The organism is Thiohalophilus sp. (assembly GCF_034521165.1).
Classification (GTDB): Bacteria; Pseudomonadota; Gammaproteobacteria; order UBA6429; family Thiohalophilaceae; genus Thiohalophilus.
Genome location: NZ_JAXHMV010000003.1, coordinates 1 through 43,778 on the forward strand (window position 1 = coordinate 1; position 43,778 = coordinate 43,778).

Annotated in this window: 35 protein-coding genes, 1 tRNA gene and 1 pseudogene; 25 read left to right on the forward strand and 12 right to left on the reverse strand. The window is 57.4% G+C overall.

All coding sequences use genetic code 11. From position 1 onward, the window contains the following. Positions 1–1,147 (forward strand): annotated as a pseudogene (locus U5K34_RS03715) (hypothetical protein); the annotation flags it as partial. A gap of 780 nt (positions 1,148–1,927) precedes the next feature. Here the strand turns inward: U5K34_RS03715 and U5K34_RS03720 are convergent. Continuing rightward, a complete protein-coding gene (locus U5K34_RS03720) occupies positions 1,928–3,223 on the reverse strand; it encodes a hypothetical protein (RefSeq protein WP_322564179.1) in 1,296 nt (431 codons plus the stop codon). A 308-nt stretch (positions 3,224–3,531) separates the two neighbouring features. Next, the gene (gene yihA / locus U5K34_RS03725; RefSeq protein WP_416224014.1) at positions 3,532–4,182 is read right to left on the reverse strand and encodes a ribosome biogenesis GTP-binding protein YihA/YsxC; all 651 of its coding nucleotides are present in this window, start codon (positions 4,180–4,182) and stop codon (positions 3,532–3,534) included. Positions 4,183–4,365: 183 nt separating this feature from the next. Here yihA and U5K34_RS03730 point away from each other — a divergent pair, with 183 nt between their 5' ends. The 4 genes from U5K34_RS03730 (at position 4,366) to ccsB (ending at position 8,921) form a co-directional block, all read left to right on the forward strand. Then, positions 4,366–4,671: a c-type cytochrome gene (locus U5K34_RS03730; protein WP_322564178.1), complete on the forward strand. Its 306-nt coding sequence runs from the start codon at positions 4,366–4,368 to the stop codon at positions 4,669–4,671. A gap of 46 nt (positions 4,672–4,717) precedes the next feature. Then, entirely contained in the window at positions 4,718–5,338 is a 621-nt protein-coding gene (locus U5K34_RS03735; RefSeq protein ID WP_322564177.1) for a c-type cytochrome, read from the forward strand. Between the two features lie 326 nt (positions 5,339–5,664). Beyond that, a complete protein-coding gene (locus tag U5K34_RS03740; protein WP_322564176.1) occupies positions 5,665–7,722 on the forward strand; it encodes a cytochrome c biogenesis protein ResB in 2,058 nt (685 codons plus the stop codon). Between the two features lie 20 nt (positions 7,723–7,742). Further along, positions 7,743–8,921: a c-type cytochrome biogenesis protein CcsB gene (gene ccsB, locus U5K34_RS03745; RefSeq protein ID WP_322564175.1), complete on the forward strand. Its 1,179-nt coding sequence runs from the start codon at positions 7,743–7,745 to the stop codon at positions 8,919–8,921. A 221-nt stretch (positions 8,922–9,142) separates the two neighbouring features. On the opposite strand, the gene U5K34_RS03750 is transcribed toward ccsB, so the two are convergent. Beyond that, positions 9,143–9,646, reverse strand: a complete 504-nt coding sequence (locus U5K34_RS03750) for a cyclic nucleotide-binding domain-containing protein (protein ID WP_322564174.1) — start codon at positions 9,644–9,646, stop codon at positions 9,143–9,145. A 126-nt stretch (positions 9,647–9,772) separates the two neighbouring features. Here U5K34_RS03750 and U5K34_RS03755 point away from each other — a divergent pair, with 126 nt between their 5' ends. The 9 genes from U5K34_RS03755 (at position 9,773) to ubiT (ending at position 22,709) form a co-directional block, all read left to right on the forward strand. Continuing rightward, entirely contained in the window at positions 9,773–10,423 is a 651-nt protein-coding gene (locus U5K34_RS03755) for a thiol:disulfide interchange protein DsbA/DsbL (RefSeq protein ID WP_322564173.1), read from the forward strand. Between the two features lie 47 nt (positions 10,424–10,470). Further along, positions 10,471–12,102 carry an acetolactate synthase large subunit gene (locus U5K34_RS03760; RefSeq protein WP_322564172.1) on the forward strand — a complete coding sequence of 544 codons (1,632 nt, stop codon included), beginning with the start codon at positions 10,471–10,473 and terminating at the stop codon, positions 12,100–12,102. A gap of 7 nt (positions 12,103–12,109) precedes the next feature. Further along, entirely contained in the window at positions 12,110–12,955 is an 846-nt protein-coding gene (locus U5K34_RS03765) for an endonuclease/exonuclease/phosphatase family protein (protein WP_322564171.1), read from the forward strand. A 2-nt stretch (positions 12,956–12,957) separates the two neighbouring features. Then, on the forward strand, positions 12,958–14,697 hold the full coding sequence (locus U5K34_RS03770) for a diguanylate cyclase (RefSeq protein ID WP_322564170.1): 1,740 nt from the start codon (positions 12,958–12,960) through the stop codon (positions 14,695–14,697). 691 nt (positions 14,698–15,388) lie between these two features. Further along, positions 15,389–17,098: a lysophospholipid acyltransferase family protein gene (locus U5K34_RS03775; protein WP_322564169.1), complete on the forward strand. Its 1,710-nt coding sequence runs from the start codon at positions 15,389–15,391 to the stop codon at positions 17,096–17,098. Continuing rightward, entirely contained in the window at positions 17,062–17,211 is a 150-nt protein-coding gene (locus tag U5K34_RS03780; RefSeq protein WP_322564168.1) for a hypothetical protein, read from the forward strand. The genes U5K34_RS03775 and U5K34_RS03780 overlap by 37 nt, the downstream gene beginning before the upstream one ends. Positions 17,212–17,368: 157 nt before the next feature. Beyond that, the gene (nifJ, locus tag U5K34_RS03785) at positions 17,369–21,007 is read left to right on the forward strand and encodes a pyruvate:ferredoxin (flavodoxin) oxidoreductase (RefSeq protein ID WP_322564167.1); all 3,639 of its coding nucleotides are present in this window, start codon (positions 17,369–17,371) and stop codon (positions 21,005–21,007) included. Beyond that, on the forward strand, positions 21,008–22,021 hold the full coding sequence (locus U5K34_RS03790) for a dihydroorotate dehydrogenase-like protein (RefSeq protein ID WP_322564166.1): 1,014 nt from the start codon (positions 21,008–21,010) through the stop codon (positions 22,019–22,021). It abuts the gene before it with no gap. 199 nt (positions 22,022–22,220) lie between these two features. Then, entirely contained in the window at positions 22,221–22,709 is a 489-nt protein-coding gene (gene ubiT, locus U5K34_RS03795) for a ubiquinone anaerobic biosynthesis accessory factor UbiT (protein WP_322564165.1), read from the forward strand. 340 nt (positions 22,710–23,049) lie between these two features. On the opposite strand, the gene ubiV is transcribed toward ubiT, so the two are convergent. The 3 genes from ubiV to U5K34_RS03810 are packed head-to-tail and all read right to left on the reverse strand — an operon-like array spanning position 23,050 to position 25,909. Next, entirely contained in the window at positions 23,050–23,967 is a 918-nt protein-coding gene (gene ubiV / locus U5K34_RS03800; RefSeq protein ID WP_322567179.1) for a ubiquinone anaerobic biosynthesis protein UbiV, read from the reverse strand. Further along, positions 23,958–24,980, reverse strand: coding sequence for a ubiquinone anaerobic biosynthesis protein UbiU (gene ubiU, locus U5K34_RS03805; RefSeq protein ID WP_416224015.1), 1,023 nt, complete (start codon positions 24,978–24,980; stop codon positions 23,958–23,960). The genes ubiV and ubiU overlap by 10 nt, the downstream gene beginning before the upstream one ends. After that, positions 24,977–25,909, reverse strand: coding sequence for a TIGR01212 family radical SAM protein (locus U5K34_RS03810; RefSeq protein WP_322564163.1), 933 nt, complete (start codon positions 25,907–25,909; stop codon positions 24,977–24,979). Before U5K34_RS03810 ends, ubiU begins: the two co-directional genes overlap by 4 nt. A gap of 141 nt (positions 25,910–26,050) precedes the next feature. Between U5K34_RS03810 and U5K34_RS03815 the strand changes: the two genes are divergently transcribed. The 3 genes from U5K34_RS03815 to U5K34_RS03825 all read left to right on the forward strand — a co-directional run bounded on the left by U5K34_RS03815 (position 26,051) and on the right by U5K34_RS03825 (position 29,738). After that, positions 26,051–26,680, forward strand: coding sequence for a TatD family nuclease-associated radical SAM protein (locus U5K34_RS03815; protein ID WP_322564162.1), 630 nt, complete (start codon positions 26,051–26,053; stop codon positions 26,678–26,680). A 78-nt stretch (positions 26,681–26,758) separates the two neighbouring features. Continuing rightward, positions 26,759–27,736: an omptin family outer membrane protease gene (locus U5K34_RS03820; protein WP_322564161.1), complete on the forward strand. Its 978-nt coding sequence runs from the start codon at positions 26,759–26,761 to the stop codon at positions 27,734–27,736. Between the two features lie 106 nt (positions 27,737–27,842). Continuing rightward, positions 27,843–29,738 (forward strand): TonB-dependent receptor plug domain-containing protein, encoded by a 1,896-nt coding sequence (locus U5K34_RS03825; RefSeq protein ID WP_322564160.1) that lies wholly within the window; start codon positions 27,843–27,845, stop codon positions 29,736–29,738. A gap of 1 nt (position 29,739) precedes the next feature. On the opposite strand, the gene U5K34_RS03830 is transcribed toward U5K34_RS03825, so the two are convergent. Both U5K34_RS03830 and U5K34_RS03835 read right to left on the reverse strand, forming a co-directional pair. After that, complete coding sequence (locus U5K34_RS03830; protein WP_322567180.1) at positions 29,740–30,597, reverse strand: amidohydrolase family protein; 858 nt, start codon at positions 30,595–30,597, stop codon at positions 29,740–29,742. A gap of 387 nt (positions 30,598–30,984) precedes the next feature. Beyond that, positions 30,985–31,061 (reverse strand) — tRNA-Arg (locus U5K34_RS03835). A gap of 213 nt (positions 31,062–31,274) precedes the next feature. On the opposite strand from U5K34_RS03835, the gene U5K34_RS03840 reads away from it, so the two are divergent. Continuing rightward, complete coding sequence (locus U5K34_RS03840) at positions 31,275–31,742, forward strand: c-type cytochrome (protein ID WP_322567181.1); 468 nt, start codon at positions 31,275–31,277, stop codon at positions 31,740–31,742. A gap of 108 nt (positions 31,743–31,850) precedes the next feature. Here the strand turns inward: U5K34_RS03840 and rep are convergent, their stop codons facing one another. Continuing rightward, positions 31,851–33,878, reverse strand: coding sequence for a DNA helicase Rep (gene rep, locus U5K34_RS03845; RefSeq protein WP_322567182.1), 2,028 nt, complete (start codon positions 33,876–33,878; stop codon positions 31,851–31,853). A gap of 324 nt (positions 33,879–34,202) precedes the next feature. On the opposite strand from rep, the gene U5K34_RS03850 reads away from it, so the two are divergent. Further along, positions 34,203–35,585, forward strand: coding sequence for a hypothetical protein (locus U5K34_RS03850; RefSeq protein ID WP_322567183.1), 1,383 nt, complete (start codon positions 34,203–34,205; stop codon positions 35,583–35,585). 116 nt (positions 35,586–35,701) lie between these two features. Here U5K34_RS03850 and U5K34_RS03855 read toward each other — a convergent pair whose 3' ends face one another. After that, positions 35,702–36,172, reverse strand: a complete 471-nt coding sequence (locus tag U5K34_RS03855) for a YbaK/EbsC family protein (RefSeq protein WP_322567184.1) — start codon at positions 36,170–36,172, stop codon at positions 35,702–35,704. Between the two features lie 196 nt (positions 36,173–36,368). Between U5K34_RS03855 and U5K34_RS03860 the strand changes: the two genes are divergently transcribed. Continuing rightward, positions 36,369–37,289 carry an alpha/beta hydrolase gene (locus tag U5K34_RS03860; RefSeq protein ID WP_322567185.1) on the forward strand — a complete coding sequence of 307 codons (921 nt, stop codon included), beginning with the start codon at positions 36,369–36,371 and terminating at the stop codon, positions 37,287–37,289. A 27-nt stretch (positions 37,290–37,316) separates the two neighbouring features. Beyond that, positions 37,317–37,712: a hypothetical protein gene (locus tag U5K34_RS03865; RefSeq protein ID WP_322567186.1), complete on the forward strand. Its 396-nt coding sequence runs from the start codon at positions 37,317–37,319 to the stop codon at positions 37,710–37,712. 3 nt (positions 37,713–37,715) lie between these two features. Here U5K34_RS03865 and U5K34_RS03870 read toward each other — a convergent pair whose 3' ends face one another. Continuing rightward, a complete protein-coding gene (locus U5K34_RS03870; RefSeq protein WP_322567187.1) occupies positions 37,716–39,245 on the reverse strand; it encodes a YifB family Mg chelatase-like AAA ATPase in 1,530 nt (509 codons plus the stop codon). A gap of 236 nt (positions 39,246–39,481) precedes the next feature. Beyond that, positions 39,482–39,742 (reverse strand): accessory factor UbiK family protein, encoded by a 261-nt coding sequence (locus tag U5K34_RS03875; RefSeq protein WP_322567188.1) that lies wholly within the window; start codon positions 39,740–39,742, stop codon positions 39,482–39,484. Between the two features lie 105 nt (positions 39,743–39,847). On the opposite strand from U5K34_RS03875, the gene U5K34_RS03880 reads away from it, so the two are divergent. The 4 genes from U5K34_RS03880 (at position 39,848) to U5K34_RS03895 (ending at position 43,553) form a co-directional block, all read left to right on the forward strand. Further along, positions 39,848–40,504 (forward strand): TorF family putative porin, encoded by a 657-nt coding sequence (locus U5K34_RS03880; RefSeq protein ID WP_322567189.1) that lies wholly within the window; start codon positions 39,848–39,850, stop codon positions 40,502–40,504. Between the two features lie 681 nt (positions 40,505–41,185). Further along, positions 41,186–41,842 carry a TorF family putative porin gene (locus U5K34_RS03885; protein ID WP_322567190.1) on the forward strand — a complete coding sequence of 219 codons (657 nt, stop codon included), beginning with the start codon at positions 41,186–41,188 and terminating at the stop codon, positions 41,840–41,842. Positions 41,843–41,913: 71 nt separating this feature from the next. Beyond that, complete coding sequence (locus U5K34_RS03890) at positions 41,914–42,252, forward strand: P-II family nitrogen regulator (protein WP_322563622.1); 339 nt, start codon at positions 41,914–41,916, stop codon at positions 42,250–42,252. A gap of 20 nt (positions 42,253–42,272) precedes the next feature. Further along, positions 42,273–43,553: an ammonium transporter gene (locus U5K34_RS03895; protein WP_322567191.1), complete on the forward strand. Its 1,281-nt coding sequence runs from the start codon at positions 42,273–42,275 to the stop codon at positions 43,551–43,553. Positions 43,554–43,778: the final 225 nt, after the last annotated feature.

Below are 43,778 nucleotides of genomic sequence, written 5' to 3' on the forward strand. Positions count from 1 at the left end.
TGCGGCGATCTTTGCCGCCGCCGATCGCCAGAATCTCGATCTAATGGCGCACGAGGATGTTCAGGAGTTGCTGGTGCTGGCTTTCGAGCTTTTGAGCGGCCGTGAGATCACCCGTCTGGTGATCGATTATGAGGGCGGCTGGCAGCAGGTACGCAGTCTGGATGAGGTGGAGGACGCGCGTAATCGTTACAGCGTTCGCCAGGCGATGGCCACCACGCGCCTGCAGGCGCTGGCGGCCTATCTGTCGGATCATCCCGAGCTGGGGTTCGATGAGTCGGTGACCAGTTTGTCGCCGGAGGAGCTGTTGGCCCGGCTGGCCTCCGGGCTGGAGCAACTGGTCCAGCAGGGCCGGCTCGGTGAGGCGGCCAGCTGGCCGGAGTTGAAAACGATTCTGGATCTGGTGCGGGAAAGCCGTCGGGCCAGCGAGGAAGTTCAAAAATGGCGGGATCGTTATATCCGGGCGCTGGAGCGCTGGGAAGAGTTACGCCAGCGCCATGCCAGACAGCCCGCGCAACTTGTGTTGCCGCGTCGCTCGCGGGGACTGCGGATTCGCGAAGAGCGCATTGCGCTGGATGATGAAGCGAAGATCGAAGTGGCGAAGCAGTTTTGCGAATACCTGCGCGGGCTCGGTTTTCGGTCCACCGAGGCGGGGCTGCAACGCGGCGGGCGATCGTTAAACAGCGAGGATATCAAGCGCCTGGCGATTCGCCTGGTGCTGATCCTGCAGTCGTATGTCCCGTTGACCGACGCCAGCATTCAGCGGGCGATCTACAGCAGTCGTGCCGCCTATCTCGGCGGGCTGGAAGCCGGCTTCAGCGCCGATGCCAAGGCGGGCCTGGGGGCCGCGGCGGTGCGCGAGGTGCGCGAGGACCTGGGCAAAAGTGCCGAGTACCTGGCATTGCGTATTCGCCGGGTGTATCAGGTGCCGTTGAGCGATTCGATGATCGATTTTCTGGTGGAACATTACAACGCCAATCGGGAACGGCTGGAGGTGATTGCCGCCTCGCCACTGGAGGAGACACCCTATTCAAACCAGTTCGCCGGTATTTTGCAGGGCTTATCGATGGACTCGGAACGCTGGCGTCGGATTATCCAGCAACTCGAGCGCCTGTTGCATGATTACGATCACCGCCGGGTTCAGCGTTAGCCGCTCGCGGTCGCGAGCCCATTGATCGGGGCTGTGAGACTGGCCGGAACTTTCCCGGTCCGGGGGTGTCCTATTTTGTGAGCGCAGTAATGCGCTTATTCCCGCAACCCTCCCTGTAGTGGGAATTAAAAGCCCGGTTTCCCCAAGCCGGGCTATTTTGAAGGCCCCGGACGGCGCTTTATCCCCACTTCGTCCGGGGCATTTTTTTGCCCACTTTATATTCTGACTAATTCTGCAGGTCACGCTGGCGTTAGCCTGCGTGACACCCTGCTGACCTCTCGCAGAGACGCCAGGGGTAGAGAAACTGCACGCGTTTATTCTCCGCGCACGCTGCGTCTCCGCGAGAGTAATTCCATTGGTAGGCCGGACTGCAACGCGATGTCCGGCAATCAGCGGTGTTGTTCGATGTTTCGGTGGTTATCCCTGTTTGGGGCAGGTGTCGTAGTAAGGAAAAAGCGGAACTCTCGCAGAGACGCCATGGCGCAGAGAAATCTGATATTGCGTATTCTCAGCGTCGCTCTGCGTCTCTGCGAGAGCCGTCCATTGGTAGGCCGGACATAGCAACGCGGTGTCCGGCAATCGGCGGTGTTGTTCGGTGTTTCGGTGGTTATCCCTGTTTGAGGCAGGTGTCGTAGAAGGAAAAAGCGGATCTCTCGCAGAGACGCCACGGCGCAGAGAAACTACTATCGTTTATTCTCTGCGACCTCTGCGTCTCTGCGAGAGTCTTATAGCCGGGTAGAATGCCTTCTGTGCATCATCATCTCGACCCGGAATAGATGTTCAGAACGCCGCGTCAAAGCCGACCAGGAAATAGTTTTCGTTGGTCAGGTGGCCGGTCCAGTAGGTGCCGGTTTTGGCTACATCACTTTGCAGATCGGCATTGAACTCGATCACGCCCTTGACGTTGCGCATGAAATAATAGGAGGCCGTATAGGTCACCGTCTCCATGGCGATACCTTCATAGATGGTATCGGTGTTTTCCAGATCCCCGGCGTCGGCGTAGTTATACAGCAGTGAATGGGCCCAGCGCGGACTGTGGATGTAATCGATTCCGACAAAGCCGCCGAACCATTCGTAGTTTTGGCCGGCATTGATGAAGCCGTCCCACTCGTTCCACAGGGCCTGGGCGAACCAGTAGGTCTTGTTGCCGAGCTTGCCGTTGAAATCGAGGCCGACGATGTTCTTGTCGGTCTGACGATTGCCGCTACCGGTACCGGCGGGATTGTTTCCATCGGTAATTGCATTTTTTTGCTGGCCGCTGTAACCGAACAGCCCGGCGGCGACCGGTCCGATATCCCCGCCGATGCGGCCGAACACCGCTTTGGACGTATCGTTGTCGAACAGATGGTCCGAGCGCTGATACCCGGGGCTGTTGATGGTGAGGTTCTCCTTGATGCCGTTGCCGTTGACCAGGCCGACGGCCAGATCCAGTGGCCCGGCGGTGGTGTCGAAGATGACACCGCGATCATAGGTGATGCCGGCCATGCGATAGGCCATGTAGTCCTGGAAGGTCAGGCGGGTCTCGCGCGGGAACATCAGATCCGAGACCTGGAACTGGCCGAGCATCATGCCCACATCCGTGCCGAACAGGGCATCGTGGGAGAACCAGGCATCCTCGACGATGGTCTCGCCGTTGCCGCCCTTCTCGGCGAAGATCGCGTAAAAGTAATAGGTAATGTGTTCCGACAACGGGGCGCTGGAGAGCATCTTGATCAGATAGGGCGACTGAAAATCACTGTCGACTTCCGTGGATTCCCCGGTGGTCAGGTCGGTGATCGCCTCGGCATCGCGCGCCTGGGCAAAGGCCTGGGCGCGAAACGCTATCGGCGGGGTCTTGGCCAGGGCCAGCATGTCGTCGCCGGTGGCCACGGTGTTGTCCTTCCAGTTGGGCAGGCGGAAGTTGGAGGCAGCAAAGCTTTCCCCGAACGCGTTCAGCTTGGGAAAGGCGGCGTGACAGGTGGCGCAGGACATTTTGTAGTCGCGGGCGAAGGCCGGCATGGCGTTCGCCTCGGGCAGCAGCAGGATCAGCAGCAGCAAACTGCTGAACAGGGTGTGCAGATGAAAGCGTTTGAGCATGGTTGTTCTCCCCGTTGCAATGGCAAGTTGTTTTTGAACCGGCCCGGTGTAACCCGCGGGTTACGGTAAGCCCGGCCGGATCGGTTGTTTATCAGGACATTCTAGCGGACTTTTCTGAAATGAAACTGAATCGGGAACCAGTGGCATAGATTTAACAAACGTTCACAATCGCCGCCTGTTACCGGGGCATCGGGCGCACTACGCTGAGAGTGTCTGACCCCGCTTAACCCAGAGCGGGATTCAAGGCCCGGTCCCCAATGCCGGGCGAACTTGACCCCGGAATGACGCAATTCCCCACATCCCAACCCCTATTCCGGGGTTTTTTTTTGCTGCCCTTGATCCGGCTCAAGGTCGAGCCAGCGGTTGACCACGTTTAATGCCTCCTCGAGCCCCTGTTTTTTGGTGGCGGAGAACAGTTGTGCGCTGGCCTGGGGATAATCGGCCAGCTGTTTGCGCACCGCCAGCAGGGTGTTTTGTGCCGGCCCCCGCTTGAGCTTGTCGGCCTTGGTCAACAGGATGTGGGCCGGCAGGTCGGCGTGGCGGCAGAATTCGAGCATTTGCCAGTCGTAGTCGGTCAGCGGGTGACGAATATCCATCAGCAGGATCAGGCCGGCCAGGGACTGGCGTTGCTGCAGATAGACCGCCATGGCCTCGCCCCACTCGCGCTGCACGGCCTCGGGCACCCGGGCAAAACCGTAGCCGGGCAGATCCACCAGCCGGCGCCGCTCGTCCAGGGCGAAGAAGACCAGGTGCTGGGTGCGCCCGGGCGTCTTGCTGGTGCGGGCCAGGGCCTTGCGCCCGGTCAGAGCATTGAGCGCGCTGGATTTGCCGGCGTTCGAGCGCCCCGCGAAGGCGACTTCGACGCCTGTATCCGCCGGCGCCTGCTGCGGCCGGGGCACGCTGAGCAGGAAGTGGATGGCGGCGTAGGGTCGGCGTAACTGGTCGAATCGGGTACTCACGGCGCCTCGGTAGTGGGTTTCGGCGTGGCTCTGGGGTATAATGGGTCGTCTTGACCGGATATTGAGCAGCTGATATACAGACTGCCGCTTCGTGTGCACAGATTCTAGCATGACGAACCTGGGGACGGCGTCATGGTCGAAAGTTTTATACCATCAACATCGATTGGAGTTAGGAGTAGACTAATGAAAAAAGCAATCACCGGTACTGTCGTATCTCTGGCCATGCTGGGTCTGGCTTCCGTTGCCTCGGCGGCTGAAGGTCAACAAACCTATCAGCAGGCCTGCTTCGCCTGTCATGGCACCGGCGCCGCCGGCGCACCGAAGCTGGAAAAGAGCGCCTGGGCGGATCGTCTGTCCAAGGGGAAAGAGACCCTGTATAACCATGCTCTTAATGGTTTCAATGCCATGCCGGCCAAGGGCGGCCGCGCGGATCTGAGCGATGCGGACGTCAAGGCCGCGGTCGATTACATGCTCTCCGAGGTCCAGTAAGCGTCCGAACAGTTTGTCAAACATCGCAAGGTTGGTTTAATCACAAATGAAGTATTCAACGTTAGTCAGTTTTCTCTCGGTAGTCCTGTTTGTACCGGCGTTTGCCTCCACGGCCCAGGCGGCCGGCGATGCCAAAGCCGGTGAAGCCAAGGTCGCAGCCTGTGTCGCCTGCCACGGCGAAAAAGGTAACAGTGCGGTTGCCAATTTTCCCAAGCTGGCGGGTCAGCATGCCGGCTATGTTGCCAAGCAGCTGGCGGATTTCAAACGGGGTGAGACCCGTTCCGATCCGCTGATGGCCGGTCAGGTTGCCGGTTTGAGCGAGCAGGACATGGCGGACATTGGCGCCTACTATGCCAAACAGTCTCCCAGCATGGGTCAGGCCGATGAAGAACTGGCGGCGTTTGGTGAGAAACTCTACCGGGGCGGTAATCCTGAAAAGGGCCTGACGGCCTGTATCGCCTGCCATGGTCCGACCGGGGCCGGGAATCCGGCAGCGAATTTCCCGCTGTTGAGCGGCCAGCATACCGATTATCTGGTCAAGGCCCTCAAGGATTTTCGTGACGGCAAGCGGACCAACGATATGAATGGCATGATGCGGGATATCGCCCGCAAGATGAACGATCGGGAAATCAAGGCGGTTTCGTCTTATATTTCCGGTTTGCACTGATGGCCGGTTACTGATTGTTCCGACAAACGAAGCAAGATAAAAAAGGGCGGATCTCCGCCCTTTTTTGCGCCTGAAAGTCGACTTTTTATCCGCAGCGAAGGAACTTTGTATCGCTCGAAGCAGACTTAAGAGAGTGACAGGGCGCACCGGGACGACCCGCCTCGGTGCCGGACAAAATAACCATAATAGTTTACAGATAAAAACGCAGATAACTCCTGCCCGGTACAACACCAGAATATAAACCGCGTCCCGCGGGGCGAGGTTAAATTTATCCCGGGGTGTGATAGCGTAGCGCACCGGATTGGCGATGAGATTGGCGAGCAAGCGTGAGTAAATCCCGACAACAAAAACCGGCCGCCTGGCTGGAATTCCTCGGTTCCATGAACCTGGCGATCACCATGCTGGTCGTAATCGCCGTGGCGTCGGTGATCGGCACGGTTTTGCAGCAGAACCAGCCTTACCAGGATTACATCATCAAGTTCGGGCCCTACTGGCACGAGATCTTCAAGGTGCTGGATCTGTACGACGTCTATGGGGCCGTCTGGTTTTTGCTGCTGCTCGGGTTTTTGCTGTTAAGCACCAGTGTCTGTGTTTATCGCAACGGGCCGGGCATGTTGCGCGATATGGGCCATTATCGCCTGAGCATGAAAGAAAAGTCCCTGCGGGTCATGCGCAATTTTCGCGAATGGACTCTGGGCGACTCCCCGCAGCAGGTCGAGCAGACCTTCACGCAATATTTTAATAACAAGGGTTACCGTGCCCGACGCAAGGAAAGCGAAGGCGTTACCGTCCTGGCCCTGATGAAGGGGCAGATGAACCGGCTGGGCTATCTGTTCACCCATGTCGGTATCGTGGTGATCTGTGTCGGTGGTCTGATGGACGGTAACCTTGGCCTGTCGATTAAAGAATGGCTGGGCGAGATCAAGATCGAAAAACGGGATATCGCCGCCAAGGAAGTGCCGCCCGTCAGCCGGCTGAGCCCGGCTGAGAACTGGTCGTTTCGCGGCAACATCACGTTGCCGGAAGACAGTGTCAGCAATATGGTATTTCTGAATATCCGTGATGGCTATCTGGTTCAGGAGCTGCCATTTGCCGTCGAGCTCAAGGAATTTCGGGTCAAATATTATGATTCCGGTCAGCCCAAGTCCTTTGAAAGCGATCTGGTGATTCATGACAATCAGCTCGAAGCGCCGAGGGAAGAGACCATCGCGGTGAATCATCCACTGATCTATCGTGGCTATGCTATCTATCAGGCCAGCTTCTCCGATGGCGGCACAAAGATGCAGCTCAAGGCGTGGCCGCTGTTTGACAGCAACCCGCAACCGATCGAACTGGATGGCAAGGTCGCGGCCAAACGCCAGATCGAAACGCCGGATGGCGTGATGACCATTGAGTTTGAGGATTTCAAGGAATTCAATGTGTTCCCCGCCGATGAGGAGCTGGCAGTGGCGCCCAACGAAGAATTTGATCAGAGCGAGATGGTGCGCGGCGGTACCATGGGCCAGAGCGGCAAGAAGTTCACCAATTACGGCCCCAGTTTTACCTTCCGGCTGCGGCAGCCCAACGGCGAGGCGCGTGAATTCGTCAATTACATGGTCCCGGTACGTCAGGAAGGACGTTATTTCTTTTTAAGTGGCATGCGTGAAAGCCAGGCCGAGCCATTCCGCTATCTGCATATCCCCGCCGATGACAAGATGTCCGTGGATCGCTTCATGCGTCTTCATGCCTGGTTAAATGACAAGGATCGTGTGCGTCGGATTGCCGAACAAAGCGCCCGTCAGGCGATGTCCGAAGCGAACATGCAGGATAAGGAGATGTTGCAAAATATCGTGACCTCCATGGTTCGACTGACCAGTGAATTCAACCGGGGCGGTTATCAGGCGATCGATCGGCGCATTCAGCAAACCGTACCGGAAGAGCAGCAGATGAAAGTCGCGGAGACCTATCTGAAAATTCTCAATACCGTGCTGGAAAACCTGTACTGGGAACTGTTGCAGGCGGAAGACGTTGCCCTCGAACAGGGTATCAGCACCGAACAGGGGCGCTGGTTCGAGGATGCAGTCAATGCCCTGGCATCCATGGGGCCATACAGCTCGCCGTTTTATCTGCAGATGACTAACTTTGATCTGCGTCAGGCCTCGGGCCTGCAGATTACCCGTTCCCCGGGGAAAAATGTGGTTTATCTGGGCTGTGTGATGTTGATTATCGGGGTGTTCATGATGTTCTATATCACTCATCAGCGCCTGTGGGTGATGATTCGCCCGGAAGGCGAGGGCAGCCGTGTTATGCTGGCGGGGATGGGCAACCGTAATCAAAATGATTTCAGCAAGGTGTTTGATGGACTCGCCGATGAACTGGATCGGCATTATGCATCACGTCAATAACGACAGACAGGTGACAGACTATGGCGGTAACCAAGGAACAATTTAACCAGGACTTCGGCAAGGAGTCCTTTATCAAACAGCTGAGCCTGTTTGACTGGATCTGGGCGGCGGCCCTGCTGTTTGGTGCCGGCTATGCCTGGAACAAATATTCCGCGCTGATGGACAACTACGAGGTCGGCATTCTCTTCGGTACGTCCATCGCCCTGATCGCGCTGGGCTGGTACTGGAAAGCGACCCGGCACCTGATGATTGCCATTGCCGCTATCAGCCTGTTCGCGGTGAGTCTGTATGGTAACGATCTCGGTCAGGCCGAGCAGAACTTCTTTCTTAAATTTCTGATCTCCAGTCAGTCGGCGACCATGTGGATGAGCGCGCTGTTTGTGATGGCCACCGTGACCTATTATGTCTACCTGGCCAAACCCAACGATTTTATCGGCAAGGTGGCCACCTCCATGGTCTGGGTCGCCACCACCATGGGCTTTGTCGGCCTGATGGTGCGCTGGCGCGAATCCTATCTCATCAGCCATGACGTCGGTCATATTCCGGTCAGCAATCTGTACGAAGTCTTTATCCTGTTTGCGATCATTACCGCCCTGATTTACCTGTTTTACGAGGCGCGCACCCGCGCCAAGGGCATGGGGGCCTTTGCCCTGACGATCATCTCCGCCTCGATTGCATTCCTGCTCTGGTACCACTTTGAAAAAGGCGCACACGAGATCGAGCCACTGGTGCCGGCCCTGCAAAGTTACTGGATGAAGATTCACGTGCCGGCCAACTTCGTCGGCTACGGCGCCTTTGCGCTGGCCGCGATGCTCGGTGTGGCCTATCTGCTGGTGGAGCGGGCGCAAAACCGCAATCCGCAGAGCGGGTTTGTGGCGCGCATGCCGAGTCTGGACATGCTCGATGACATCATGCACAAGACTATTGCGCTGGGCTTTGCCTTCTTTACCGTGGCGACGGTACTGGGTGCCATGTGGGCGGCCGAGGCCTGGGGTGGTTACTGGTCCTGGGACCCGAAAGAAACCTGGGCCCTGATCGTCTGGCTGAATTACGCCGCCTGGCTGCACCTGCGCCTGACCAAGGGCTGGCGCGGTGCCCCCCTGGCCTGGTGGGCGATCATCGGCCTGTTCGTCACCACCTTCGCCTTCCTGGGTGTGAATATGTTCCTCTCCGGCCTGCACTCCTACGGCGAGCTGTGAGGAGCCATTGTTCGAAGTTTCTAGATCGCAAAGGCGCAAAGAACGCAAAGGAAATAATTTGATGATTTCTTGTGAGGCTCAGGCCCCGGGCCAGGGCTCCAGTTTGCGCGCAAATCGCGTCGTTCAGGTCTGGAGCCCAACACAAAGAAAATAATAGTTTTTCTTGGCGTCCTCCGCGTCTTTGCGTCCTTTGCGTTCCTTCCACCAACCTGGAGAAGAGGCTAGCGGATGGGTCCGTTGCCGTACATGTACTGGTTGAAGCTGGCAATATCCATACTTAGTCTGCGGAACAGGTGGTCCAGGCTGATGATGGTGTGTTCGACGAGGTTGACGGCGATGAAGGGGTGCTCAACTCGCAGCCGGTTGTACATGATGCGGGTCAGTTTGAGCAGGCGGGTATCGCCGACGCTGGCGCGAATCCGGGCGGAGCGCGCCTGGCGGTCGAAAAACGACATTTCCCCCATCACCTCGCCTTCCTTCAGGCGACCGATTTCCACGTCCTTGCCGTGATCTTCGAAAAACAGGACGACTTCACCCTTTATAATAAAGAACAGGGCCTCGCCGATCTCGCCGATATCGGCGATCACCTCATTCTTTTTGAAGAAGACCGGCTCGGTGAATTCCATCAGAGTCTGGACCTCGTTCAGCGTGAGTGATTCGCACAGGTGTTGCTGGTTCAGGAAGTCGGCAATGTCGATTTGTTTGGCAGCTTTTCTGGTTGGCATGGCTATCTCCTCAGTGTGCAGGGCGTAGCTTATCGGATGCCGGGACGAGGGGGAATCGGGGGGCGTGGCTTGCTTCGAGCAGTGAGTTTGAATAGTCTGAGAATAACCGAATATCAGGAGTCATTGATGAAGACGATTTTGCGTATATTGGCCCCACTGCTAGCGCTGGCGGTGCTGTTCCCGGCCCCGGTCCAGGCGGAGTATGCCGAGGGCATTGAATACCGGCGCATTACGCCGGCTGTCGAAAAGCTGACCGATAAGCCCCGCGAAGTGGTCGAGCTGTTCTGGTACGGCTGTCCCCATTGTTACCGTTTTGAGCCGAAACTGGAAACCTGGGTCGAGAACAAACCGGACGATGTTGGCTTCGAACGCGTGCCGGCGGTCTTCGTTCATCCGCAGACTGGCCGCCCGAATCCGAAGTGGGCGTTGCATGCCAAACTGTTTTATACCGCGGAATTACTGGAGATCCGGGACAAGATTCATGCCCCCCTGTTCAAGCGTATCCACGCCGGCGGTAAGCATATCCATACCAGTGATCAGGCCGAGGCCTTTTTTGCCGAGTTCGGCGTTGACGCGGAGACGTTCCGCAACACGATCAATTCCTTTGCCGTCGACGGCAAGCTGCGCCGCGCCATTGAACTGACCAAGCGTTATGGCGCCGAGGGTGTTCCGGCGCTGGTCATCGATGGTCGCTATATTACCGACGGCCCCATGTCAGGCGGGCACGATGCCATGCTGGGCGTGGTGCAGCAGCTGCTCGCAACGGATCCCGAATAATCTGTCTACAGGCATATCAACAGCATTGACCAGCAGGAGATGAATGAATGAAAGCCGCCGAACTTTTCGTGCGCTGCCTCGAAAATGAAGAAGTGGAATATATCTTTGGCATCCCCGGGGAAGAGAACCTGGATGTGATGGATGCCCTGCTGGATTCGGATATTGAGTTTGTCACCACCCGGCATGAGCAGGGCGCGGCGTTCATGGCTGATGTCTACGGGCGATTGACCGGCAAGGCAGGGGTCTGCCTGGGAACACTGGGACCGGGCGCCACCAACCTGTTCACCGGGGTGGCCGATGCCAATATGGATCATGCCCCGCTGGTGGCCGTGGCCGGACAGGCCAGCACCCATCGTCTGCACAAGGAATCGCATCAGGTACTGGATCTCGAGGAGATCTTTCGCGCGATCACCAAGTATTCCTCACGTCTGTTGACCCCGGACATTATTCCCGAGGTCGTACGCAAGGCGTTCAAGGTGGCGCAGACGGAGAAGACCGGCGCCTGTTTCATCGAGTTTCCGGAAAATATCGCCGAGATGGAGATCGACGATCAGCCCCTGCCGGTCAAGTATCCCTATCCGCCGGAGCCGCCGGGCGAGAAGGTGGATCGGGCAGCCGATATTATCTCGCGCGCGAAAAACCCGATCATACTGGCCGGCAACGGGGTCATACGCAGCCACGCCTGGAAGCAGCTGGCCGAATTCGCCGAGCAATTGCGCATACCAGTGGCCAATACCTTCATGGCCAAGGGCGTGGTGCCCTTCAAGCATTCGATGGCCCTGGGCAGTGCCGGGTTACAGGCCAACGATTATGTCAGCTGCGGTTTCAGCCGGGCCGATGTGATCATTTGTGTCGGTTATGATCTGGTCGAGTACCATCCTTATTTATGGCATCCGACCAAGGATCGAACCATTATTCATATCGATAATTCGCCCGCGGAAGTTGATGCCTATTACCCGGTAGAAGTTGGCGTCGTCGGCGATATCAAGCATTCCCTGTTGCGCATTATGAATCTGGCCAGTCCGCATACCGGCACGGCCATGAAAAGTCTGCGTAAGGCGCTGATCGAGGATATGAATCAGCACAAGGATGATACGGCCCTGCCGCTCAAGCCACAGAAGATCATCTGGGATCTGCGTACCGCGATGAACCTTGAAGACATTGCCCTGTGTGATGTCGGGGCACATAAAATGTGGATGGCGCGCATGTTCCGCTGCGAATATCCCAACACCTGCTTGATCTCCAACGGGTTTGCCAGCATGGGCATTGCCCTGCCCGGCGCCATCGCCGCCAAACTGGCGTATCCAGACCGTAACGTGGTGGCCGTAACCGGCGATGCCGGCTTTTTGATGAATTCCCAGGAGATCGAGACCGCCATGCGCATGAAAACGCCCATCGTGATCCTGGTCTGGAATGATAATGGCTACGGGTTGATCGAATGGAAACAGATCAACAGTTTCGGCCGCAAGTCACACGTGGATTTCAACAATCCGGATTTTATCAAATACGCCGAATCATTCGGCGCCAAAGGCTATCGAATCGAAAAAGGCGAGGATCTGCTGCCGACGCTGAAAACCGCGCTGGCCGATAATACCGTGAGTATTATCGATTGCCCGGTGGATTACAGCGAGAACCTCAAGCTGACCCAGAAGCTGGGTGAAATGATCTGTCCGATCTGAACTGACGATGATGTCGCAACAGACCGCTACCGACGACAGGGCACAAACGCTGAAAATACTCAGCTACAACGTCCAGGTCGGGATCAAGACCAGTCGTCCGTATCAATACCTCACCGGCAGCTGGCGGCATGTCCTGCCCTGTGCCCGGCGTCTCGGCAATCTGGACCTGGCGGCGGAGATGATGAAGGAATATGACATCGTAGGTGTCCAGGAAGTCGATGCCGGCAGTCTGCGCAGTAACTTCATTAATCTGACCGAATATCTGGCGGAGCGGGGTGAATTTCCTTACTGGCATCATCAGGTAAACCGTAAATTTGGTCGTATCGCGCAGCACAGTAACGGTTTGTTGAGCCATTTTCATCCTGCCGAGATACAGGACCTGCGTCTACCGGGCCTGATCCCCGGTCGCCAGGCCATACTTGCCCGTTACGATGCCGGCGAAGATACGCTGGCGGTCATCGTTGTGCATCTGGCCCTGAGTCGACGGGCCAGACTGCTGCAAATGGATTATCTCGCCGATGTGGTGAACAGTTTTCCGCATGCGATCGTGATGGGGGACATGAACTGTCGGCATGACAGTCGCGAGATGCAGCACCTGATCACACGCACCCGCCTGCATGAGCCGATCGAGGGTGTGCACACCTTTCCCAGCTGGCGCCCGCAACATAATATCGATCATATCCTGGCAACATCCGAATTAACCATCAACAAGTTTTGCGAACTCGAGAATTTCGGTTCCGATCATCTGCCGTTAATGATGGAAGTCAGACTGCCGCCGGGCATGCAGTTTCACCGCTACCAGCGCAACAAGTCACAAACCCTGAATGACTATCTGCAGAATCTGGATGGCTGAGTATGGCGAACGAGACCGGTAAAAGCAGCCGTGAGGCCGATCACTGGAAGAAAAAATATTACGACAGCCTGGATGAGCTGGACGAACGGCAACGCGAATGGGCGCAGCTGGAAAAACAGCTGAGACTACTGGTCTCCCGTCTTAGCCTGATTGCCGAAACCGACGACGCCCAGTTGGGCAAGCAACTCGAGAAGCTGCGTGGCCAGATCCGTGACAGCAGTGATTTGTCTCGCCTGGAATCGCTGTTCAGCGACATCAATACAGCAATCGGCCGCCTGCCGGAACGCACAGGTAATAAAGAGGGACAATCAAATCCGGCCCACGCCTTGCAACTGCTTCTGGATGAACTGCCGATTCCGGAGGATCTGGCCCGCCAGGAAAAATATGTCAGAAAAAAACTGGCGCGTGTCGCGGGCGTCAGCGAGCTGTCCGATGCGGTCAAAATCCTGGCAGAATTGTTGAGCCTGACGATTGAACAAGGCCTGCCGCCCGGTGCCGCACAGTCAAAAGGTTCCGCAGAAGCAAAAGAAGACAGAACAGGTCTTTTGAGTTCACTGTTTCGTCGTGGTGCCAGGGAAAAGACTGATACCGCCGATGCGCCGCAAAGGCAGCAACCTGTATCGATTGAAGTCGACTCGGGTCAGCCGGAAGCTGATGTGACAAAGTCAGAAATAGTGACCGATGACGAAGGGATTGCCTGCGCCCTGGCCGGGGAAATTCTGATTCAATTGCTCGAGCGCATCGATTTTTCCGACGATCTGGCGGTGGAGTCGGAACTGGTACGTAAAAAACTCGAGCCCTGTGAAGACGTGGCGACATTAACCCGGGGCCTGGATGATACCGTCAAACTGATCGCCGATCTGCAATCACGGGTAAGGTCGGAAAAACAGGATCTGGAAAACTTCCTGCTGCAACTGACCGATCGACTGCAGGAGCTGGACAAGGACATACAGCAAACCGCACGCCTGCGGGATGCCGCGTTGAGTGAATCACGTGAAATGAACCAGATGGTCAATTCGCAAGTCAGTTCGATCGAGCAGACCGTGGACGAGGCGCTGGATCTCGATTCATTAAAAACCGCGATCCAGTCGCGGGTGGTGATTATCCGAAATCATGTGGATCGTTTTCTCGAGCAGGAAGAAGGTCGCGGTGGTGAATCACATGAAATTATCCAGCGCCTGGAAAACCAGTTACGGGCGACGGAAGCCGAGTCGGACAAACTGCGCCAGCAGGTGAAAAAAGCCCAGAACAAGGCCGAAACGGACGCGTTAACCGGCATTCCCAATCGCATGGCCTACGACCGGCGACTGGAGGAGGAAATCGCACGGCATCGGCGCTATAACACCGATTTTGTGCTGATGTTGTGGGATATCGACCATTTCAAGGAAATCAACGATACCTACGGGCATGCTGCCGGTGACAAGGTTCTGAAGGTGATTGCCGGTGTGATGCAGCAACAGTTGCGCGAAACCGATTTTCTGGCCCGTTACGGCGGTGAAGAGTTTGCGATCATTCTGGTTGAATCGGATATCGCTGCCGCGAAAGTCGTGGGTGAAAAACTGCGCCAGGCGATCGAGGCGCTGGAATTTCACTTTCGCGGGAGTCGTGTCCTGGTTACCGCGTCCTGTGGCCTTGCCCGGGCCGAAGAGGGGGATGCTGAACAGCTGTTCGAACGGGCCGACAATGCACTTTACAGTGCCAAGGATAAGGGGCGAAACCGGATTGAAAGTGCCGAAGCCTGAGTTCGAGTTATTAACCAGTTCGAGCCAGGACAAGATCACCAGCTAGTCGCGCAGGTCATACTGGCAATAGCAAGTGTAACACCACTTTGGCTCTGCCCTGGTATATGGCGGCAGCCATCCTAGTTCAGGCTCTCTGGAAAATAACGCAGAGGACGCTGGCCCTTCGGGCAGTGCCGAGGGACGAGTAACGAGGTACGAGGATTAGCTTGTCATTCCGGCGAAAGCCGGAATCCATAAGAGAACCCAGGCTGAATCTACGGCTAAGGCCAGGCCGCTTTTTAGATTCTCTGGAAAATAACGCGGAGGACGCAGAGGGTCACTCCCGGCATCCTGCCTCCAGCGACACTTGTACATCCCTGTACATCGCGCAACAAAGGCGCGGAGAAACAATAATGATGTCCCAATGTGTATGGCATACATTTTAGATCCTCTGCGACTCCGCGTCTCTGCGTCCTCTGCGTTATAAATCCGTTATCTAAACAGGGTCCGCTTCCTCTCCAGCTTCGTCACTGTGGGTAAATGGTTGCGCAGGCTTCACCACAGTGGCTCACAGACTTCACCAGGGCAGGGCCGGTCCGGGAGTGTTCCGGGTTATCCTCTCCCTCGTTCATAAATCTGTCATCACACGTTCAATCAGCTTACATAATCGCAGTGCAGGCTTGATCCCGTTTGAATTGTTCAGGATCAGGCCATGGCAGTTGCAACGCTCAATAACAAACCCTGTAACCCTTTTTCACTCGACGAGGTTTTTGGCAAGCATGTACGTTATCGGCCGTTCCGGCTGATGAAAAATACGCTTGAGTCACTGTTCGGTTTGCGTGAACTGGCGCGGCGTTATGCCGATCTGGAACCCACCGCCGACCCGCAAGCATTTGTTCAGCAAGCGTTTGAGAACCTGGACATTGATTATGTCATCGAAGCGGGTCGGCTTGAGAATATCCCGCAAACCGGTCCGGCCATTGTGGTGGCCAATCACCCGTTCGGTGCCCTCGAAGGCATGTTACTGGTCGATCTGTTAAGCCAGCGGCGTGCGGATATCAAGATTATGGCCAATGGCCTGCTAAACCGGATCCCGGAGCTGGCACCGGTGTTTCTGGGTGTGAATCCTTATGGACACAAAGCGGCAACGCGACAGAATGTCACGGCGATGCGCGAAGCTAGCCGCTGGTTGAAACAGGGTGGTTTGCTGGTCATGTTTCCGGCCGGCGATGTAGCGTCACGACGTTGGGCAAATCTGTCGATCAGCGAAGGGCCCTGGGATGCGTCGGTGGCGCGTCTCGCCCGTCTGTGTGATGCCAGTGTGGTTCCAATCCAGTTCGCCGGACACAACAGTCACCTGTTTTGCCTGGCCGGGCTATTACCCCCGATATGCAAGACGCTGTTACTGCCACGCGAACTGCTTAATAAATCACACGGCACGGTAAGTTTACGCATCGGCAAGCCGTTCGATAAAAAAAGGCTGGTCGGATTCGAGAGGATGCCGGATCTGGCGGGGTATTTGCGTATGCGAACCTGTCTTTTGTCGCAAAGTGAAGGCGGAATTAACAGTGATCGGTCAATATTGGGGGATGATGCGCTGGCATCGATTCTGCCGCCGATGGATGCTGTGCAGCTTGAAAAGGAATTGAGCACGCTGCCACAAGAGCAGCGGCTGGATACCTCGGGTGAGTTACAGGTCTGGTATGCCAGGGCCGCGCAAATCCCCCTGTTATTACAGGAGATTGGTCGTCAGCGCGAGATCAGCTTCAGATCGGTGGGAGAGGGCACCGGCAAGAGTAGTGATATCGATCTGTATGACCGTTTTTATCTGCATTTGTTTGTCTGGGACAGCCGGCAGAAGCAGGTGGTCGGGGGCTATCGACTGGGGCTGGTTGATGAGATTTTGCGCAATTACGGGCGTCGTGGTTTGTATAGTCATTCACTGTTTCGCTACAGTCGCCATTTCCTGCAACAGATCAGTCCGGCTATGGAGCTGGGGCGTTCCTTCGTGCGACCCGAATACCAGCGCAATTTTTCACCATTGATGTTGTTATGGAAAGGGATAGGCCATTATGTGGCGAAAAATCCGCGGTATGCCAATCTGTTCGGCCCCGTCAGCATCAGTAATGATTACAGCGGAATGTCCCAGCGCCTGTTGATCCGGTTTTTGAAACAGAACCTGTTCGACGGGACACTGGGTCGACACGTGAAACCGCGTTATCCCTATCGAACCGCCTGGAAAGACGGCTGGAATACGATGTTGCGCGAAGATATCAGCGTGGATGAACTATCGACATTGATCGCCGAGATCGAGGAGGATGACAAGGGCGTACCGGTGCTGATTCGACAATATCTGAAGCTGGGGGGCGGTTGCTGGGCTTCAATGTGGATCCCCGGTTCCAGTACTGTGTCGATGGCCTGATTCGGGTGGACCTGCGCCAGGCCGATCCCAGGCTGTTGAAAAAATACCTGGGTGCGGAGGGAGCCGCCACGTTTCTGGCCTATCATGATGCGGATCAACAACAGGCGGGTTGAATAGCGTCTCCCGGGCATGCTTCGATCAGATGGAAGCCGTAGTGAGTGCGCCTCCGGGGGACCTGATACCCGGGTAATCGTATAAAGAAATAGACGCTGGTCCACAGGCGATCTATCTTTAACGGTGTCAGTCAGCCTTGAAGGGATCCCCTGTATCATGTCCGAACCCCGTACTTTGACTATCGACGGTAATCAGGCCGCCGCCACCGTCGCACACAAGCTCAATGAAGTCGTCGCCATTTATCCCATTACGCCGGCCTCGCCGATGGGCGAATGGGCGGACGAGTGGTCGTCGCGCGGCCAGGTCAATCTGTGGGGCACAGTACCCCATATCGTTGAGATGCAAAGTGAAGGCGGCGCCGCCGGCGCGATTCACGGCGCGTTGCAGGCCGGTGCCCTGACCACGACGTTCACCGCCTCGCAAGGGCTGTTGTTGATGATCCCCAACATGTACAAGATCGCCGGGGAGCTGACCCCGACGGTCTTTCATGTGGCCGCCCGTTCGCTGGCCTGTCAGGCCCTGTCGATCTTCGGCGATCACAGTGATGTGATGAGCGCGCGCATGACCGGTTTCGGCTTTCTGTGCGCCAACTCACCCCAGGAGGTCATGGATATGGCCCTGATCGCCCAGGCGGCCAGCCTGGAGGGACAGGTGCCGATGGTGCACTTCTTCGACGGTTTTCGCACCTCGCACGAGGTGGCCAAGCTGCAGGGCCTCGACGATGAGGTGCTGGCGGCGATGATCCGCCCCGAATGGGTGCAGCGACACCGCAATAATGCCCTCTCGCCCGAACACCCCGTGTTGCGCGGCAGCTCGCAGAACCCGGACGTCTATTTTCAGGCGCGGGAAACCGTCAACCCCTTTTATGAAAAACTGCCCGGTATTGTGCAGCAGGCGATGGACCGCTTTGCCGAACAGACCGGTCGCCAGTATCGGCTGTTCGATTATGTCGGCAGCGAGGAGGCCGAGCGGGTCATGATCCTGATGGGCTCGGGCGCCGAGGCGGCCCAGGAAACGGTGGCGTATCTCAATCATCAGGGTGAAAAAGTCGGATTGCTCAAGGTCCGGCTCTATCGGCCTTTTGAGGCCGACGCCCTGATTCACGCGCTGCCGACAAGTGTTAAAAAAATCGCGGTGCTGGATCGCACCAAGGAACCGGGTGCCGACGGTGAGCCCCTGTACAAGGATGTGGTCACGGCGCTGGCCCAGCATTACTGCAGCGGCGAATGCCGGTTTGACGGAATGCCGACCGTGATTGGCGGCCGTTACGGGCTTTCTTCCAAGGAGTTCACGCCGGGGATGATCAAGGCGGTGTTCGACGAGCTGCGCGGGGATAAACCGAAAAATCACTTTACCATCGGAATTCACGACGATGTCACGCATACCAGCCTGGAATGGGATCCGGCTTTTCGTACCGACGCCCATGCACAGACATTCCAGGCCATGTTCTACGGACTGGGCAGCGACGGGACGGTCAGTGCCAACAAGAACAGCATCAAGATCATCGGTGAATCGACCGACCTGTATGCCCAGGGCTATTTCGTCTATGACTCGAAAAAAGCCGGGGCGGTTACGGTATCGCATCTGCGTTTTGGTTCTCAGCCGATCCGCTCCACCTATCTGATCGGTGACAACGACGCCGATTTTGTTGCCTGCCATCAGCCGGTATTTCTCGAGCGTTTCAACATGCTCGACAAGGCAAAGCAAAACGCCGTGTTTCTGCTCAACTCGCCGGAGCCGGCTGACCGGGTATGGCAAAGCCTGCCACGTAAAATGCAGCAACAGATCATCGACAAACAGGTTCGTTTTTATACCGTCGACGCCTATGCCATTGCCGAGCAGGCGGGGATGGGCAAGCGTATCAATACCGTCATGCAGACCTGTTTTTTCGCCATCTCCGGTATCCTGCCGCAGGAACAAGCTATCAAATCGATCAAGGATGCGGTGGAAAAGACCTATGGCAAAAAAGGCCGGCGGATTGTCGAGATTAATTTCAAGGCGATTGATGAAACGCTGGCGCGCCTGCATGAGGTGACTATTCCCGGCCAGGTGGATAGCGAGTTCGATGTCGCGCGGCCGGTACCGGCGAAGGCGCCCGACTTCGTGCAACAGGTGACCGGCGAGATTATTGCCGGCCATGGTGATGATGTGCCGGTCAGCCGGTTACCGGCCAATGGCAGTTATCCGCTGGGGACCGCGCGGTATGAAAAGCGCAACCTGGCGCTGGAGATCCCGGTTTGGGAGCCTGAGCTGTGTACCCAGTGCGGTAAGTGTCCGCTGGTCTGTCCGCATGCGGCGATCCGCAGCAAGATATTCAGTGAGACAGAACTGAAAAGCGCACCGTCAGATTTCAAGGCCCATTCGATGCTGGGCAAGGACTTTCCCGCAGGCATGATGATCAGCTATCAGGTGGCACCGGAGGATTGTACCGGTTGCGGCCTGTGCGTGGATATCTGTCCGATTCACGACAAATCCAACGCCAGTCGCAAGGCGCTGAACATGGCGCCGCAACCGCCGTTGCGTGAGCAGGAACGGGAGAACTTTGATTTCTTTCTGGAACTTCCGGAATATGATCGGCGCGAGCTGAAGGTGACCACGCTCAAGGGCTCCATGGTGATGGAGCCGCTGTTCGAGTTTTCCAGTGCCTGTGTCGGTTGCGGCGAGACGCCGTACCTGAAACTGGCCAGCCAGCTGTTTGGCGATCGCATGCTGGTGGCCAATGCCACCGGCTGCTCCTCCATCTACGGCGGCAACCTGCCCACCACACCGTGGTCCACCAACCGGGAAGGGCGCGGCCCGGCCTGGAACAACTCGCTGTTCGAGGACAACGCCGAATTTGGCCTGGGGATGCGCATTGCGGTCGACAAGCAGCGCGAGCAGGCGCGCGAATTGATTCAGGCATTGCGCGATCAGCTGGATAACGAACTGGTCGAGGCGATTTTAAACGCCGATCAGTCAAGCGAATCCGGCATTCATGATCAACGCCAGCGGGTCGCACAGTTGCGCGAGCAACTGGCAAAACTCAAGGATGCGCGGGCGCAGACCCTGCAGGAGCTTGCCGAAAATCTGATACGCAAGAGTGTCTGGATTATCGGTGGCGATGGCTGGGCCTACGACATCGGTTATGGCGGGCTGGATCACGTGCTGGCCACAGGCGCCGACGTGAATATCCTGGTGCTGGATACCGAGGTCTATTCCAACACCGGCGGCCAGACCTCCAAGGCGACACCGCGCGGCGCTGTCGCCAAGTTCTCCGCCGGCGGCAAACCGACCGGTAAAAAGGACCTGGCCTTGCTGGCCATGGATTATGAAAACGTGTATGTGGCGCATGTGGCCTACGGAGCCAAGGATGTCCAGACCCTGCGCGCGTTTCTCGAAGCCGAGGCCCACGCCGGTCCGTCGCTGATCATCGCCTATTCGCCCTGTATCGCCCACGGCGTGGATCTGTCCAATAACCATCGCCAGCAAAACCTGGCGGTCGACAGCGGTCACTGGCCCCTGTTCCGATTTGATCCGGCGCGCGCTACCCAGGGCAAGAACCCGCTGCATCTCGATTCCGGTGAACCGTCGATTCCCTACCGGGAATTTGTGCAAACCGAAACCCGCTTCAGCATGTTGTGGCATACCCATCCGCAGGACGCCGAGCGGTTCCTGGCCGAGGCCCAGCAGGAGGTGCAACATCGCTACCATTATTACAAGCAGCTGTCCGAGCTGGAGTGGGACGGGGCAACCCGGGTTTCGGCCGTCAAGGCAAAGCTGAAACAGGATAACAACAAATCGACGGAGGACGCGTAGATGGTGGATATGACGACCGAGTATCTTGGCCTGAAGCTCGCCAACCCGCTGGTGCCTTCATCCTCGCCACTGACCGGTGATCGTGATTCGGTGATGCGATTGCGCGAGGCCGGTGCCCCGGCGATTGTTCTGCCATCGTTGTTTGAGGAAAAAATCGATCAGGAAGAACAGGAACTGGATCGTTTTATTCATCACCAGTCGATCGGCTTTGGTGAGATGGAAAGTTTTCATCCGGTACCGGATGACTTCAAGACCTGCCAGGACGAGTACCTGGAGTACCTGCAGAGGATAAAACAGGAACTGGATATCCCCGTCATTGCCAGCCTTAACGGTACCACCGCCGGCGGCTGGCTGGAATACGGGCAACAGTTGCAACAGGCCGGCGCCGATGCGCTGGAGCTGAACGTCTATTATATCGCCGGCAATGGCGAGGAAAGCGGTAATGACGTGGAGCAGCGTTATATCGATCTGCTGGAATCGTTGCAACAACACGTTACGATTCCGATTACTCTGAAACTTTCCCCCCAGTTCAGCTCGCCGGTCCATTTTATCAGTCGCCTGGAACAGGCCGGGGCGGCCGGGGTGGCGCTGTTTAACCGCTTTTATCTGCCGGACATCGATCCGGAGCAACTGATGGTCGAGCCGGCATTGCAACTGTCCATGCCGTATGAGTCGTTAATGCGAATCCGCTGGGCGGCCCTGTTGCATGGACGGGTTAACCTGTCGCTGGCGATGACCGGCGGTTTTCATAACGCACGCGATGGCATCAAGGCGTTGCTGGCAGGAGCCGACGTGGTGCATTTATGCAGTGTGCTGTTACAGCAAGGGCCGGAGTATCTGTCCGTGATTCTGGGCGAAATGCATCACTGGCTGGAAGAATACGAGTACGACTCGGTCAGCCAGATCAAGGGCAGCATGAGTTACCATAACGCGCCCGATCCCGGTGCCTATGAGCGGGTTAATTATATTACCGTCCTGGATAACTATACCTCGCCCAGAGGTGTATTGCGCTGAGAGACAATACAGTCCGGGAATTAAATAAAAGTTTCCGACACCCGATCACCCTGCGCAGGATGGATCAAGTGATAGACCCGACACAGCAACGCGGTGTCCGGCAATCGGCTGTTCCAGATTCATTTTCTTGATCAGGATCAATCGCCACCGCTACCGCGAACGCTAGGCTAGGCGTTTGTCTGTCCCCGGAGGGTGAGCCATGCCGATCCCGCTACAACCCCTGTCGCTGGCTTTTCGCCTCACGCCGGCCGCGCTGCAAACAGAACTACTTTCACGCCTGTTCAATCATTTACTCCGGGGACAGACGATTGCCGGACAACTCGAAGCGCTTGAGGGCAAGCGGCTGGCTATCGAGATCACCGACAGCGCCACGCTACTGAATTTTACCCTCCGGCGCGGACGCCTCTATCGCACCGGCAATGTCGGCCGGGAGGACCGGGATGTCTGCATCCGCGGAAGGCTGGAACATTTCTGGCAACTGGCCGCCCGCCAGGAAGATCCCGATACCCTGTTTTTCAACCGGCAACTGGAGATCGAGGGGGAGACCGAAACCGGTCTTTACATCAAGAACCTGCTGGACAGTCTCGACTATGACTGGGAGGCCCATTTTCAGGCGGTGCTGGGCAAGCGTCTTGCCAAACTGCCATTGGCCGTTTGGCAGGGCCGAAGGCCGAGGATAAGATCCTGAAAGCCTTACCACGAAGACACCAAGGCACAAAGTCTGTTATCAATGATTTCTTCGTGTCCTGGTGTCTTCGTGGTGAATAATTTCCTCGTCCCTGTTTGAAGTGAGTAGGCCGGACTGAGCGCAGCGGTGTCCGGCAATCCGCAGGTGCCGATACCGCTGCGCTAAATCGGGCCTACATGCCGCCAAACTGCCGTTGGCAGTTTGGCAGGTCCGAGGGACGAGGACAGATCCTGAAAGCCTTACCACGAAGACACCAAGGCACAAAGTCTGTTATTAATGACTTCTTCGTGTCCGGGTGTCTTCGTGGTGAATAATTTCCTACGCTCACTCAGCTCACTCGTCAGCTCCTGGCCCTGAAGGGCTGAGGCTGTTCGATCCACCGCATGCCGGGGCTGTCGTGCCAGTAGCCGTTGGCCGGGGCGCCGCAGGTCAGTGTGTTAATCCGGTGTTCGGCTTCATGGGGATCGAGCCTGTTTTGCAGCACCCGGGAGTAGAGGGCGACGATCTCTTGCATGTGTTGTGACTGGGGCGAGAGTCGCAGGACATCGGTTTGCAGTTCACGCAGGGCCGGGATCGCCCGCACCAGGTTGCAGGTGGTGGCGGACTGGGTCTGGATGCCGTTAATAACCAGAAAGGCCTCCTGCTCCCGGGTGTTCATAGCCAGCCCGTCGGGATACTCACCGCAGCGCAGCTGACAGTGATCCTTGGGCAGGTGGCAGGCGCGGGCGGTGAAGCAGCGCGCCGAAAATGCCAGTGGCAGGCGTCCGAAGACAAAGACCTCGGTCTCCATCTGCCGTGGTTTGTTGAGCTGCATCTGTCGCAGGGTCTGTTGTGATAACTCCACCGGCATCACCCAGCGGGTTGCGCCCAGTTGGTGGTGGAGCGAGAGCGAGGCAGGATTGTAGATGTTGAGATGCGGGCCGGCGATATAATGTTGTCCCTTGAGTTGCTGCACGGCCGCCATGTCGTTGGCTTCGACGGGAAACTCGCCGTTGTGCACAATACGGCGCAAGCCGGCCAGTTCCGACTCGGCCTCGATCAGCGCGAGGGTGGAAAGGATCACCTCTTTGCCGGCATCGCGCAGCTGGCGGGCGATGCGCAGCCAGTCATTCAGCCGCAGCTCGCGCCGCTTGGCACAGACCGTTTCACCAAGATAGACAATATCCACCGGCCAGTCGGCAACCTGGCGATAGAAGGCCTCGACCCGTTCGCGGGGCCAGAAATAGAGCAGAGGGCCAAGCGCGAGTTTCATTGCCATTGCCGATCCAGCGCGCCGAGGGTATGCGTGCTGCCTTCGGCCAGTTTATCCAGTTGTTGCACCCATTCGTCGCGAACGCGATAGGACTCGGGATCCTGTTGCGCGGCGTCCAGCGCCTGGCGCAGAACGCTGACGACCTGGGCGACATAGGCCGGACTGCGCTGGCGCCCCTCGATCTTGATGGCACTGACGCCACTGCGAACCAGCTGCGGCAGAATATCGAGCACCGACAGACTGGTCGGTTCCTCGATGGCGTAACCCAGTTCATCGTTGACCTCAAAACGACCCTTGCACAGCACGGGATACCCGGCACTCTCGCCGGATTGATAACGGTCGATCAATACGCCATTGAGCCGCACCTCGCGGCCCTGTGGTGTCTCATGCCACTGCACGGACCTCGCCGGCGAGCAGGCGCCACAGGTGTTCGGTGATTCGCCGGTCACGTAGGAGGAAAGATAACAACGCCCCTCGGCCATGACACACAGCGAGCCGAAGGCAAAGGTTTCGATCTCCACATCGGTCTGTTCGATGATGCGTTTGACCTGGCTGAATGACAGCACCCGCGGCAGAACGACCCGCTGAATAGCGAACTCATCCCGATAAAAAGCAATTGCCTCATGCGTGGTGGCCGAGCCCTGCACCGACAGGTGCAGACGCAGATCGGGATGCTGTTGCCGGGCATAGTGCAGCAGGCCGGTATCGGCGATGATCAGGGCATCCACCCCCAGTTCCGCCGCCTGATCGACGGCCCGGGTCCAGTTGGACCAGCTCGCGGGCTGGGGATAGGTGTTGAGTGCCAGCATGATCTTGCAACCGTGGCGGTGCGCGTATGCGACCGCATCGCCGGCGGTCGTATTATCAAAGTTCAGACCGGGAAAGTTGCGCGCGTTGGTGGCATCGCGAAAACCGAAATAGATTGCATCGGCGCCACTGTCGACCGCCTTGCGCAGGGCCGGGAAACTGCCTGCCGGTGCCACCAGTTCGATCCGATTCGTCATTGCCCGGTTCATCATGGCAGGGCCACCTGCGGGGAGTGCTGGCCCTGGCGAGTGCCGCGGCGCGCCAGTTCCTGCTCGATCCCGTTGAGGACTTTCCATTTCCAGTTGCACCACTCGGGCGCCAGCAGAATGTGGCTGGCGGCGGTCCCGGTCAGCCGATGGTAGACAATCTCGACCGGGGTCATTTCCACCAGATCGGCCACCGTCCCGATATAGGTCTGCAGGGACCAGGGCCGGTATTCATCGCGTCGCCATTGATTGGCCAACAGGGTGCCCTTGACCACATGCAGGGGATGCAACTTCAACCCATCGACACCTTCTTCCAGTACCCGGTGTAATGAGAGACGGGCATGTTCGGGATCCTCCCCCGGCAGGCCGAGAATCAGATGGGTGCAGACCGGCAGTCCCCGCTGGCGGGCGGCGCGCACCGCCGTTTGATATTCCGCAAAACCGTGGCCGCGGTTGACCCGTTGCAGGGAGTGATCGAAGGCCGATTGCAGGCCCAGCTCCAGCCAGATCTCGTAGCCTTGATCGTGATAGTCCTGTAACAGATCCAGCACCTTCTCGGGTGCGCAGTCCGGACGGGTGCCGATGGCCAGGCCGATGACATCGGGTTGTGACAGGGCCGTATCGTAACGCTGTTTCAGTACTGCCACATCATCGTAGGTGTTGGTATAGGCCTGAAAGTAGGCGAGAAATTTTTTTGCCCCGGTGCGTTTGGCGAGCACACGCCGACCACTTTCCAGTTGCGCGTTAACCGGATCGGGCTGCCGGCCGTTGGGACTGAAGGACACGTTATTGCAAAAGGTGCAGCCACCGCGACCCAGGGTACCGTCGCGATTGGGACAGGTAAAACCGGCATCGATGGCCAGCTTGTGGACCCGCTCGTGATAGCGGTTCAGCATCATCTGGCCGAAGGTATTGACGTATTCGCAGAGGGTCATGCCGGGCTCAAAACAACGGTTGTTTTAACAGAACCATGCAGGCTACTGGAGAAGCCGGAGAGCTCAATTGATCCAGGTCAACGAATGAAAACAGTGGACGGCTAAACTCGATGAATTGAGCGACAGAGGAGAGTGGGAACGATGCAGGGTACAAAACAGGTGCTGGAGCAGCCGCCACAGACACTGGCCTATCGCCTGCACGGGAATTGTTATCTGAACATTACCTGGCACTGCACACTGCGCTGCCGGTTTTGTCCCAAGTTCAACGGTAGCTGGGAGGTACAGGGATACGATCTCTGGTTGCAGAATGAGCCGGACGTCGACCAGATCCTGGCGGCGATTGGCGATCCCGCCGGCTATAACGAGATCGTTTTTTGTGGTTACGGCGAGCCGACCCTGCGCCTGGATGTTCTGCTGGCGGTCGCCGACGCCCTCAAACAGCAAGGAGCGAGAATTCGGGTTAATACAGACGGGCTGGCCAACCTGGTCCATGGTTGTGATGTGACGCCGCGCCTGGCACAGGTGGTGGATGCGGTGTCGATCTCCCTCAATGCCCACGACGAACAACTCTACGATTACCATTGTCGTCCCAAACGCCATGGCGCTTTCCTGGCTTTGCAGAACTTCGCCCGTCGTGCCCGTGAGCAAGGGATTGACGTGACTCTTACGGCCATCGAGGGGCTCGACGAGGTCAGCATCCCGGCGTGTGAGAAAATCGCCAGCGAGCTGGGGGTGCAGTTTCGTCCCCGTTACCTGGACCAGGTTGGCTGAATTTCGGCGACCTTGTTTTCCTGTTTTACCGATTCGGTTATTCTCCTTCCACGAACCACAGGAAGAAGGAATAACAGGATGTTTTTACAACCGTTTTCCATCCGTACCGGTGTCTTTTTGTTGGCCGGGCTTATCATTGTGCCGGCCCAGGCGCAATTGTTTGATGAGCGGGCAAACTGGGCCAGTCGCGACCGACAGGCCGAGGCGTATGTGAGTGCCGGCGTGGCGCAGGGCAAGGCCAACGAGCTGGTCTACGGGCAGCCTTCCAGCTGGCCGACGGATTACAAGCTGAGTCAGCTTATCTGGGAGACCCGCCAGTTGCCGATGCTGAGCGCCGGGGTCAGCGCCCGTTTCGGCCTGGTGACGCTCAACCTGCAGGGGCGCCTGGGGATCACTGCCGGTGACGCCGTGATGGACGATTATGACTGGGTCTATACCAACAGGGACTGGTCGCACTGGTCGCATCACGAGGATACCGATGTCACCGAGGCCTGGGCCTGGGATATCAGCCTGGATTTTGAACTGACTGGCAGTGAGTCCATGGAACTGGCCGGCGTGCTGGGTTACAAGCAGGAGCTGTGGGCCTGGGAAAGCTACGGGGGCAGCTATATCTATTCAAGCAGCGGCAATTTCCGGGACGACAGCGGCAGCTTTACACCCGGCCAGCCGGTGATCAGTTATGAGCAGCGCTTCAGGGTACCCTATATCGGACTCAGGTTCACCGGCGAAACCCTCAACTGGCGCTTTGGGGCCCGCTACCTTTACAGCAATCAGGTCGATGTCGCGGCCATCGATCATCATTATCTGCGCGATCTGATCTTCGAAGACAGCTTCAGTCCCGGCGAGATGAGCAGTTATGAGATCAGCATCGAATACCGCCTGAGCAGACAACTCGGCCTGCTGGCGCGCTATGACGTGCAGGATTATGCGGAGGTGCGCGGGGATACGCTCTACCGGGATTCGAATACCGGCGCCGTCACCGGTTATTGCACCAACTGCGCCGGAGCCGACAATCGTAGCGAGCTGGTGTCAGTCGGGTTAAGTTACCGTTTTTAAAGCCAAAATTCCGAAACCGTGGACCCTGTGGAAAATACTGGTACCATTAAGGGAAAACCCCAATCTGCCGATAACACTAAACAAATATTAAAAAAGAGTGTACAGGATGCATTTTCCCCGGGCCGGTAGCTTCCTGCCGATACTGTTTGTTTTGTTGCTGCTGTCACTGGAAGACACTCCTGTTTGGGCCGGGGAAGGCCTGTTCGAAGAGATGCCGGTGGTACTCTCCGCCACCCGCCTGCGCCAGTCGGTGCGCGATGCCCCCATTTCCATGACCGTCATCGATCGCCAGATGATCGAGGCCTCCGGTTTTACCGAAATTCCCGACCTCATGCGCCTGGTGCCCGGCTTCGTCGTTGATTACGATAGCGGCCATCTGCCGGTGACCGGCTATCACATGTTGCACGATCGCTATGTGCGTCATCAGCAGGTACTGATCGATGGGCGTTCGGTCTATACCCCGATTCTCGGCGGTGTGCCCTGGGTCGATCTGCCAATTACCCTGGATGATATCGAACGCATCGAGGTGGTCCGCGGTCCCAACGCGGCCAGTTACGGTTCCAATTCCTTTATGGGGGTGATCAATATTATTACCCGCGATTCGGCGCTGGATCGCGGCACCAGTGTCAAAACCAACATTGGCGATAATGGCCTGCGCGAGGGATTTTTGCGTTATGGCAACAATCTGGGGGATATGGATTATGTGTTTTCATTCGGTTATCGGGAAGATCACGGCTTCAAGAAGCGTCACGACAGTAAAGAAGTGAAAATGGTGACTTTCCGGGGCGATTACCAGGTCAATAACCGGGATTCATTAATATTTCAGATGGGTTATAACGGCGGAACACGCCAGGAAGATAATTCGATAAGACCGGATGAATATCCGGATTACGAGCGTCAGGTCAATTCCCAATATCAGCAAGTCCGCTGGATCAGAGCCCTGCCGGATTACGGGGAGTTGCGACTGCAGTACTATCGCACCGCCATCAATGAGGAAAAGGATTACATCACCAACGATCAGAACTATGACACCGAACGCCATGACCTTGAGTTACAGCATACCTTTAATGTCGGCGAGAAAGTCAGAGTGGCCTGGGGTGGCAGTTATCGTCGGGACCGGTCCGAGAGCGATTACTTTGTCATCGAACAGGCGCCGGAATATATCAATATCGGGCGCGTGTTTGCCAATATGGAATATCGTCACTCACGCAATCTGGTCATTAACGGCGGATTGATGATTGAAGATAACGATCTGGCCGGCGTGGATTACCTGCCCCGGCTGGGTATCAATTATCACCTTTCTCCACGCGATACGGTACGGGCCAGCGTCTCGCGTGCCACGCGCGAGCCGGTGCTGACCGAGGAGTATCCCTATCTTGATGACATATTACCCGGTGGCTTTTACTGGGAAAACGATGTCGAGCCGGAATACATTACCGCTTATGAGCTCGGTTATCTGACAGAAACCAGAGACGGGGCAATCAATGCTGATTTAAAGCTGTTCTATGAGGATGTCACTGATCTGATTCTATACGATGATAGCGCCCCGGACGGTACCTATTGGTTTAACAACTTTGACGATGTTGCTATAAAAGGACTTGAAGCTCAGATTACGCTGCGGCCATCAGACCGCGCCCGGGTTCATATTGCTTTTTCCCGAACAAGTATTGATTCCACGAATGTTGCCAAGGCGAGTGCCTATGACCGCGCGGCGCCGCGTAATTCCCTGAGTATTCTGGGAATGTGGCAATTCAAAAACAACTATTCCGGAAGCCTCGGGTTTTACAAAAAAGACGGGCACAAGAATCTCGCGGTCGAAAATGATACGTATAAACCCTACAAACGGGTAGATATGCGGCTGGCGAAAAAATTCGGGGCCCGTTCCCGTCAGCAGGAACTGGCAGTGGTAGTCCAAAATGTGTTTGACGAGGTGCAGGAAAGCCGGCTGCATAACTTTCCCGAGCGACGTTTTTATGTTTCTTATAAACTGGATTTTGAATAATTCAGTTCGCTTTTGAGGGCAGCAGGATGCTTCTTGCGTTGTGATAAGCCAGCTGTTTCGCAACATCCGGCGGCAATTGTTCAAGCCAGCTGCGAATCGTTCGGGTTGTATCGCCGTATTTGTGCCATTGTTCGCTGCTGAAAGTATCCACCCCGACCAGAAACCTGTCCGGAAAACGAATCAATAATTCGTACCACGCTTCATCCAGCTTGCCATCCGGGGCAATTCGCTCATTGCGTACCGATAGATCGATATACAGATTCGGATAACGGTTCAGATAATCCGCCAGCAGATCCGGATAGGGATAGGCGCCGGCATGGGCCCAGATAACACTGACCCCGGTCCCAATCTCATAAATGGTATCGATGACGGCCGGGTCGGTGTGCATCAGCAGCGGTAATCCTTGCTGCATGGCCAGTTGCACCAGTTGGCGTAAAACCGGGCTATGGCGATTTTCAGCAAAGATATGCAGTTCGCCAATCCCGCGCCAATTGCCGGATTCCAGCTGGCTGGCAACCCGGGCCGGCACGCTCGTGTCCCGATGCCAGTTCTGTTTGTCGGCGAACTGTTCATAGACCCCGAGAAACGGGATGATCCGATCCGGCGCTCGCTCGTACAGCGTTTGCACCAGTTGAGGAGGGCGGCTGGTGACCAGGGCACGGCTGATATGGTTACGCTGCAGTATCCGGATAATCGCCTGCGGGGTGAATTCTTGCGCATGGTTTTCGTTATAGTGCAGATGCGCGTCGAACAGGGGTAACTCCGCATTGACGACGGACGTGAACGGGAAAACAAGCAGCAATAGCGCGGTACGGAGCATGGCTGAAAGAATAGCATCCCCGGCGGTCCGAAAATGCAAAAGGGTCTTCCCAAGGAAGACCCTTTTGCATTTTATGGCGCGCCCGACAGGATTATTCGCCGCACAGCGGCTCACCCCTTCGGGGCCGCCGTTGCTGACGCGCCGGCGTTCTGCGCAACCTCCGGTTGCTTGTCGAACCTGTTTCACAGGTTCTCATCCTGTGGGCGAAAAGCAAAAAGCCCATACTACATAGTATGGGCTTTTATTTATTTGGCGCGCCCGACAGGATTATTCGCCGCACAGCGGCTCACCCCTTCGGGGCCGCCGTTGCTGACGCGCCGGCGTTCTGCGCAACCTCCGGTTGCTTGTCGAACCTGTTTCACAGGTTCTCATCCTGTGGGCGTAAAGCAAAAAGCCCATACTATGTAGTATGGGCTTTTATTTATTTGGCGCGCCCGACAGGATTCGAACCTGTGACCTTCGGTGTCGGAGACCGATACTCTATCCAGCTGAGCTACGGGCGCGTTATCTGTATAACCCAGTGAAACTCTTGGTTTTTTGGGTAAGGACAGCGCGTAGCTTAACGTTCCCGCGGGTTTTCGTCCACACGGGAATCAGACAGGTTCGGGGGCGGTGGTGGCGCGGGTGCTTTACGATTATAATCGGCGCAAAATTTGACATCGGTCGGGCGCGTTGCAGGCGCCGGCCACAGGCTAGCTAACGTAGAGGGGAGCAACGTGGACCAAAAAGACACGGATTTTATGAAGGTTTTTGTGGGGATTCTGATTGGCCTGCTGGTATTCATGGTGCTGGCCATCATCGGCGCCAATGCCATCAGCGGCAAGGATTCCGTGGATGTCCAGAATGATCCGCGGGTGCAGGCGGCCATCGAGGAGCGGATCGCGCCCATCGGCCAGGTGAACACGGCCGAGGTCAAGCAGGAAACCGCTGGCGGCGGGGGCGGGGCTGACGGCAAGTCAGTCTATGATTCGGCCTGTATGGCCTGCCACGCTACCGGTGCGGCCGGCGCGCCGATACTGGGTAACAAGGGGGCCTGGGCGGATCGTATCGCCAAGGGTAACGATACCCTGTTCGACCACGCCATCAACGGCTTCAAGGGTATGCCGCCCAAAGGCGGTAACGCCGGCCTGAGCGACGAGGAAGTCAAGGCCGCCGTGAAATACATGGTGGGCGAAAGCAAATAGGCCGCCGGCCATCCCCTTCGGGGAGTGACGAGTGACGAGTGACGAGTAACGAGGCAAAGAAAAGCCGGGCGATGCCCGGCTTTTTCTTTATTACTTCCTCGTCCCTCGTCACTCGTTACTCGTCCCTGTGAGCAGCATGCTGCGCAGGTTGGCCAGGTGCGCCTGGCCGCGCTCCTGGCGTTCCTCGGGATCCATCTGTACCCCTTCGCCAGACCATTTGAGATCCTCGTCCGGTAACTCGTCGATGAATCGGCTCGGGCTGCACTCCTGCATCTCGCCGTGGCGCTTGCGCTGGTTGGCGTAGGTCAGGGTCAGGGTTTTCTGGGCGCGGGTGATGCCGACATAGGCGAGGCGGCGCTCTTCTTCGAGGTTTTCTTCCTCGATACTGCTGCGATGGGGCAGCAACATCTCTTCCATGCCGACCAGGTAGACATGGGGAAACTCCAGCCCCTTGGCGGCATGCAGGGTCATCAGGTGGACCCGGTTACCGCGCTCGTCTTCCTCGTTGCGATCCAGGGTGTCGAGCAGGGTCAGTTTGGCCACCAGTTCGTTGAGCGAGGCGTCCGGATTGGCTTTTGCCAGGCGTTCGATCCAGTTGGCCAGCTCGTTGACGTTTTCCAGCTTGCGCTCGGCGATGATCTCGTCGCGACTGTTATCCAGCAGATAGCGCTCGTAATCGATATCGACGATCAGCCGTTTGACCACCGAGGCGGGTGCGTCACCCTCCGCCTGATGTTGCAGATCCAGGATCCAGTGACAGAAACGCTGCAGTTTTTCGGCAGCCCGCTCACTGAGCACCTGGCTCAGGCCGAACTCCATCGCGGATACGAACAGGCTGTGGCCGCGACCCATGGCGTATTCGGTGAGTTTTTCCAGTGTGGCAGGCCCAAGTTCGCGGCGCGGGGTGTTGATAATCCGGCGAAAGGCGTTGTCGTCGTCCGGATTGGTGATCAGCTTGAGATAGGACATGATGTCCTTGATCTCGGTATAGGCGAAAAACGAGGTGCCGCCGCTCAGATAATAGGGAATATCGTGTTCGCGCAGGGCCTGTTCGAACAGCCGGGACTGGTGATTGCCGCGATAGAGAATCGCGTAATCGGCATACTGGGTGCGCTGCACGAACATGTGATGCATGATCTCCGAGATCACCTGTTCCGCCTCGTGCTGATCGTGGCGGGTACAAATCACCCGGATCGGATCGCCGTAACCCAGCTCACTCCATAATCGTTTTTCGAAGACATGCGGGTTGCTGGCGATCAGCCGGTTGGCGGCCTTGAGGATACAGCCGGTGGAACGGTAATTCTGCTCCAGTTTGATCACCTTCAGTCTGGGATAGTCCTGTTGCAACAGCGACAGGTTCTCCGGCTGGGCACCGCGCCAGGCATAGATGGACTGATCATCATCGCCCACCACGGTCAGGTTGCCGCGCACACCGCACAATTGCTTGACCAGTTCGTACTGGGTGGAGTTGGTGTCCTGGTATTCATCCACCAGCAGGTGACGAATCCGGTTTTGCCAGCGTTCGAGAATCTCCGGGTGTTCGCGAAACAGGATCACCGGCAGCATGATCAGATCGTCGAAGTCGACCGCGTTGTAGGTCTTCAGATAATGACGATACTGTTCGTACAGCAGGGCCGCGGCGGTTTTATTCGCATCCCCGTCGGCCAGTTGCAGAGCCTGTTCGGGCAGAACGAACTCGCTTTTCCAGCGCGAAATCTGCCACAGCATGCGCTCGGCCTGGCCGCCGTCATCGCCGAAGGAACGTTTCATCAACTCCTTGAGCAGGTGCGTGCTGTCGGCACTGTCGTAGATGGAAAAACCGGATTTGAACTCCAGCGCCTTGTATTCGCGACGCAGAATATCCAGCCCCAGGGTATGGAAGGTGGAGACCCGCAGCCCCTTGCCGGCGTCGCCGCGCAGCAGCTTGCCGACCCGCTCTTTCATCTCCCGTGCCGCCTTGTTGGTAAAGGTGACCGCGGCGATGTGCCGGGCGTCGATGGCGCACTCCTGGATCAGGTAGGCGATCTTGTGGGTGATGACCCGGGTCTTGCCGCTGCCGGCCCCGGCCAGCACCAGGCACGGCCCGTCAATGTGGCGCACGGCCTGGTTTTGTCGGGGATTGAGAATCGTGGACATGAACGCTGACAACTCCTGCTAAGGGGACATTGTAGTGGGGCGGGTCGGTGCGGTCGATATTGACATTCGAGCCGGGATAGCGCAGTCCCCGGCGTCGGCGTTTTGACCCAAGTTATTGTTTAATAAGGATTATTATGCCGGTCCGACGTTGTTCCAGAAGATCGCACGTGCTACTATGTGAAACTGTTTACATAGAGTCAGCCTGTCTGTTGGCCGGCCGCATCGCCGGCGCACAATCCGTCATTCGTCCCCTTTGTCTGCCCCGCCCCGCGGGGCGGTCGTGTCTTCGCGACGAGCAGGTTGACCCGGATTCCGGAGAATGAAATGACCAGCGTAATGCCACTGCCCGAACAGCGGGCGTTTGCCGAAGAGCCATTCGAGCCACGTCGCTTTCTGGTGTATACCGAACGGCACCTGGACAAGATCGCGCCTTTGAAAAAACTGACGGACCAGCAGCGCTTTGAAATGCGCGTGGTCGCCAGCGTGCTGCCGTTTCGGGTCAATCAGTATGTGATCGACGAGCTCATCGACTGGCACAATATCCCGGCCGATCCGGTTTTTCAGCTCACCTTTCCGCAGCGTGGCATGCTCGCTGAAGCCGACTTCGAGCGCATGGCCGAAGCGTTGCGCAGCGAAGATAAGGCCACGATTCAGGCCGTGGCCAGCGACATTCGCGCCGGGCTCAATCCCCATCCGGCCGGCCAGCAGCTGCTCAACGTGCCGCAGATGAACGCGCAGACCTTGGACGGCATTCAGCACAAGTATCGCGAGACCATCCTGTTTTTCCCCAGCCAGGGCCAGGTCTGTCATAGCTATTGTTCTTTCTGCTTCCGCTGGGCCCAGTTTATCGGCGACAAGGAACTGCGCTTCTCCGCCAAGGAAGCCGATCATCTGCATGATTATCTGAAGCAGCATAAAAACATCAGCGATCTGCTGATCACCGGCGGCGATCCCATGGTGATGAAAACCCAGCACCTGGTGAACTATCTCGAGCCGCTGATGCAGCCACAGTTCGATCACATCCAGACCATCCGTATCGGCACCAAGTCATTGACCTTCTGGCCGCAACGTTATGTGACCGACGAGGATGCCGACGACTTGCTGGAACTGTTATCGCGACTGACCCGGGCAGGGAAACATGTCGCCCTGATGGCCCATTTCAATCACTGGCGGGAAATGGACACCGACATCGCGCGCGAGGCGATCCGCCGGATTCGCGAAACCGGCGCGGTGATTCGCACCCAGGCTCCCTTGCTGCGGCATATCAATGACGATGCGCGGATCTGGGCCACTATGTGGCGCGAACAGGTCCGGCTGGGACTGGTGCCCTATTACCTGTTCGTCGAGCGCGACACCGGCGCCAAACAGTATTTCGAGGTACCGCTGGCCCGCGCCTGGGATATCTACCGCGAGGCAATGCAGCAAGTCTCCGGCCTCGGGCGCACCGCCCGCGGGCCATCCATGAGCGCCGGTCCCGGCAAAGTGGAGATCCAGGGAGTGAGCGAGATCAACGGCGAGAAAGTCTTCGTCCTGCGCTTCATCCAGGCGCGCAACCCCGAGTGGGTCCAGCGCCCCTTCTTCGCGCAGTACGATGAAAACGCCACCTGGCTCGATCAGCTCAAACCGGCCTTCGGCGAGGAGAAATTCTTCTTCGAGGACGAATACCAGGCCATGCTCTCAGGCGAAATCAGTCCTCGGGTCGTCTGACCACCCGGCCCCTTGGGCCGGGAGTGCCGAGGGACGAGGTACGAGTGACGAGGAAATGATTACCGAGGGTCAGGTTTATTGATTCCTCGTCACTCGGCCCTCGTCACTCGTCCCTGTTAGTTAGGATGACTGAAGTGCCCGTGCCGGGCGCGGTGCATCATGTAGCGAAAATCTTCGCCGGAGACGTGGACCAGTTCGGCGTGATCGCCGGCTTCAAAGTAGACATCCGGGGAGGCCTCCAGGGTTTCGTCCACGGCAGTCTCGTAACCGAAGGCCTCGGCGACGGGCGGGACCGCGCCTTTGGAGCAGTCGCCGAACAATTTTGCGATCTCCTTTTCGTTCGCCAGGCTCAGTTTGCGGTGCAGATCGCGATTGAGTTCGCCCAGATCCAGCTTGTGCGAGGCGGGGATCACCGCGACCAGATAACCCTGTTCGTCTTTCAGTACCACCGGTTTGGCAAACTGGCGGCCCGGAATGTGGGCCATGGCCGCGGTGCGCAGGCTGCCGGTGACAAAGGCGTGATGCAGCAGCTCGTAATCGACGCCTTTCCATTCCAGGTATTCGAGTAATCTTATAGAGATGGTCATGATGTATCCTCCTGATCATCAGTGCATCTATAACAGAGACTGAGTGATCCGATTTTGCGGGCGTGGCGCGGGAGCAAACCGGAATGTCGCAAAAAACGCGTCAGCCCCTGTCTAACTATAGTCAACAATCGGCGGCTGCAAAGCGGTTATAGGCATGATAAAACTGTCAACACAATGCCAATAAAAACGATTCCCCATGCCAAGTGAAGAACTGCGATTTATCACCGCTCCCGACGGGGTGCGGCTGGGCTATAAGCTGGTCAGCCAGGGCCCGCAGGCCCCCACGCTAGTCATGTTGCACGGCTTAGCGAGCAATCACAGCCGCTGGAGCGAGTTTGTCGCCAACACCGAATTGCGTCGCGACTGGAATCTGCTGCGTCCGGATCTGCGCGGCCACAGCTATTCGATGACCCGCAGGACCTATCACCGCGAGCACTGGTGCGAGGATCTGGCGGCGATCCTGCGGCAGGAAAAGCTGCACAACGTGGTCATTCTCGGTCACAGTCTCGGTGCCCAGATCGCCATGGATTTCGCGCGGCGTTACCCGGCATTGTGCGGCGGACTGATCCTGCTGGATCCGGTCTTCCCCGAACTGCTGCATGGCCGGCTGGGCAAGGCGCGCCGTTTTCGACCGTTGTTGTGGCTGATCGTCAGGTTATTGCGTCTGGGGTACGCGCTGGGCCTGGGCAAGCGGGAGTTTCCGATCCGCGATCTGCATGCGCTGGATGTCAAAACCCGCGAACTGCTCAAGCAGACTTCGGCTTCGGAGATCGCCCGCCTGTATACCAATCCGCGGGTGGACCTGGAGTTCATCCCGCTGGCCAACTATCTGCAGGATGTGCTGGAGGTGGTGCGTCCGCTGCCCGACTATACGCAGATTAGCCAGCCGGTGCGGGTGCTGCTCTCCACCGGCACCTCGCTGAGCGATCACCGGGCCCTGGAGGAAAAGATCGCCCGCATCCCCAAAAGCGATATCGTGCCGGTGCACTGCAACCACTGGCCCATGACCGAAAAGCCCGAGGAAGTGCGCCAGATCATCGAGTCCACCTGCCGGCAGTGGGCCGAGCAAGGTCAAGTCCCTGCAGCGGGAGTCGATAACCTCAGGACAAATGAATAAATAAAAATCCACACGAGGTTATCCACCATGAGCGAGAAAATAAAAGTGGCCCTGCTGGGTCTGGGCAATGTCGGCCAGCAGTTTGCCGAGGCCTTTCTGGAAATCATTCAGGAAAAGGGGAAGCCGGTTGAAATTGTCGCCGTGGCGCACCGCCATCTCGACTCGCCGGTGGCACTGGGCTTTTCCCAGAGTGGCGTTCCCGTCTACGAGGATCCGCTGGAGGTCGCCAAACTGGGTGAAAAGGTCGATATCATTTTCGATGTAACCGGTGATGAAAGCCTGCGCCAGGGTCTGCGCCAGGCGATGGCCGATTCCGGCAACCGCCATACGGTCATTGTGCCCGAGAGCGTGGCCAAGCTGATGTACCTGTTCTTCGAGGAAGGCAACCAGCTGATCGGCGGCGAGGTGGGCGGTGGTTATTGAGCGTTACGGCTCGACCACCTGCTGCAATGGCCGATCCAGCTTGCGATAGGCAATCGCCTCGCTGATGTGCGCCGCGCTGATCGCCTCGACCCCGGCCAGATCGGCGATGGTCCGGGCCAGCTTCAGAACCCGGTGATAGGCTCGCGCCGATAATCCCAGCCGGGTGATCGCCGTTTGCAGCAAGCGGGCCGGTTCTTCCTCCAGCCGGCAAACCTGCTCCAGCCGGGTATTGTCCAGTCGCGCATTGGCCATGCCGCTGCGGGCCAGTTGCCGGGCGCGGGCGGTTTCCACCCGTTCGCGAACCCGCGCGCTGGGCTCTTCCCGGACCGGGTTGTCCTGATGCAACACGTCCAGGGAGACGCTCGGCACCTCCACGTGCATGTCGATCCGATCCAGCAGCGGCCCCGACAGCTTGGCCCGATAGCGGGCGACCTGATCCGGTGTGCAGCGGCAGCGACCGCTTGCATCACCGTAGTAGCCGCACGGACAGGGGTTCATGGCGGCGATCAGCTGAAAGCGGGCCGGGAAGTCAGCCTGGCGCGTGGCCCGCGAGATGGTAATCATGCCGCTCTCCAGGGGCTCGCGCAGCACCTCCAGGACGCGGCGATCGAACTCGGGCAACTCATCCAGAAACATCACCCCGTGATGGGCCAGCGAGATCTCTCCCGGTCGCGGGTGACTGCCGCCGCCCACCAGCGCCACCGCCGAGGCGGTGTGGTGCGGGGCGCGAAACGGGCGCACCTTCCAGCGGCTGCGATCGAACCCCTGATGGCTGATGGACTGCACGGCCGCGCTTTGCATTGCCTCCTCGTCGCTCATGGTCGGCAGGATCCCCGGCAGGCGCCGCGCCAGCATCGACTTGCCGGTACCCGGCGGGCCGACCATCAACAGGCTGTGTTCCCCGGCGGCGGCGATTTCCAGCGCCCGTCTGGCCTGATGCTGGGCGCGTACCTCGGCCAGATCCGGCTGCGGGGCGGACGCGATGGTTGGCGTGTCACCCGGCTCGCTGAGCGCCAGGCTCTGCTGGCCAATCAGGTGGGCGCAGACCTCGCTTAAATGATCGGCGCCTCGGACCTCGGCGGCCTGAACCAGCGTGGCCTCGGCCAGGTTATCGCGCGGCACAACCAGCCGACGCCCCGCCTGGCCGCTGTGCAGGGCGGCTGGCAGGGCGCCGCGCACCGCGCGCAACTGCCCGCCGAGAGCCAGTTCGCCGAGAAACTCATACTTTTCCAGCTCGTTGGCGGGAAGCTGGCCGGAAGCGGCCAGAATGCCCAGCGCGATAGCCAGATCGAAGCGACCGCCCTCCTTGGGCAGATCGGCCGGCGCCAGGTTGACGGTAATGCGCCGGGCCGGATATTCGAAGCGGCTGTTGAGCAGGGCGGCGCGTACCCGGTCCTTGCTCTCTTTGACCTCGGTCTCCGGCAGGCCCACGATGGAGAGACCGGGCAGGCCGTTGGAGAGATGGGTTTCCACGCTGACCAGCGGGGCGTCGACGCCGCACTGGGCGCGGGTGTAGACCACTGCAAGACTCATGACAGTTTCCCTTGTCTGCGGCAGGCCGGGCAGGCCTGCAACTTTTCCTTATCGTCCACCGATTTTTATACGAACCGCCGGTGGATGCAACCGCCTGGCAGGGAATCTCACCACCAAGGTACGAAGACACCAAGAAAATCATACTTCCCTGGATTAGCCAGATAGAGATAAGCCAGGTACCTTGATGCCGATTTACCTTCTTTTTTGATGTCTTCGTGCCTTGGTGGTTAATCTTTTCAGTTGGAGGATGACTGCTGCGCGAGGGTCTGCTCCAGGGCGGTGACCTGCTGTTCCAGGGCCTCGAGTTTGCTGCGGGTGCGCAGCAACACTTCGCGCTGGATGTCGAACTCTTCGCGGGTGACGAGGTCCATCTGAGACAGGGTGCGTTGCAGGGCGGCGCGCAGTTGCTGGTCGGCCTCCTGCTTCATTTCCTTAACGCCATCGGGCAATGCCGCCATGACGCGTTCGACCAGTTGTTCGATATCGGGGTTTGCCATGGGTCAGTGGCCTGCAGGTGGTGATGAATGACAGTATCATTATAATGTTTCTGCCCGGCGGGACAATGCCGTCAGGGGCATAACAATAATCACGGGAGAGAAATCATGAAACAGATTGTAACCGCCATGTTGTTGAGCGCTGGCCTGGCTGGGCTGGCACAGGCTCAGGGCGAACTGACCGGCAACCTGGGTGTCACGTCCAATTATATCTGGCGCGGCGTGACCCAGACCGACGACCAGGCCGCCGTGCAGGGCGGGATCGATTACACCCACGATGCGAACCTGTATGCCGGAGTCTGGACTTCCAATTACGGCAACGGGAATGGGTATGAGCTGGATCTGTATGGCGGCTACCGCGGTACGGTCGGTGATATTCCCTTCGACGCCGGTCTCATCATGTACCGGTTTCCGGTCGCCAATACCGGCGCCGATGCCACCGAACTCTATGGCAAGTTCGACTTTGACCTGTTCTCCGTCATGGGGGCCTATACCCTGGCCAAAGACGGCACCAGTCAGGATAACGACATCTATCTGAGCATTGGCACCGATGCCGCGCTGGGCGACGATCTTTATGCCACCTTGCTGTTCGGAATGTATGAGTTCGACGATTCGGCCGAGGAAGACTACAAGCATATTCATGTTGCCCTGAAAAAGGATGAATTCACCTTTGCCCTGGACAAGAACGACAAGGACCGGCCGGCCAATGCCGATCCGGGGGCAATGCGGGTTTCTGTCTCCTGGACCCGTGAATTCGATCTCTGAATAAAGATCTGAATGATGCTTACCCGGAGTGAATATAACCACTGAAACACCGAAAACACTGACCGCACAGAAGATTTAATACGCCGATCTTTTCAGTGGCTTTGGTGTGTTCAGTGTTTCGGTGGCCAACTCACCGTTATTGATTCGCCCCCCTACAAGAAGTAGGCCGGACATAGCGTTAGCGGTGTCCGGCAACCCGACTATTGCCCGATACCGCTAACGCTATATCGGGCCTGCCTGATGCAGCATAGTAAAATTGGCTCTCGCAGAGGCGCAGAGTCGCCGAGAATTAAACAAGAGATTTCCTGGCGCCGTTGCGACCGGGAAAGTGAATATATTTCTTTCCTGTATCACTGCTTGCGAGGCATGGCCACGCTGGCGCCTGTTTACATGACACCCTTACTATAGGAAAATGAATGAGATTTTTTCTCTGCGACTTTGCGCCTCCGCGTTCTCTGCGTTGTTTAACCACCCTTTGAATAAATGAACCCGCCTTTCGCACCGTAATAGTGCGATCCCCCGCCCCATGATCGTTATCCGCGCACAATTAAAGTGCGCCCCATATCGGCGCTGACTTCAAGTGATTGTTTTTAATAACAAATAAAAGTTGGCACGCCCTTCGCAATACCCCGTACAGCAACCGTTTTCTTTTAACACTCTCACTGTATGGGGAAGAGACAAATGAAAAAAGCCAATGCACTACTCGTCGGCACCATCCTGGCTGCCTCAACCGTTGCCAGCAGCGTGGCCGTGGCCGAGCTGAGCGGTAACGTCGGATTCACTTCCAACTATATCTGGCGTGGTGTCACCCAGGGTTCGGATGATTCTGCCATTTCAGGCGGTATTGATTACGCCCACGACTCCGGATTTTATGCCGGTACCTGGGTCTCTTCACTGAGTGGCGGCAGCCAGTACGAACAGGATGTCTATCTCGGTTATGGTTTTGACGCCGGCCCGGTTGGTCTGGATGTCGGCTATATCGAATACATGTATCCGGTGGGTGATGTGGATCTGGACTTTTCCGAAGTTTATGTCAACGCTAGTTATGAAATGGTCAGCGCCGGTGTGGCAATGACAGTGGATACCGAGGCCAATAGTCAGTACGAGGATGATCTGTACATGTATGTTGGTGCCGATTTCGAAGTCAAGGAAGGACTCTCATTGGGGCTGCTCTATGGTGATTATGACTTCGATGATCCGACCAGCACCGACTACAGTCACTACCAGGTCAGCCTGAGCAAGGACGATTTTGTTTTCGCCTTTGATCAGAACGATCAGGATGGCGCCGCAGGTGACGCACGTTTCACCGTTTCCTACAGCAAGAGCTTTGATCTGTAAAAGGTTCGCTTGAGTAAGCTCGAAACCATTCGCCCACCTTCGGGTGGGCATTTTTTTAAGGAGGCAAGACCATGAAAATGGTTATGGCAATCATCAAGCCCTTCAAGCTGGATGATGTGCGCGAAGCGCTTTCCGAGATCGGGGTACAGGGTATCACCGTGACGGAAGTGAAAGGCTTCGGCCGTCAGAAAGGGCATACCGAGTTGTATCGCGGGGCGGAATATGTCGTGGATTTTCTGCCCAAGGTGAAGATTGAGGCTGCTGTCGACGATGGTCTGGTGGACCAGGTCATCGAAGGCATCTCCAAAGCCGCCAATTCCGGCAAGATCGGTGACGGCAAGATCTTCGTTTCTGAAATTGAACAGACAGTTCGTATCCGTACCGGTGAAACCGGCGCAGATGCGCTGTAAGACTAGAGGAGAGGCTTGAAATGGAAAACCAAATTTTCCAATTGCAGTATGCCATCGATACCTTCTACTTCCTGGTCTGTGGTGCGCTGGTTATGTGGATGGCCGCCGGGTTCTCGATGCTCGAGGCCGGTCTGGTGCGTTCCAAGAACACCACGGAAATTCTGACCAAGAATGTATCGTTGTTCGCGATCTCATGCACCATGTACATGATATGTGGTTATGCGATTATGTATGGCGGCGGCTGGTTCCTGTCGGGTATCGCCGGTGGTGAGACACTGGTGGCAGATGCTCTGGGCGCTTCCGCCGAGAACGGGTTTGACGGTGGTTCAGTCTATGCCGCGCCGTCGGACTTTTTCTTCCAGGTGGTGTTTGTGGCCACCGCCATGTCGATCGTCTCCGGTGCCGTGGCCGAACGCATGAAGCTGTGGGCCTTCATGCTGTTTGCTGTGGTCATGACCGGTTTCATCTATCCGATGGAAGGTCTGTGGACCTGGGGCGGTGGTGACGTGTTCGGCATGTACAACCTGGGTGATCTGGGGTTCTCCGACTTCGCCGGTTCCGGGATTGTGCATATGGCCGGTGCGGCCGCGGCCCTGGCCGGTGTGCTGGTGCTCGGTCCGCGCAAGGGCAAGTACACTGCCGATGGCAAGATCAACGCCATCCCCGGTGCCAACCTGCCGCTGGCGACCCTGGGAACCTTCATCCTGTGGATGGGCTGGTTCGGCTTCAACGGCGGTTCCGTGCTGAAGCTGGGCGATATGGCCAGTGCCAATGATGTGGCGATGGTATTTTTGAATACCAATGCCGCCGCGGCCGGTGGCGTAATCGCCGCGCTGATCGTCGCCCGAATGGTCTTTGGCAAGGCGGATCTGACCATGGCGCTCAACGGTGCCCTGGCCGGTCTGGTGGCCATCACCGCCGGTCCGGATACCCCGAGTGCCCTGGGCGCCACGCTGATCGGTGCGGCCGGTGGTGCACTGGTGGTCTTCTCCATCGTGACCCTGGACAAGCTGAAGATCGACGATCCGGTCGGTGCCATCTCGGTCCATGGTGTGGTCGGTATCTGGGGCCTGCTGGCCGTGCCGTTGACCAACGACGGAGCGACCTTCGGCGGTCAGCTCGCCGGGCTGTTCACCATCCTGGTCTGGGTGTTTGTCGCCAGCCTGATCGTCTGGCTGATCATCAAGGCCATCATGGGCGTACGGGTCAGCGAAGAGGACGAGTACGAAGGGCTGGATCTGTCCGAATGCGGTATGGAGGCCTATCCCGAGTTCACCGGTGCCCGGGGTTCCGGCAGATAAACCTCACGGCAGGAAGCCAAAACCAAAAGGGCGCCCTAGGGCGCCCTTTTTTTGTTCCCTTTTTAGTCTTCTGGAAATTAACGCAAAGAACGCAAAGGCGCAGAGGGCGCAAAGAAAAACATAAATAATCTGGTTCATCTCACCAGGAAATATTACGAAACAGCTACGCAGAAATTCTTTCTCTGCGTACTTTGCGTCTTTGCGTTCTCCGCGTTACTTACACCA

Bases quoted from the DNA above. Each gene is read 5' to 3' on its own strand.
- U5K34_RS03720 (WP_322564179.1), bottom strand. From the start codon at position 3,223: ATGCTCAAACGCTTTCATCTGCACACCCTGTTCAGCAGTTTGCTGCTG.
- U5K34_RS03730 (WP_322564178.1), top strand. From the start codon at position 4,366: ATGAAAAAAGCAATCACCGGTACTGTCGTATCTCTGGCCATGCTGGGT.
- U5K34_RS03735 (WP_322564177.1), top strand. From the start codon at position 4,718: ATGAAGTATTCAACGTTAGTCAGTTTTCTCTCGGTAGTCCTGTTTGTA.
- ccsB (WP_322564175.1), top strand. From the start codon at position 7,743: ATGGCGGTAACCAAGGAACAATTTAACCAGGACTTCGGCAAGGAGTCC.
- U5K34_RS03750 (WP_322564174.1), bottom strand. From the start codon at position 9,646: ATGCCAACCAGAAAAGCTGCCAAACAAATCGACATTGCCGACTTCCTG.
- U5K34_RS03755 (WP_322564173.1), top strand. From the start codon at position 9,773: ATGAAGACGATTTTGCGTATATTGGCCCCACTGCTAGCGCTGGCGGTG.
- U5K34_RS03760 (WP_322564172.1), top strand. From the start codon at position 10,471: ATGAAAGCCGCCGAACTTTTCGTGCGCTGCCTCGAAAATGAAGAAGTG.
- U5K34_RS03765 (WP_322564171.1), top strand. From the start codon at position 12,110: ATGATGTCGCAACAGACCGCTACCGACGACAGGGCACAAACGCTGAAA.
- U5K34_RS03770 (WP_322564170.1), top strand. From the start codon at position 12,958: ATGGCGAACGAGACCGGTAAAAGCAGCCGTGAGGCCGATCACTGGAAG.
- U5K34_RS03775 (WP_322564169.1), top strand. From the start codon at position 15,389: ATGGCAGTTGCAACGCTCAATAACAAACCCTGTAACCCTTTTTCACTC.
- nifJ (WP_322564167.1), top strand. From the start codon at position 17,369: ATGTCCGAACCCCGTACTTTGACTATCGACGGTAATCAGGCCGCCGCC.
- U5K34_RS03790 (WP_322564166.1), top strand. From the start codon at position 21,008: ATGGTGGATATGACGACCGAGTATCTTGGCCTGAAGCTCGCCAACCCG.
- ubiT (WP_322564165.1), top strand. From the start codon at position 22,221: ATGCCGATCCCGCTACAACCCCTGTCGCTGGCTTTTCGCCTCACGCCG.
- ubiV (WP_322567179.1), bottom strand. From the start codon at position 23,967: ATGGCAATGAAACTCGCGCTTGGCCCTCTGCTCTATTTCTGGCCCCGC.
- ubiU (WP_416224015.1), bottom strand. From the start codon at position 24,980: ATGATGAACCGGGCAATGACGAATCGGATCGAACTGGTGGCACCGGCA.
- U5K34_RS03810 (WP_322564163.1), bottom strand. From the start codon at position 25,909: ATGACCCTCTGCGAATACGTCAATACCTTCGGCCAGATGATGCTGAAC.
- U5K34_RS03815 (WP_322564162.1), top strand. From the start codon at position 26,051: ATGCAGGGTACAAAACAGGTGCTGGAGCAGCCGCCACAGACACTGGCC.
- U5K34_RS03820 (WP_322564161.1), top strand. From the start codon at position 26,759: ATGTTTTTACAACCGTTTTCCATCCGTACCGGTGTCTTTTTGTTGGCC.
- U5K34_RS03825 (WP_322564160.1), top strand. From the start codon at position 27,843: ATGCATTTTCCCCGGGCCGGTAGCTTCCTGCCGATACTGTTTGTTTTG.
- rep (WP_322567182.1), bottom strand. From the start codon at position 33,878: ATGTCCACGATTCTCAATCCCCGACAAAACCAGGCCGTGCGCCACATT.
- U5K34_RS03850 (WP_322567183.1), top strand. From the start codon at position 34,203: ATGACCAGCGTAATGCCACTGCCCGAACAGCGGGCGTTTGCCGAAGAG.
- U5K34_RS03855 (WP_322567184.1), bottom strand. From the start codon at position 36,172: ATGACCATCTCTATAAGATTACTCGAATACCTGGAATGGAAAGGCGTC.
- U5K34_RS03860 (WP_322567185.1), top strand. From the start codon at position 36,369: ATGCCAAGTGAAGAACTGCGATTTATCACCGCTCCCGACGGGGTGCGG.
- U5K34_RS03865 (WP_322567186.1), top strand. From the start codon at position 37,317: ATGAGCGAGAAAATAAAAGTGGCCCTGCTGGGTCTGGGCAATGTCGGC.
- U5K34_RS03870 (WP_322567187.1), bottom strand. From the start codon at position 39,245: ATGAGTCTTGCAGTGGTCTACACCCGCGCCCAGTGCGGCGTCGACGCC.
- U5K34_RS03875 (WP_322567188.1), bottom strand. From the start codon at position 39,742: ATGGCAAACCCCGATATCGAACAACTGGTCGAACGCGTCATGGCGGCA.
- U5K34_RS03880 (WP_322567189.1), top strand. From the start codon at position 39,848: ATGAAACAGATTGTAACCGCCATGTTGTTGAGCGCTGGCCTGGCTGGG.
- U5K34_RS03885 (WP_322567190.1), top strand. From the start codon at position 41,186: ATGAAAAAAGCCAATGCACTACTCGTCGGCACCATCCTGGCTGCCTCA.
- U5K34_RS03890 (WP_322563622.1), top strand. From the start codon at position 41,914: ATGAAAATGGTTATGGCAATCATCAAGCCCTTCAAGCTGGATGATGTG.
- U5K34_RS03895 (WP_322567191.1), top strand. From the start codon at position 42,273: ATGGAAAACCAAATTTTCCAATTGCAGTATGCCATCGATACCTTCTAC.